This is a genomic window from Streptomyces olindensis, assembly GCF_040645895.1.
Classification (GTDB): Bacteria; Actinomycetota; Actinomycetes; order Streptomycetales; family Streptomycetaceae; genus Streptomyces; species Streptomyces olindensis.
On the sequence record NZ_JBEYZD010000004.1, the window covers coordinates 57,672 to 115,342 of the forward strand.

Annotated in this window: 48 protein-coding genes (2 of these 48 cut by a window edge); 32 read left to right on the forward strand and 16 right to left on the reverse strand. The window is 73.6% G+C overall.

Going from position 1 to position 57,671, the window contains the following annotated elements:
• Positions 1-506, reverse strand: the beginning of a protein-coding gene (locus ABZ948_RS03370; protein WP_359756792.1) for a bifunctional nitrate reductase/sulfite reductase flavoprotein subunit alpha. It extends 3,526 nt beyond the left edge of the window; 506 of the gene's 4,032 nt are visible here — the first part of the coding sequence; its start codon is at positions 504-506; its stop codon lies off the left edge, out of view.
• A gap of 194 nt (positions 507-700) precedes the next feature.
• On the opposite strand from ABZ948_RS03370, the gene ABZ948_RS03375 reads away from it, so the two are divergent.
• The 4 genes from ABZ948_RS03375 to ABZ948_RS03390 all read left to right on the forward strand — a co-directional run bounded on the left by ABZ948_RS03375 (position 701) and on the right by ABZ948_RS03390 (position 3,414).
• Positions 701-1,096, forward strand: a complete 396-nt coding sequence (locus ABZ948_RS03375) for a cell division protein SepF (protein WP_010033798.1) — start codon at positions 701-703, stop codon at positions 1,094-1,096.
• Between the two features lie 71 nt (positions 1,097-1,167).
• Complete coding sequence (locus ABZ948_RS03380; RefSeq protein ID WP_359756794.1) at positions 1,168-2,412, forward strand: ATP-binding protein; 1,245 nt, start codon at positions 1,168-1,170, stop codon at positions 2,410-2,412.
• Positions 2,405-2,731 carry a nucleotide pyrophosphohydrolase gene (locus tag ABZ948_RS03385; protein ID WP_359756795.1) on the forward strand — a complete coding sequence of 109 codons (327 nt, stop codon included), beginning with the start codon at positions 2,405-2,407 and terminating at the stop codon, positions 2,729-2,731. Before ABZ948_RS03380 ends, ABZ948_RS03385 begins: the two co-directional genes overlap by 8 nt.
• A 212-nt stretch (positions 2,732-2,943) precedes the next feature.
• On the forward strand, positions 2,944-3,414 hold the full coding sequence (locus ABZ948_RS03390; protein WP_359756796.1) for a DUF6099 family protein: 471 nt from the start codon (positions 2,944-2,946) through the stop codon (positions 3,412-3,414).
• Positions 3,415-3,601: 187 nt separating this feature from the next.
• Here the strand turns inward: ABZ948_RS03390 and ABZ948_RS03395 are convergent, their stop codons facing one another.
• Positions 3,602-3,778: a hypothetical protein gene (locus tag ABZ948_RS03395; protein WP_359756798.1), complete on the reverse strand. Its 177-nt coding sequence runs from the start codon at positions 3,776-3,778 to the stop codon at positions 3,602-3,604.
• Positions 3,779-4,017: 239 nt separating this feature from the next.
• On the opposite strand from ABZ948_RS03395, the gene ABZ948_RS03400 reads away from it, so the two are divergent.
• Positions 4,018-4,938, forward strand: coding sequence for an LLM class F420-dependent oxidoreductase (locus tag ABZ948_RS03400; RefSeq protein ID WP_359756800.1), 921 nt, complete (start codon positions 4,018-4,020; stop codon positions 4,936-4,938).
• Positions 4,939-5,129: 191 nt separating this feature from the next.
• Here the strand turns inward: ABZ948_RS03400 and ABZ948_RS03405 are convergent, their stop codons facing one another.
• On the reverse strand, positions 5,130-5,960 hold the full coding sequence (locus ABZ948_RS03405; RefSeq protein ID WP_359756802.1) for an SAM-dependent methyltransferase: 831 nt from the start codon (positions 5,958-5,960) through the stop codon (positions 5,130-5,132).
• Positions 5,961-6,118: 158 nt separating this feature from the next.
• Between ABZ948_RS03405 and ABZ948_RS03410 the strand changes: the two genes are divergently transcribed.
• From ABZ948_RS03410 to fxsT, 5 genes are all read left to right on the forward strand, one after another.
• On the forward strand, positions 6,119-7,582 hold the full coding sequence (locus ABZ948_RS03410; protein WP_359756803.1) for a 3' terminal RNA ribose 2'-O-methyltransferase Hen1: 1,464 nt from the start codon (positions 6,119-6,121) through the stop codon (positions 7,580-7,582).
• The gene (locus tag ABZ948_RS03415) at positions 7,579-10,122 is read left to right on the forward strand and encodes a polynucleotide kinase-phosphatase (RefSeq protein ID WP_359756805.1); all 2,544 of its coding nucleotides are present in this window, start codon (positions 7,579-7,581) and stop codon (positions 10,120-10,122) included. The genes ABZ948_RS03410 and ABZ948_RS03415 overlap by 4 nt, the downstream gene beginning before the upstream one ends.
• Before the next feature lie 355 nt (positions 10,123-10,477).
• Positions 10,478-12,031 carry a VMAP-C domain-containing protein gene (locus tag ABZ948_RS03420; protein ID WP_359756807.1) on the forward strand — a complete coding sequence of 518 codons (1,554 nt, stop codon included), beginning with the start codon at positions 10,478-10,480 and terminating at the stop codon, positions 12,029-12,031.
• Positions 12,028-13,140, forward strand: a complete 1,113-nt coding sequence (locus ABZ948_RS03425) for a MoxR family ATPase (protein WP_359756809.1) — start codon at positions 12,028-12,030, stop codon at positions 13,138-13,140. Before ABZ948_RS03420 ends, ABZ948_RS03425 begins: the two co-directional genes overlap by 4 nt.
• Positions 13,141-17,703, forward strand: a complete 4,563-nt coding sequence (gene fxsT, locus ABZ948_RS03430; protein WP_359756811.1) for an FxSxx-COOH system tetratricopeptide repeat protein — start codon at positions 13,141-13,143, stop codon at positions 17,701-17,703. It begins immediately after the preceding gene.
• Between the two features lie 47 nt (positions 17,704-17,750).
• Here fxsT and ABZ948_RS03435 read toward each other — a convergent pair whose 3' ends face one another.
• Positions 17,751-19,085, reverse strand: a complete 1,335-nt coding sequence (locus tag ABZ948_RS03435; protein ID WP_359756813.1) for a cation:proton antiporter — start codon at positions 19,083-19,085, stop codon at positions 17,751-17,753.
• A 221-nt stretch (positions 19,086-19,306) separates the two neighbouring features.
• Here ABZ948_RS03435 and ABZ948_RS03440 point away from each other — a divergent pair, with 221 nt between their 5' ends.
• From ABZ948_RS03440 to argF, 6 genes are all read left to right on the forward strand, one after another.
• Complete coding sequence (locus ABZ948_RS03440) at positions 19,307-20,404, forward strand: hypothetical protein (protein WP_359756815.1); 1,098 nt, start codon at positions 19,307-19,309, stop codon at positions 20,402-20,404.
• Positions 20,401-21,507, forward strand: a complete 1,107-nt coding sequence (locus ABZ948_RS03445; protein WP_359756817.1) for an effector-associated domain 2-containing protein — start codon at positions 20,401-20,403, stop codon at positions 21,505-21,507. The genes ABZ948_RS03440 and ABZ948_RS03445 overlap by 4 nt, the downstream gene beginning before the upstream one ends.
• 106 nt (positions 21,508-21,613) lie before the next feature.
• Positions 21,614-21,841 (forward strand): hypothetical protein, encoded by a 228-nt coding sequence (locus ABZ948_RS03450; protein ID WP_359756819.1) that lies wholly within the window; start codon positions 21,614-21,616, stop codon positions 21,839-21,841.
• Positions 21,842-21,941: 100 nt separating this feature from the next.
• On the forward strand, positions 21,942-23,651 hold the full coding sequence (locus tag ABZ948_RS03455; protein ID WP_359756821.1) for an HEXXH motif domain-containing protein: 1,710 nt from the start codon (positions 21,942-21,944) through the stop codon (positions 23,649-23,651).
• A gap of 100 nt (positions 23,652-23,751) precedes the next feature.
• Positions 23,752-24,975 (forward strand): arginine deiminase, encoded by a 1,224-nt coding sequence (locus tag ABZ948_RS03460; RefSeq protein WP_359756823.1) that lies wholly within the window; start codon positions 23,752-23,754, stop codon positions 24,973-24,975.
• A gap of 94 nt (positions 24,976-25,069) precedes the next feature.
• Positions 25,070-26,077 carry an ornithine carbamoyltransferase gene (argF, locus tag ABZ948_RS03465; RefSeq protein WP_359756825.1) on the forward strand — a complete coding sequence of 336 codons (1,008 nt, stop codon included), beginning with the start codon at positions 25,070-25,072 and terminating at the stop codon, positions 26,075-26,077.
• 12 nt (positions 26,078-26,089) lie between these two features.
• On the opposite strand, the gene ABZ948_RS03470 is transcribed toward argF, so the two are convergent.
• Positions 26,090-26,545: an ATP-binding protein gene (locus ABZ948_RS03470; protein ID WP_359756827.1), complete on the reverse strand. Its 456-nt coding sequence runs from the start codon at positions 26,543-26,545 to the stop codon at positions 26,090-26,092.
• 320 nt (positions 26,546-26,865) lie between these two features.
• Between ABZ948_RS03470 and ABZ948_RS03475 the strand changes: the two genes are divergently transcribed.
• Positions 26,866-27,693: an enoyl-CoA hydratase family protein gene (locus tag ABZ948_RS03475; protein ID WP_359756829.1), complete on the forward strand. Its 828-nt coding sequence runs from the start codon at positions 26,866-26,868 to the stop codon at positions 27,691-27,693.
• A complete protein-coding gene (locus tag ABZ948_RS03480; protein WP_435857453.1) occupies positions 27,693-30,035 on the forward strand; it encodes a bifunctional salicylyl-CoA 5-hydroxylase/oxidoreductase in 2,343 nt (780 codons plus the stop codon). Before ABZ948_RS03475 ends, ABZ948_RS03480 begins: the two co-directional genes overlap by 1 nt.
• On the opposite strand, the gene ABZ948_RS03485 is transcribed toward ABZ948_RS03480, so the two are convergent.
• Both ABZ948_RS03485 and ABZ948_RS03490 read right to left on the reverse strand, forming a co-directional pair.
• Positions 30,019-30,846: a PaaX family transcriptional regulator gene (locus ABZ948_RS03485; RefSeq protein ID WP_359756832.1), complete on the reverse strand. Its 828-nt coding sequence runs from the start codon at positions 30,844-30,846 to the stop codon at positions 30,019-30,021. The genes ABZ948_RS03480 and ABZ948_RS03485 overlap by 17 nt on opposite strands.
• A gap of 15 nt (positions 30,847-30,861) precedes the next feature.
• Positions 30,862-32,460: an AMP-binding protein gene (locus ABZ948_RS03490; RefSeq protein ID WP_359756834.1), complete on the reverse strand. Its 1,599-nt coding sequence runs from the start codon at positions 32,458-32,460 to the stop codon at positions 30,862-30,864.
• A gap of 127 nt (positions 32,461-32,587) precedes the next feature.
• On the opposite strand from ABZ948_RS03490, the gene ABZ948_RS03495 reads away from it, so the two are divergent.
• Both ABZ948_RS03495 and ABZ948_RS03500 read left to right on the forward strand, forming a co-directional pair.
• Positions 32,588-33,742, forward strand: coding sequence for an acyl-CoA dehydrogenase family protein (locus ABZ948_RS03495; RefSeq protein ID WP_359756835.1), 1,155 nt, complete (start codon positions 32,588-32,590; stop codon positions 33,740-33,742).
• Positions 33,739-34,137 carry a RidA family protein gene (locus tag ABZ948_RS03500; protein ID WP_359756837.1) on the forward strand — a complete coding sequence of 133 codons (399 nt, stop codon included), beginning with the start codon at positions 33,739-33,741 and terminating at the stop codon, positions 34,135-34,137. The genes ABZ948_RS03495 and ABZ948_RS03500 overlap by 4 nt, the downstream gene beginning before the upstream one ends.
• Here the strand turns inward: ABZ948_RS03500 and ABZ948_RS03505 are convergent.
• Positions 34,134-35,327, reverse strand: coding sequence for a serine hydrolase domain-containing protein (locus ABZ948_RS03505; RefSeq protein WP_359756839.1), 1,194 nt, complete (start codon positions 35,325-35,327; stop codon positions 34,134-34,136). The two genes, ABZ948_RS03500 and ABZ948_RS03505, sit on opposite strands and share 4 nt — an antisense overlap.
• Before the next feature lie 221 nt (positions 35,328-35,548).
• Between ABZ948_RS03505 and ABZ948_RS03510 the strand changes: the two genes are divergently transcribed.
• The 7 genes from ABZ948_RS03510 (at position 35,549) to ABZ948_RS03540 (ending at position 42,929) form a co-directional block, all read left to right on the forward strand.
• A complete protein-coding gene (locus ABZ948_RS03510; protein ID WP_359756840.1) occupies positions 35,549-37,138 on the forward strand; it encodes a PstS family phosphate ABC transporter substrate-binding protein in 1,590 nt (529 codons plus the stop codon).
• 74 nt (positions 37,139-37,212) lie between these two features.
• Positions 37,213-37,653 (forward strand): DUF6299 family protein, encoded by a 441-nt coding sequence (locus tag ABZ948_RS03515; protein WP_359756842.1) that lies wholly within the window; start codon positions 37,213-37,215, stop codon positions 37,651-37,653.
• A 173-nt stretch (positions 37,654-37,826) separates the two neighbouring features.
• Positions 37,827-39,416 carry an ABC transporter substrate-binding protein gene (locus ABZ948_RS03520; RefSeq protein WP_359756844.1) on the forward strand — a complete coding sequence of 530 codons (1,590 nt, stop codon included), beginning with the start codon at positions 37,827-37,829 and terminating at the stop codon, positions 39,414-39,416.
• Between the two features lie 20 nt (positions 39,417-39,436).
• Entirely contained in the window at positions 39,437-40,405 is a 969-nt protein-coding gene (locus ABZ948_RS03525; protein ID WP_359756998.1) for an ABC transporter permease, read from the forward strand.
• Positions 40,395-41,294 carry an ABC transporter permease gene (locus ABZ948_RS03530; protein WP_359756846.1) on the forward strand — a complete coding sequence of 300 codons (900 nt, stop codon included), beginning with the start codon at positions 40,395-40,397 and terminating at the stop codon, positions 41,292-41,294. Before ABZ948_RS03525 ends, ABZ948_RS03530 begins: the two co-directional genes overlap by 11 nt.
• Before the next feature lie 8 nt (positions 41,295-41,302).
• Complete coding sequence (locus tag ABZ948_RS03535; RefSeq protein ID WP_359756848.1) at positions 41,303-42,283, forward strand: ABC transporter ATP-binding protein; 981 nt, start codon at positions 41,303-41,305, stop codon at positions 42,281-42,283.
• Positions 42,276-42,929, forward strand: a complete 654-nt coding sequence (locus tag ABZ948_RS03540; protein ID WP_359756849.1) for an ABC transporter ATP-binding protein — start codon at positions 42,276-42,278, stop codon at positions 42,927-42,929. The genes ABZ948_RS03535 and ABZ948_RS03540 overlap by 8 nt, the downstream gene beginning before the upstream one ends.
• A 6-nt stretch (positions 42,930-42,935) precedes the next feature.
• Here ABZ948_RS03540 and ABZ948_RS03545 read toward each other — a convergent pair whose 3' ends face one another.
• From ABZ948_RS03545 to ABZ948_RS03570, 6 genes are all read right to left on the reverse strand, one after another.
• Positions 42,936-43,247, reverse strand: coding sequence for an ArsR/SmtB family transcription factor (locus ABZ948_RS03545; RefSeq protein WP_359756851.1), 312 nt, complete (start codon positions 43,245-43,247; stop codon positions 42,936-42,938).
• Positions 43,248-43,308: 61 nt separating this feature from the next.
• A complete protein-coding gene (locus ABZ948_RS03550; RefSeq protein WP_359756852.1) occupies positions 43,309-43,608 on the reverse strand; it encodes a hypothetical protein in 300 nt (99 codons plus the stop codon).
• Between the two features lie 147 nt (positions 43,609-43,755).
• Positions 43,756-44,520: a class I SAM-dependent methyltransferase gene (locus ABZ948_RS03555; RefSeq protein WP_359756854.1), complete on the reverse strand. Its 765-nt coding sequence runs from the start codon at positions 44,518-44,520 to the stop codon at positions 43,756-43,758.
• Between the two features lie 91 nt (positions 44,521-44,611).
• On the reverse strand, positions 44,612-45,811 hold the full coding sequence (locus tag ABZ948_RS03560; protein WP_359756856.1) for an aminotransferase class V-fold PLP-dependent enzyme: 1,200 nt from the start codon (positions 45,809-45,811) through the stop codon (positions 44,612-44,614).
• Positions 45,812-45,816: 5 nt separating this feature from the next.
• A complete protein-coding gene (locus ABZ948_RS03565; protein ID WP_359756858.1) occupies positions 45,817-47,136 on the reverse strand; it encodes a pyridoxal-phosphate dependent enzyme in 1,320 nt (439 codons plus the stop codon).
• Entirely contained in the window at positions 47,133-48,599 is a 1,467-nt protein-coding gene (locus tag ABZ948_RS03570; protein ID WP_359756859.1) for a Y4yA family PLP-dependent enzyme, read from the reverse strand. The genes ABZ948_RS03565 and ABZ948_RS03570 overlap by 4 nt, the downstream gene beginning before the upstream one ends.
• A 399-nt stretch (positions 48,600-48,998) precedes the next feature.
• On the opposite strand from ABZ948_RS03570, the gene ABZ948_RS03575 reads away from it, so the two are divergent.
• The 5 genes from ABZ948_RS03575 to ABZ948_RS03595 are packed head-to-tail and all read left to right on the forward strand — an operon-like array spanning position 48,999 to position 55,454.
• On the forward strand, positions 48,999-50,087 hold the full coding sequence (locus ABZ948_RS03575) for a serine/threonine-protein kinase (RefSeq protein WP_359756861.1): 1,089 nt from the start codon (positions 48,999-49,001) through the stop codon (positions 50,085-50,087).
• Positions 50,084-51,355, forward strand: coding sequence for a hypothetical protein (locus ABZ948_RS03580; protein ID WP_359756863.1), 1,272 nt, complete (start codon positions 50,084-50,086; stop codon positions 51,353-51,355). The genes ABZ948_RS03575 and ABZ948_RS03580 overlap by 4 nt, the downstream gene beginning before the upstream one ends.
• Positions 51,352-51,882: a nucleotide exchange factor GrpE gene (locus tag ABZ948_RS03585; RefSeq protein WP_359756865.1), complete on the forward strand. Its 531-nt coding sequence runs from the start codon at positions 51,352-51,354 to the stop codon at positions 51,880-51,882. The genes ABZ948_RS03580 and ABZ948_RS03585 overlap by 4 nt, the downstream gene beginning before the upstream one ends.
• Positions 51,883-51,903: 21 nt before the next feature.
• Entirely contained in the window at positions 51,904-54,408 is a 2,505-nt protein-coding gene (locus ABZ948_RS03590) for an Hsp70 family protein (RefSeq protein ID WP_359756867.1), read from the forward strand.
• Positions 54,409-54,434: 26 nt separating this feature from the next.
• Positions 54,435-55,454, forward strand: coding sequence for a tetratricopeptide repeat protein (locus ABZ948_RS03595; RefSeq protein ID WP_359756869.1), 1,020 nt, complete (start codon positions 54,435-54,437; stop codon positions 55,452-55,454).
• Positions 55,455-55,506: 52 nt separating this feature from the next.
• Here the strand turns inward: ABZ948_RS03595 and ABZ948_RS03600 are convergent, their stop codons facing one another.
• The gene (locus tag ABZ948_RS03600; protein WP_359756870.1) at positions 55,507-56,289 is read right to left on the reverse strand and encodes an FHA domain-containing protein; all 783 of its coding nucleotides are present in this window, start codon (positions 56,287-56,289) and stop codon (positions 55,507-55,509) included.
• Positions 56,290-56,415: 126 nt separating this feature from the next.
• Positions 56,416-57,671, reverse strand: partial view of a serine/threonine-protein kinase gene (locus tag ABZ948_RS03605; RefSeq protein WP_359756871.1) — the 3' portion only. The gene runs 694 nt beyond the window's last position; 1,256 of the gene's 1,950 nt are visible here — the last part of the coding sequence; its start codon lies beyond the right edge, outside the window — the gene reads right to left on this strand; the stop codon is at positions 56,416-56,418.

Here is a 57,671-nt window from a genome sequence, read left to right on the forward strand (position 1 = left end):
GGCGGCCCGTCCGCGCCCAGCGACAGCTTGTAGCCGGTGCCCGCGCTCGCCATGCACAGCCGCGAGTTCGACTCGATCTGGTTCGTCCCCACGAACCCCTTGGCCAGCTTGTTCGCCAGGTACTGCGCCTCCAGGCTCATCTGCCCGGACACGTAGAAGGCGACCGCGTCCGGCCCGTGCTCGTCGACGATCGACCGCAGCCGCGCGGCCGTCTCGGCGATCGCGCCGGCCACCGGCGCCGGGACCGCCTCGTCGCCCCGGTCGTCCCGCACGAGCGCGGTGGTCAGCCGTCCGGGCGCGGCGAGCATGTCGGCCGTGGTCGCGCCCTTGGTGCACAGCCGGCCCGCGTTCGCCGGGTGCGCCTTGTCGCCGGACGCCTTCAGGACGGTACGCCGCCCGTCCGGCCCCATGCCGATGTCGAGCACGAGGCCGCAGCCCACACCGCAGTACGAGCAGACGGTGCGCACCTGCCGCGTCTCCTGCGGGGTCCCGTGGGTCGTGGTCATGCCCCCGACGGTACGGACCGCCCGTTACACCGTTGTCACTTCGCCCGATCATGAGGGGTTACGCCCGTCACACAGCGGCCTTCCGGCCGTTGTGAGGTGCATTGAGGTCGCGGAGCGTGTCGCTGTTGGGCCGAACGGGTGACCGTGCGCCACAATTGGCCGATGCAGACAGCCAGTGCGAGCCAGGACGGAGCATGCCGGTGAACAGCCACGATGTCACCGACGAACAGTGGGAGGGGCTCGCCCAGGTCGTGCCGCTGCGGGGCCGGGACGCCTGGCCGTCCTCCGTCGACCACCGGTCCATACCCGAGGCCGAGACGGAGGCGCGGCGCCGCTTCGTCGTCCTGCGCGTGAACGTCTTCGCCGACGCCCGCGACGTCGCCGAGACCCTGATGGCGGGCGTCCCGGTCCTGCTCGACCTGACCGGCGCGGAGACGGAGGTCGCCAAGCGGGTCCTCGACTTCAGCACGGGCGTCGTCTTCGGCCTGGCGAGCGGCATGCACCGCGTGGACCGCAACGTGTTCCTGCTGACCCCGGCCGGGACCGAGGTGACGGGGCTGATGGAGGGGGTCGGGGTCCCGGGGGTGTGATGGTCGCCCGATCGTAGGAACACCCGGAGACGGAACGGTTCGTCCCGTTTGTCGAGCCCTACCGTCCGGACATGACCGAGCCCTCCGCTCCCGCCGCCCTCGCGCAACCCGACCGCCCCCGCGTCACCGAACTGCGCCTCGCCGCGTTCGCCGGCCTCCGCCGCGCCGTCCTCCCGCTGGGACGGCTCACCCTCCTCGCCGGCCCCAGCGGCTCCGGCAAGACCAGCGCACTGCGGGCCTACGAGGCCCTCGCCCGGCTCGGGGGCGGCGCCCGGCTCGGCGAGGCGTTCCCCGACCCCGTCGCCTGCGTGCCGGAGCGGGCCCGGCCCGACGCCCAGCGCCGCCGCGGCTTCCGCATCGGCTGCACGGCGGACGGACCCGCGGGGCTGGTCCGGCTCGACGTGGCCGTGCAGGCCGAGCCCGAACTGCGGGTGGTGGGCGAGCGGTTGACGGCCGACGGACTGGTCCTGCTGGAGACCGCGCTGCGCGACCCCGGCAAGCGTGCCGTGCAGGCCGCCTGGCACACGGCCGGGCCCACACCGGTGACCCGTGGCCCGCTGCCCGACGACCGGCTCGCCACCCCCCTGCTGCCGCTGCGCGTGGCCGGCCGGACGTCCGGGCAGCGCAGGGTGCTGGCCGCCGCCGAGCAGATGGTCGTCGCCCTGCGCTCCGCCTTCGCCTGCGACCCGGAGCCCGCCCGGATGCGCCGTCCCGTCCCGGCCGGTTCCGGGCACCTGCTCGGCGGCTGCGGCAACCTCGCCGACGTGCTGTGGCGCACCCGCGCCGAGTGCGGACGGCGGCACGCGCAGTTCGTGGCGGCGGTGCGGGCGGGGTGCGCCGGGCCGGTGGCGGACGTGCTCGCACAGCCGGTGGACGCCCTCGCCCCGCCGGTCACGGACGCGCCCGCCCCGCCGGTCGCGGACGTGCTCGCACGGCCGGTCGCGGACGTGCTCGCCCGGCCGGACGTCATCGGGACCGTCCGCGCGGCACTCGACCGCGGCGACGGCGTCCGTACGGATCTGGGGCGGCTGGGCGACGGCGAACTCCGCTACCTCGCCCTGTCCCTGGTCCTGCTCACCGGACCCGGTGTCCTGGAGGTCGACCCGGCCGGCGAGGTGCCCGCCGCGCTCCAGACGCTCACCGTCCTCGCCGACGGCTTCGACCGCGCGCTGGACCCCCGGCAGCGGCGGGAGCTGCTGGGGCTCGCGGCCCGGATGTGCGAGCGGGGGCACATCCGGCTCGTCGGCGCGGTGAGCGACGCCTCCTGGGCCGCCGGGACCCCGGGCGTCACGGTGGTACACCTGAACCGTGACTGATCCCCTGGACGTGGCGACACTGCAACGCCGGCTGGCCGACTTCGCCGCCGCGCGGAACTGGCAGCAGTACCACACCCCCAAGAACCTGGTCGCCGCGCTCAGCGTGGAGGCGTCCGAACTCGTCGAGATCTTCCAGTGGCTGACGCCCGAGGAGTCGGCCCGGGTCATGTCCGAGCCGGACACCGCGCACCGCGTCACCGACGAGGTCGCCGACGTGCTCGCGTATCTCCTGCAGTTGTGCGAGGTGCTCGGCATCGATCCGCTGGCCGCGCTGGACGCGAAGATCGACCGGAACGAGCGGAGGTTCCCGGCTCCCTAGCGCGGCGTCCCGCCGGTGCGGCGCCCAGCCGCCGGGAGCCGCGCAGTCCACTTGTACGCTGCGTAACCGAAATCCGAGCCGAATCCGAATTGTTGTCCGTTAATTTCCGTCTTCCTCTGGCTTTTCGTCTCACACGCCTTCACTCTGGGTAGTGAACAAGGGAGTTCGGGCAGGCGGACGCGCGGGGCGCGTCGGACAGACGGGGGCAGCGCATGGACGCGGTGCGGCTCATCGTGACGAGCAGGCGGTCCCTGGCCGCGGGCGGCGAGGTGCGGGAGGTCATGGCAGAGGTGTGGCAGGCGCAGGCTCTCGCGCAGGCGATAGGAAGTCGCCTCGCGGTCGCCGGCCCACCCGAACTGCGCGGCGAGGCACTGGGGTTGACGGAGCTGGCGGGCCGGGGCTGCGGTGTCCTCGACCCGCCCGAACTGGCCCCCGGCGAGCTGCGGGCGGGCCAGCTCACGGAGTTGGGCGACGCCCGCCACACGCTGATGTACCTCGGCGGCCTCCTCGGCGAGGTCGGCATCGCCCTCGTCGGCCTGGCCAGCGCCGCGGCCGACGAGGGCACGTACTGGCAGTGCATGGAGGCCATCGACGCGGCGGACGAGTCCCGCGACCGCGTCCTGGAGATGCTCCGCAGACTCGCGGACCGGGAACAGGCACCGCCGGAGCGGGAGGCGGGGTAGGGCGCCGCCGCGGTCGTCCCGACCGGTCGCGGGGAATCCGGTGTCCGAGTGTGGTGGGGTGGATTCCGCTCCGCCCCGAGCCCCCCGAGTTCCCCCGAGCCCCCCCGAGTCCCCAAGCCCCCAAGCCCTCCGAGCCCTCCGAGCCCGCCGAGCCCCCCGAGCCCCGGAGTCGGCCGTCAGCCGGCCGTCAGCCGGCCTGGCCGCCCTCCTCGGCCGCCGCGCGGCCGGCGTCACCCGCCGCCTGGAGGTCCGCGTCCAACGCCGACAGGTCCGCGTTCAACGCCGCCATCAGCTCCTCCATCTGCTGCAACAGCCCTTTCGGCTGCCCGGTCCCGCCCTGCTGCGGCACGGTCTCTTCGGACATGACGGCCTCCTCGGCCCCTGGCCCCCCGGGGAGGCCGACGCGGGTGACGCCCCGGCGGTCACAGGCCGGTGCGGAAGCCGGGGGCTCCGGCTCCGCCCGAGCCAACGATCACCAACGGGGCCGGTCACTGGCCCGGTCACGCGGGACGCGCGGTATTGACGTAATTTCACCCGACCGGGGACCGGGTGGGACGGGGGACCGATCTCGTCGTGCCGTGACCCGGCGTGCAGGATGGAACCATGGATCTTCGCATCTTCACCGAGCCCCAGCAGGGCGCCACCTACGACACTCTGCTCACCGTGGCCAAGGCCACCGAAGACCTCGGATTCGACGCCTTCTTCCGCTCCGACCACTATCTCCGCATGGGCAACGTGGACGGCCTGCCCGGCCCCACCGACGCCTGGATCACCCTGGCCGGCCTCGCCCGCGAGACCAAGCGCATCCGGCTCGGCACTCTGATGACCGCCGGCACCTTCCGGCTGCCCGGCGTGCTCGCCATCCAGGTCGCCCAGGTCGACCAGATGTCCGGCGGCCGCGTCGAGCTCGGCCTCGGCGCCGGCTGGTTCGAGGAGGAGCACAAGGCCTACGGCATCCCCTTCCCCAAGGAGAAGTTCGCCCGCCTGGAAGAGCAGCTGGAGATCGTCACCGGCCTGTGGGCGACGGAAGCCGGCAAGACCTTCGACTTCCACGGCTCCTACTACGACCTCACGGACTCGCCCGCTCTGCCCAAGCCCGCACAGGACAAGATCCCCGTGCTCGTCGGCGGTCACGGCCCGACCCGCACCCCGCGCCTCGCCGCGCGGTACGCCGACGAGTTCAACATGCCCTTCGGCTCCGTCGAGGACAGCGAGCGCCAGTTCGGCCGGGTGCGCGCCGCCGCCGAGGAGGCGGGCCGCGGCGACGAGCTGACGTACTCCAACGCCCTCGTCGTCTGCGTCGGCCGGGACGACGCGGAGGTCGCCCGCCGGGCCGACGCGATCGGCCGCAAGGTCGACGAGCTGAAGCTCAACGGCCTGGCCGGCTCCCCGGCCGAGGTCGTCGACAAGATCGGCCGCTACGCCGAGATCGGCTCCCGCCGCATCTACCTCCAGATCCTCGACCTCGACGACCTGGACCACCTGGAGCTGATCTCCTCCCAGGTGCAGTCGCAGCTGTCCTGACGGCACGGGCCGATCTCCGGAGCGGAACCCCGCCGGCCGCGGAACCCCGCCGGCCGTGTGACGGCGCCGGCCGTGTGGCGGCGAGGGCCGTGTCGGCGATCGCCGCGTGACACGACCGGCCGGCGGATCGGGCCGTGCGCTCCGGTCCGCCGGACCGGGCCGTGGAGTCCGGTCCGCCGGACCGGCCGCCGTCACGGCTTGCGGCCGACCGCCACGTAGAGGGGTATCTCCTCGCCCGGGCCTGCGGCCCCGCCCTCGCCACCGTCCTCCCGCCGGTCGCCGGGTTCCGGATGCCACCGCTCGGCCGGCACCACGCCGGGGTCGACCAGTTCCAGCCCGGTGAAGAACTCCGTGAACTCCGCGCGGGTGCGCACCTGCGCCGCCGTCCCGCCCTTGCGGTACACCTCCACGACCCGTTCCCAGGTCTCCGGGTCGAAGTCCCCGGTCGCGTGCGAAAGCGTCAAGCAGCTTCCCGGAGCGAGGGGTTCGAGGAGCTCACGGACGATCCGGCGGGGTTCGTCCTCGTCCGCCACCAGGTGCAGCAGCGCCACGAGGGACAGCGCGATCGGCCGGGTGAAGTCCAGGGTCTCCCGGGCGGCGGCGATGATCTTCCCCGGCTCCCGCACATCGCCGGCGACGTAGGCGGTCCGGCCCTCGCGCGTGCTGTGCAGCAGGGCCTCGGCGTGGCGGAGGACGATCGGGTCGTTGTCCGCGTACACCACCCGGGCGTGCGGTACGACCCCCTGGACGATCTGGTGCAGGTTCGGCTCGGTCGGTATGCCGGTTCCGATGTCGAGGAACTGGCTGACGCCCCGCTCGGCCAGCAGCCGGACGGCGCGGTGCATGAATGCGCGGTTCGTCCGCGCCATGTCCCGCACGGCGGGGAAGAGGGATATCACCTGCTCGGCCGCTTCCGCGTCGACCGGGTAGTTGTCCTTCCCGCCGAGGAAGTAGTCGTACATGCGCGCCGAGTGGGGCTTGCCGGTGTCGAGTTGGTCCGCGCTTCGCCCGGCGTCTGTCACGTGAGGCCTCCGCATCTGTGCCCGTGTGGGCGCTCACCCGAATCCCCCTCGAACGCCCGGTCGATCGGGAGGCTAGCGAAAATTCCCGGGTGCCGTCGGTGCCCGCTCGGTACGGTGGGCGTATCCGCAGTTCAGACCACTGATCGAGGTCGACCACCGTGTTCCTGACCCTCACCACCACCGGCACCCCAGAGCGCCCCGCGACCGACCTCGGCTACCTGCTGCACAAGCATCCCGACAAGGCCCAGGCGTTCTCCACCTCCTACGGCACGGCCCACGTCCTCTACCCCGAGGCCGACGCCGAGCGCTGCACGGCGGCGCTGCTGCTGGAGGTGGACGCGGTGGCACTGGTCCGGCGCGGCAAGGGCAAGAGCCGCGGCGGCGCCCCGGACGCGGCCCTGGCGCAGTACGTCAACGACCGCCCGTACGCGGCCTCCTCCCTGCTCGCCGTGGCGCTGAGCAGCGTCTTCTCCAGCGCCATGAAGGGCGTCTGCAACGCCCGGCCGGAACTCCCCGGCCAGGCCAGGCCCCTGCGGATCGAGGTGCCCGCGCTGCCCGCCCGCGGCGGCCCCGACCTCGTACGAAAGCTGTTCGAGCCGCTCGGCTGGACGGTGAGCGCCGAGCCCGTGCCGCTGGACACCGAGTTCCCCGAGTGGGGCGACTCGCGGTACGTGCGCCTCGTCCTCGAATCCGGCGCGCTCACCCTCGCCGAGGCCCTGCGCCACCTCTACGTCCTCCTGCCGGTCCTGGACGACGCCAAGCACTACTGGGTCGCTCCCGACGAGGTCGACAAGCTGCTGCGCGCCGGCGAGGGCTGGCTGCCCGGCCACCCGGAGCAGAAGCTGATCACCAGCCGCTATCTCTCGCGCCGCTGGTCCCTGACCCGCGCGGCGACGGAACGCCTGGAGCTGGTGCGGCTCGCCGAGGCCGACGACAGCGAGGTCGAGGAGATCGACAACGCCGTCGAGGCGGAGACCGAGACCGAGGAGAGGCCGACCCCGCTGGCCGTGCAGCGCCGCGAGGCGATCGTCACGGCGCTGCGGCAGTCGGGCGCCGCCCGCGTCCTCGACCTCGGCTGCGGGCAGGGCCAGTTGGTGCAGACCCTCCTCAAGGACCCGGCGTTCACCGAGATCGTCGGCGTCGACGTGTCGATGCGCGCGCTCACCATCGCCTCCCGGCGGCTCAAGCTGGACCGCATGGGCGAGCGGCAGGCGTCCCGCGTCACGCTCCTCCAGGGCTCGCTCGCGTACACCGACACCCGGCTCAAGGGCTACGACGCCGCCGTGCTCAGCGAGGTCATCGAGCACCTCGACCTGCCCCGGCTGCCCGCGCTGGAGTACGCGGTGTTCGGCTCGGCCCGTCCGAGGACAGTCCTCGTGACCACCCCCAACGTCGAGTACAACGTGCGCTGGGAGTCCCTCCCGGCCGGTCACGTCCGGCACGGCGACCACCGCTTCGAGTGGACCCGCGCGGAGTTCCGCGCCTGGTCGGAGGCGGTGGCCGAACGCCACGGCTACGGCGTCGAGTTCGTCCCCGTGGGCCCCGACGACCCGGAGGTGGGACCGCCCACCCAGATGGCCCTGTTCACGATGACCACCCCGAAGGAGGCGAAGGCGGCATGACCGACGTACAGAAGGGGCGCGTGCTGCCCGTCACCGACCTGTCCCTGGTGGTGCTCGTGGGCGCCTCCGGCTCCGGCAAGTCCACCTTCGCCCGCAGGCACTTCAAGCCGACCGAGATCATCTCGTCCGACTTCTGCCGCGGTCTCGTCTCGGACGACGAGAACGACCAGAGCGCCACCAGGGACGCCTTCGACGTCCTGCACTACATAGCGGGCAAGCGCCTGGCCGCCGGCCGCCGCACGGTCGTGGACGCGACCAGCGTGCAGTCCGAGGCCCGCCGCCAGCTGATCGACCTGGCCCGCACATACGACGTGCTGCCCATCGCCATCGTGCTCGACGTGCCCGAGGACGTGTGCGCCGAGCGCAACGCGGCCCGCACCGACCGCGCCGACATGCCCCGCCGGGTCATCCAGCGCCACACCCGCGAACTCCGCCGCTCCCTCAGGCACCTGGAGCGCGAGGGCTTCCGCAAGGTGCACGTGCTGCGCGGTGTCGCGGAGGTCGAGCACGCCACGGTCGTCACCGAGAAGCGCTTCAACGACCTGACCCACCTCACCGGCCCGTTCGACATCGTCGGCGACATCCACGGCTGCGCCGCCGAACTGGAGACCCTGCTCGGCAAGCTGGGTTACGTCGACGGCGTCCACCCCGAGGGCCGTACGGCCGTCTTCGTCGGCGACCTCGTCGACCGCGGCCCCGACAGCCCGGGCGTGCTGCGCCGCGTGATGTCCATGGTGAAGTCCGGCAACGCCCTGTGCGTGCCCGGCAACCACGAGAACAAGTACGGACGTCACCTGCGCGGCCGCAACGTCCAGCACACCCACGGCCTCGCCGAGACCATCGAGCAGATGGCGGGCGAGAGCGAGGAGTTCCGCGCCGAGGTGAAGGAGTTCCTCGACGGGCTCGTCAGCCACTACGTCCTCGACGGCGGCCGGCTGGTCGTCTGCCACGCCGGCCTGCCCGAGAAGTACCACGGCCGCACCTCCGGCCGGGTCCGCAGCCACGCCCTCTACGGCGACACGACCGGCGAGACCGACGAGTTCGGCCTGCCCGTGCGCTACCCGTGGGCGGAGGAGTACCGCGGCCGGGCGGCGGTCGTGTACGGCCACACCCCGGTCCCGGAGGCCACCTGGCTCAACAACACCATCTGCCTGGACACCGGTGCCGTCTTCGGCGGCAAGCTCACCGCGCTGCGCTGGCCGGAGCGCGAACTGGTCGACGTACCGGCCGAGCGGGTCTGGTACGAGCCGCTGAAGCCGCTGCGCACCGAGGCACCCGGCGGGCAGGACGGCCGCCCGCTGGACCTGGCCGACGTACGGGGCCGCCGGGTCGTGGAGACCCGGCACCAGGGCCGGATCTCGATCCGTGAGGAGAACGCGGCGGCGGCCCTGGAGGTGATGAGCCGCTTCGCGGTGGACCCGCGGCTGCTGCCGTACCTCCCGCCGACGATGGCCCCGACGGCCACGAGCCACCTCGACGGCTACCTGGAGCACCCGGCGGAGGCCTTCGCCCAGTACGCGGCGGACGGTGTCGCGCGGGTCGTGTGCGAGGAGAAGCACATGGGCTCGCGGGCGGTGGCCCTGGTCTGCCGGGACGCCGAGGCGGCCCGCAGGCGCTTCGGCGTCGGGGAAGGGATCACCGGATCCCTCTACACGCGCACCGGCCGCCCGTTCCTCGCCGACGACTCCCTCACCGAGGAGATCCTCGACCGGCTGCGCACGACGATCGGCGAGGCGGGCCTCTGGGACGAACTGGAGACGGACTGGCTGCTGCTCGACGCCGAGCTGATGCCCTGGTCGCTGAAGGCGTCCGGGCTGCTGCGGTCGCAGTACGCCGCCGTGGGCGCCGCGTCCGGCGCGGTGCTCCCCGGGGCGCTGGCGGCGCTGCGGGGCGCGGCGGACCGGGGCGTCGACGTCTCCGCCCTGCTGGCCCGCACCGGCGAACGCGCGGCCGACGCCGCCGCGTTCACCGACGCCTACCGCCGCTACTGCTGGACCACCGAAGGCCTGGACGGCGTCCGCCTGGCACCGTTCCAGATCCTCGCGGTCCAGGGCCGCAGCCTGGCCGGGCTGCCGCACGACGAGCAGCTCGCCCTGCTCGACCGGCTCGTCGAACACGACGGCAGCGGCCTGCTCCAGACCACCCGCCGGCTCTACGTCGACACCGCCGACCCCGAGTCGGTGCGGGCCGGCGTCGACTGGTGGCTGGAGATGACCGGCCGCGGCGGCGAGGGCATGGTCGTCAAGCCGGTCGGCGCACTCGTCCGCGACGGCCAGGGCCGCCTGGTCCAGCCCGGCATCAAGTGCCGCGGCCGGGAGTACCTGCGGATCATCTACGGTCCCGAGTACACCTGCCCGGAGAACCTCGCCCGCCTGCGCTCCCGGTTCCTCAACCACAAGCGCTCCCTGGCGATCCGCGAGTACGCGCTCGGCCTGGAGGCGCTGGACCGCCTGGCCGAGGGCGAGCCGCTGTGGCGGGTGCACGAGGCGGTGTTCGGGGTGCTGGCGCTGGAGTCGGAGCCGGTGGACCCGAGGCTGTGAACCTCGGACCGAGGGGGGCCGCCGCGCCCGGCCGCCCCTCCTCGGGCCGGGAGGCGGGCGGCCCTCAAGCCCGCACCGCGCTCCGTGAGCCGGTGCGGGGCGGGCTTCGCCGGGCCGTTCCCCGGGAACAACTCCTTGCGCCCGCCCAACGGCGTGGCGTCGGCTGTGGCCGCTCGGGGGTGGGGCGATGGCGGATCCTGTCCAGGGGCCGGCCGGCTTCAGCAGTGCCGTCCGCAAGACTTAGGACAGGTGTACCACCATGTCGCCCGATCCCATTCGTCCCTGGTTAACCGCTGGTTGCCGTGCTAACTTCGCTGGTCGGTCAGGCAGGTGTACCGGCTCAGGGGGAAAGTCGGTGGAGACACACGTGGGGTTCGGCGAACCCCGGAGCGGGTCCGGGCGGGGAGACGGCTTACGGCTGCTGTTGGGGCGGCTGACCAACGCCCTGTGCGATCTGGGCTGCATGGAGGACGCACAGGGACGGCTGCACTTCGGCGCCGTCCTGGGCGACCTGCTGGGGCGTCAGATCGACTTACGCGGCGTCAAGTTGCGCGAGGACGTGGTGCTGCTGGTGCGGGCCGCGCTGAACCTGCCGGGCGGCGAGCGCGTACTGGTCGACGTGGTGCGGATCCTCGAAGGGGACCTGGCGGGCGACGACCTCGACGGTCTGCTCGACCAGTGGCTCGCGCCCGCCGCGCCCCCCGCCCTGCAAGGGCCCCTCTCCCGGGGCGACGAGACCAGCGCCCGCGCCGTCCTCACCCAGGGCGAACTCCCGGCGGACCGGCTGCGTGACGCCCTGGTCGAGGAACTCAACGGCCTCGACCTGCCCACCGGCCTCGCCCCCGAGCAACTCCTCGCCCACGTCCTGGACCGCAATGTGCAGCCGGACGGACTTCCCCCGGCCGTCCTCCTGATCGACCACGCCGCCCGGCTCGCCGCCGCCCCCGGGCACCGCACCGCCCTGTCCGGCTGGGTCGACGACTGGGCCCGGCGCGCGGGGCTGACCGCTCCCGTGGAGGAACGCCGGCGGGCGCGCGGCGCGGTGACGAGCGATCCGGACATCCCGCGCTGCCTGGTCGTCGCCGTCGAACCCGCCCGGGACGGCACCGGCGAGATCGTCGTCCGCCCCTGGCTCAACACCGTCCCCGGCCGCTGGGACCCCCAGCCCGGCGAGCCCGCCACGACCACCCTCGACGAACTCGGCACAGCCGTCCAGGGCGCGTTACGGCAGGGCGCCCGCCTCTGGTCGGCGCCCCGCGACTCCGACACGAGTGGCCGCCGGCAGCCACCGCCGTACATCGAGTTCATCCTTCCGTACGACCTCCTCAACCACGATGTGGCGGGCCTGACCTTCCGCATCGGCGACGGACAGCCGCTGCCGCTCAGCCTGAAGTACGGGGTGCATCTGCGCAGTCTGGAGCGGATGCGCACGGACGACGCCCTGGTCCGGGACCAGTGGCGGGAGCGCTGGCACACCCTGCGCGAACACGGCGTCCTGGTGCACGGCTGGCGCGAACCCGACGGCGTCCGGCTCGGCGCGTGGCAGGCCGGGCTCGCCGGGGAACCCAGACATACGGCGGTGGTGCTCGACGCCCCGGCCGACGCCCTGGCGCTGGAGGCCCTCAAGGCCGCCATAGCGGAAGGGATAGGGCTCGCCATCTGGGACCGCAGAGGCGTCTTCCGCGAGGAGCGCCGCGAAGTGGTGACCGCCCTGTTCGCGGCGGCGCCCACCCCGGCGAGGATTCCGGTCGCCGTTCACCTGCTGCGCAGGAACGCCGAGAGCGAGGGCCGGGGGCCCGGCGAGCTGCTCGGCAGACATATCGGCTTCTTCTGGGACGATCCGACGCGTCCCGTCGACTTCCAGCCCACCGACCCAGGCGATCTCGCCAGCGAGGAGGCACCGGCATGAGCGCCCAGGAGCAGACGACCCCGAACGGCTGGCGGGTCTTCCACGGCACGGGCAGCGCCCCCGCCGTCCCGCCCGTACTGCCCGCGCCGCCGCCCTGGCGGATGTTCCGCGGCGACCCGCCCCGGCCCGTGCCGCCGGCCGACCCCCAGGCCGCGCTGCGCCGCCTGGGCCCCGGCGACGTCACGCCGCAGCTGGGCGAGGAGGAGATCGACGTCGTCAACGCCGCGCTGCTGCTGCGCCGGCCCCTGCTGATCACGGGCCCGCCCGGCGTCGGCAAGTCCACCCTGGCCTACCTCGTCTCCCGCGAACTCGGCCTGGGACGCGTCCTGGAATGGAACATCGTCAGCCGCACCACCCTGCGCGACGGCCTCTACGCGCACGACGCCATGGGGCGCGCCCAGGCCATCGCCGCCTGGCGGGCCGGGCTGCGGAACGCGGCGCCCTGGGAGCCGGAGCCGGGCGACGCGGCGCCCGAGGACGCGGCGCCGGCCGAGGGCGTCAACACCGCGCTAACTCAAAATCCTCGTCAACTTCCCCCGGCATTGGGGGACTTCATCACGCTGGGCCCCCTGGGGACGGCGCTGCTGCCCTACGATCGTCCCCGTGTGCTTCTCGTCGACGAGCTCGACAAGAGCGACATCGACCTGCCGAACGACCTGCTGCACGTCCTGGAGAACGGAAGCTATGACGTCCCGGAGCTGGTGCGCGACGCCGCGGACACCGCGCGCGTCCACACCAGCGACCCCGGCGGCCGCGCCGAAGTGCGCGACGGGCGGGTCGAGTGCCGGGAGTTCCCGGTCGTGGTGATCACCAGCAACGGAGAGCGCGAGTTCCCCGCGGCCTTCCGCCGGCGCTGCCTGCCGCTGGAGATGCGCACGCCCACCCGGGAGCAACTCCTGGCCATGGTCGAAGGGCACCTCGGAACCCGCCCGCAGGGCACGGAAGACCTGGTCGACCTGTTCGTCCAGCGCGTCCAGGCCGGCGGCACCCACTCCCTGGACCAGTTGCTCAACGCTGTCCAGATGACTACCGCGGGTGGTTTCCAGGCGGACGGTGACGGGCGTAAGCTCGTGGAAATGCTCCTGCGCGACCTCGCGAAGGGCCGCTGAATGAAGGGCTATCCCAGGGAGCACGCATCCGGGCTCGGCGACGGATTCCCCGTTTCGGGGTCGTCGCCCCCTTCGGCGTTCCCCGAGTCCGCCGACCAGGCGGCAGAGCACGGAGCGACGGTCCCGGGCGCCCTGGAACAGCCTGTCCCGCGCTGGCAGGACGTCGCCGACGCGGTCTGGCTCGCCGCGTACTGGAACCGCCACGGCGGCCCGGCTGCTCCCGGCCCGGACCCCGAGCCCCCCGCCCGGACGGCCACGCCCCCGGCCCAGTCTCCCGCACACCGGCCGAGCACGCAGGACGCGACCCCACCGGACACGCCCCCGGCCGGCGGGTCCCGCCCCGCCGACAGTGCCCCCGACGCCGTACGCTCCCCGCAGCCGCCCGCCACGCCGCGCACCCCGGGCCCGCCCGAGGGCCCCGACGACCGGGCGCAGCCGTGGGCGGCCCCCGCGCTGCCCGGGGAACCGGCCGCCGCGGCCCGCCTGTTACCCGACGCCGAAGGACGCTTCACCCTGCGCCTCGGGCAGCCGCTGCTGCCCGCCGACGACCGCCCGCGGCAGGCCCCGGCCCGCACCACCGCCCTGTTCGCCCGCGCCCTGCACCAGCTGGCCCGGCGCGTGCCCGCCCGCGACACCCTGGAACTCGACGAGGAGACCACCGCCGAGCAGGGAGTCGTGGACGGCATGTGGATGCCCTTCCTGCGGCCCGCCCGCAGGGCTGCCTTCGACCTGGTGCTGCTCGTCGACGACGCGCCCACCCTGCGCATCTGGGACGAGTCCACCGCCCGCCTCGCGCAGGCCGCCGAGCACAGCGGGGCCTTCCGGGCCGTGCGCACGGTCCGGGTGCACGTGCCGCGCACCGGGACCGCCACCCTGCGCTACAGCACCGGCCGGGCCGCCGCCGACCCCGCCGAACTCCTCGACGGCCGCGGCGACCGGGTCTTCCTCGTGGTCACCGACGGACTCGCGCACGGCTGGGCCGCCCCCGCCGCCGACGACCTCCTCGGCCGCCTGGCCCACGCCGGCCCCACCGCGCTGGTCCATCTGCTGCCGCCGCACCTGCGCCACCGCACCTCGCTCTACCCGTACCCGGCCGTACTGGAGGCCGGCGGGTTCGGCGTCAGCAACGACGGGCTCGAGCACTGGGCGCCGCCCGGCGGCCCCGACCCCCTGCGGCCGCTGCCCGACGCGGGCGACGGGTCGGTTCCCGTGCCGGTGCTCTCCCTCAAGCCCGGCTCCCTCGCCGCCTGGGCCGACCTCGTCACGGGGGAGCGCGGGGTGCGCCGCGGCCTGCCGGTCGTCCTGGCCGGCACCCTCACCAAGGGCTCTCCCGCGCCCGGCCTGCGCGCCCCGCGCTTCCCGCGCGCCGCCAAGGCCGCCGTGCGCCGCTTCTTCACGCTCGCCACCCCGGCCGCGCGTCGGCTCGCCACCCAACTCGCCGCCATTCCCTTCGAGTTCGACCTCGTGGAACAGCTGCGCCGGCGCACGATGCCGGAGACCGGCCCGGACCACCTCGCCGAGATCCTGATGGGCGGGCTGATCGACTGGGACAGCGGCGGCGAGGGGCGTCCCGAGTTCGCGGACGGGGTCCGCGAGGAACTGCTCGCCACCACCACCCGCAGCCAACTGGCCCACACCGTCAGCCTGGTCGGTGAACTGCCCGCCGCGGGCGCCCGCGGAATCGCGCTGCGCGCCGCCCTGCGCGACCCCCTGGGTGCCACGCTGCCCGACCCGTCCGAGCGGGGCTGGGTGCGCAGCGAGCTGGCCGTGATGCGGGCGCTCTCCGGGCCCTACTCCGAGAGGGCCCGCCGTATCGAGCCCGGACTCTCCCGGGCCCGCGGGCCCGGTGCCGCCGAACGAGTGAGTTCGGGAATGCCCGGAGTTGCACCCTCTGAGGTGAACCGCGCGGCTCATTGGGGATTGTCCGACGGAACGGGAAGTCTGCCTCCGTCGAACGGACCCGACGAACCTGGAGAACCACCCGTGCCACCCCTGGTAACCGACGCCATCCCACAAGATCCCTCGGAGGCTGAGCCCCTCATGCCGAGCACCACGACCGCAACGCCCGCCCTCCTGGTGAACGTGCCCCTGCGGAACACCTCGTTCGTCGGCCGGCAGGCGCTGCTGAATGCCGTGGAAGAGCAGCTGGGGGCCCAGGACACGGCAGCGGTGCTGCCCAACGCCCTGCACGGCCTCGGCGGCGTCGGCAAGTCCCAGCTGGCACTCGAGTACGTCTACACGCACCAGCACGACTACCGCGTGATCTGCTGGATCCCCGCCGAGCGCGAGAGCCTCATCCTCGCCGCGCTGGCCCAGCTGGCGGCACAGCTGGGCGTCGCCCCGACCGGCCAGGACAGCCTCGGCGCCCCGGCCGCCAACACGGCCGTCCCGGCCGTCCTGGAGGCGCTGCGCACCGGGACGCCGTACGACAACTGGCTGCTGGTGTTCGACAACGCGGAGGACGTCGAAGCGGTGCGCCAGTACTTCCCGACGAACGGGCCGGGCAAGGTCATCGTCACCTCCCGGAACCGCGCCTGGGAAAGGGTGGCCACGTCGTTGCCCGTCAACGTGTTCGAGCGCGAGGAGTCGATCGAGCTCCTCCAGAAGCGGTCACCCGACCTGTCCATCGAGGACGCCGACCGGCTGGCCGAGGCGCTGGGCGACCTGCCCCTCGCGGTGGAGCAGGCGGGCGCCTGGCGGGCGGTCACCGGCATGCAGGTCGACGAGTACCTCGACCTGCTGGCGCAGCGCAGCCCCGAGATCCTGGAGCTCGACCCGGCTCCCGACTACCCGGTCTCCGTCGCCGCGGCGTGGGACATCTCGCTGGAGCGCATCCAGCAGAACAACCCCGGCGCGCGGCAACTGCTCGACATCTGCGCCAGCATGGCCCCCGAGCCCATTCCCCGGGCGATGCTGCGCGGCAGCCGCGGCGTCAACGTCACCCCCGAGGTGGACCCGCTGCTGCGCGAGTCGATCAGACTGAACCGCGCCGTCCGCGACCTCAGCCAGTTCTCCCTGGTCAAGGTCGACCCGCGGTCCGACACCCTCCAGATGCACCGTCTGCTCCAGACGGTGCTCCTGGCCAAGCTGAGCACCGAAGAGCGGGAGCGGATGCGGGACGCCGCGCACCAGCTGCTGTCGGCCGCGAAGCCCGGCCCCTACGGCTCGTCGCTGGAATGGCGTGCCTACCAGGCGCTGCTGCCGCACGTGCTCACCTCCCAGGCCGTGAGCAGCACCGACACCTATGTGCGGGAGCTGGTCTTCGACACCGTGTGGTTCCTCTACTACTGGGGAGACCACGTGGGCGCCGCCGACCTGGCCCGCCAGGCCTGGAGCGCCTGGCTCGCCGCCTCGGGCGAGGAGGACCTCCACGTCATCCGGATGATGAAGAGCCTCGGCTTCCTGCTCCGGCAGATCGGCCAGGTCCCCGAGTCCATCCCGCTCACCGAGAAGGCCCTGGAGATCTCCCGCCGCACCGACGTCGACCCGGAGAACCTGATCGACTCGCTGTGCGAGATGGCCGACGCCCACGGCTACCAGGGCAGGTTCGACGAGGCCCGGGCCCTGACCCAGGAGGCCACCGAGCTGGCCCGGTCCCTGTTCGGGCCGGACGATCCGATGACGCTGCGCGCCACCCACTCCTGGGGCGTCGCCCTGCGGTTGTGCGGCCGGTTCCGCGAGGCGCTGCCGCTCGACCAGGAGAACGCCCAGCAGCGCGAGCTGCTGTTCGGCCCGTCCAGCTTCTTCACCCTCAACACCCTCAACGCCCTCTCCATCGACATGCGCGAGAGCGGGGACTACCCGGGCGCCCGCGACTTCCAGGAGGACGCGTACCGCCGGGCGCGCAGCGAACTCGGCGAGGAGCACCCGCTCACCCTGCGCATCGCCCGGAACCTCGCGGTCTGCCGGCGCCGTGACGGGGCGTACACCGAGGCGGCCAAGCTCTCGGAGGAGACGCTGCGGCGCTTCGTCGCCCGCTACGGGCCGGACCACTTCGACGCCATGTCGTCGGCGACCAACGTGTCCGTCGACCAGCGGCTGGCCGGTGACCTCGAAAGCTCCCGCCAGCTGGCAGAGGTGACGCTGCGCCGGTTCGAGCAGCGCCTCGGCGGGAACCACGCGTACACGCTGCTGACCAAGGCGAACCTGGCCACCACCCTGCGCACGCTCGGCGCCCTGGACCAGGCGCAGGAGCTGGAGGACGAGGCTGCGCGCCGGCTCTCGGACGGAGTGGGGGCACAGCACGTCACGACACTGACGGTCGCCATCGGCCAGGCCAACACGGCCTACGCGCGCGTCGACTTCGAGCGGGCGCACGAGATCGACGAGGCCAATCTGCCGCTGCTCGCCGAGGTGGCCGGCGAGGAGCACCCGCTGACGCTCTCCTGCATGGCGAACCTGGGTCTCGACCTGCGGGGTCTGGGACGCGGGGCGGAGGCCGACGAGCTCCAGCGCAAGGCGACGGACGGATTCGCCCGCGTGGTGCGCGCCGACCACCCCTGGCTCCTCGCCGCCCGCCAGCGCCGCCGTATCGAGTGCGACATGGCCCCGATGCCGCTGTAGCGGTGCCTCCGGCCGGGGTGGCGCCCGTGTACCACCCCGGCGGGCGGTCAGCCCGCGTCCACCACGGGCGTGGTGGACGCGCCGTCGGCCGGCTGGGGGCGCGTCTTCCTGCGGGGCCGGTGCGCGGGGACGTCCTCGGTGCGGCTCGCCTCGGGCGTGGCCAGGCGGCGGACCAGGAGGAGCAGGGGCTGGGTGAGCAGCGTCGTGGCCAGCGCCATGAAGACCAGCACCGTGTACAGGGGCTTGCTCACCAGCCCCGCCTGCAGGCCCGCGTTGAGGGCGATCAGCTCCGTCAGGCCGCGGGCGCTGAGCAGGACGCCGACGGTCCGCGCGTCGTCGCGGTCCAGTCCGCCCAGCCGGGCCGCGACCGTGCCGCTGGCGACCTTCGTGGTGACCGCCAGCACCGTCACGACCAGCAGGGTGATCCACCCGGTGGTGGTCATGCTGTTCAGCGTGACCGACTGCCCCGAGAAGACGAAGAAGTAGGGGACCAGGAGCGAGCTGACGACGTGCAGCGGCCGCAGCAGGTCCGGGTCGAGCGTGCCGTTGTCCTCGCGCGGGCAGACGATTCCGGCGAGCAGCGCCCCGCAGATGGCGTGCAGCCCGAGGAACTGTGTCACGGAGGCCGACGCGCAGGCGAAGCCGATGAGCAGCGCCAGCCGCAGGGACGGCTCCATCCTGGTCCGCCACAGCAGCCTGCGCAGCACCGGACGGGCCGCCAGCAGCATCAGCGCCGCGAAAGCGGCCGCGGCCAGGGCCCGCCACTGCCAGCCCAGGGCATGGCTCCCGCTGTCGCTGTCCAGCATCGTCCCGGCCAGCACGGTCCACCCGATCACGTCGAGCAGTCCGGCGGCGGACACCGCGAGGACGCCCGGCACCGTGTCGGCCAGGCCGTTCTCCCGCACGATGGCCGTCAGCACCGGTACGGCCGTTATCGACAGGGCGACCCCGGCGAACAGCACCATGCCGACCGTGAGGCCGGGCATGTCCAGCGCCCGCAACTGCTCCCGGAACAGCAGCGCGCAGCCGCTGCCCACCGCCATCGGGACCACGAACGCCGCCAGCGCCACCGTCATCGCCGTACGGGCCCGGTCGCCCAGCAGCTTCAGATCCAGCTCGTAGCCCACCGCGAACAGGAAGACCACCAGCGCGAACTGCGCGAGTCCGGTCAGCGCCGTACCGATCTCGGCGGGGAACAGCAGCTCGTAGGTGTCCCGCGACGCACTGCCCAGCAGCGAGGGGCCCAGGGCGATGCCCGCCGTCAACTGGCCCACGATGTAGGGCTGCTTCAGCCGCTGTGCCAGCCAGCCGGCGCCATTGCCGACCGCGAGGATCAGGGCCGAGGCGAACAGGAAATGCGTGACCACCGCGTCAGCGCTCACTGCGTCCCCCTGTGTCCAGTTGTCATGGCCGTCCAGCCGGCCGTCGACGGGTTCTCGCATGTGTGCTCGAACCCCAACCTTCTTATGGTACTGGTAAGTTGGCGTACTTCCGGCAGTCGTACACAACTCTGCACCGGTGTCACGGGGGGCACATGGCGACGGTCGTCTTCATCCATGGGACAGGGGTGCGCGAACCAGGCTTCTCGAAGCTTGCGGGGCGCGTGGCGGCCGGACTGACCGCCCTGCGCGAGGGACTTCGCATCGTGCCGTACTACTGGGGCGGCACGCACGGCGCCACGCTCGCGGCGGGCGGGGCGAGCCTCCCCGCCGAGCCGGGCGGCACGTCCCGAGCGCTCACCGGGCCCGACGCCGAGGAGGAGACAGCGGCCGCGTGGGCCGCCCTGTACGCCGACCCGTACGCCGAACTCGCCCTGGCCGCGGCCGGAGCGCCGCAGGTCACCGAGCGGGCGCCCGGTTCCCTGCCGCCCGATCAGGCGCTCCGGGCGCGGCTGGCCACCCTCGCGGCCCAAGGCGACGCCCCCGCCGCCGAGTTGGGACCCGGGCTGGCCCGTGCCGCCGCGGATCTGGCCGCCCACCCCCTGCTCGCCCAGGCCGCCGCGGCCCTCGCCCAGGACGACCTCGCGGCCCTCGCCGCGCGCAGTCTGACCGCCGGGGTGATCGCCGACGCCCTGGACTCCGACGCCCCGCTCGTCCCCGTCGGCGACAGCCGTGACATCGTCGCCGACCGGCTCGCCGTGGCACTCGGTGCACCGCCCCGGGGCACGGAACGCGGTCTGCGCTCCCTGGTGCTGCGAGTGGCGGGTTCCGCGGCATCGCGTGCCGCCGTGCGCCGCCGGCGCGCCCTCACCGAGGCCGCGCACCCCGCCGCCGGCGACATCCTGCGCTACCTCAGCCGCGGCGAGGCGGCCCGCGCCGGCCTGCGCGACCTGGTGCGGGGCCTGGAACCGCCCGTCACCCTCGTCGGCCACAGCCTGGGCGGCATCATCGCCCTGGACACACTGGTCTGCGCCCCGCTGCCCCAGGTCCGGCTCCTGGTGACGGCGGGCTCCCAGGGGCCCTTCCTCTACGAGTCCGGATCGCTGCCGTCCCTGGAACACCCCGCCCCGCTCCCACCGCACGTGCCGGAGTGGCTGAACCTGTACGACCGCCGCGACCTGCTCTCCTACCTCGGCGCGGGCCTGTTCCCCGGCCGCGTCACGGACGTCCCCGTCGACAGCCGCCAGCCCTTCCCGGCGGCCCACAGCGCCTACTGGACGAACCCCGAGGTGTACCGGCACATCGTGGAGCGGCTGCCGTGAACCCGGCCCGGGTGCACGCGCTGATCGTCGGTGTCGAGCGGTACGACGCAGGGCCCGCCTGGGACCTGCCCGGCCCGGCCCGGGACGCCGTGGCCTTCCACCGGCTGCTGCGGGCGGCCGGGGTGCCCGACGCCCAGCTCCGGCTCCACCTCGCCCCGCTCCCGCCGTACGTCCCCGACGTCGCCCACTGGCCCGCCGACCACGCCACCCTGCGCCGCGTCCTCGTGCGGGAACTGCCCCTGGAGCAGGGCGACGTCCTCTGGGTGTGGTGGGGCGGACACGGGGCCCTCGACCGGGCCGGGCACCTGCGGTTGTTCTGTGCCGACGCCAGTGCCGCCGACAAGCTGGGCATCGACCTGGACTCCGCGCTCGACCGGTACGCCGGGGACGCCGTGCCGTCCTTCGGCGAGCAGTTGTGGATCGTGGACGCCTGCGAGACGTTCGAGGAGGACCTCGCCCTCCGGGAGCCGCTGCCGCCCGACGCCCTGCCCGCGGGGCGGCGCAACCTCGCCCACCGGCAGACGCTGCTGCGGGCCGCCGGGCGGGGGCGGATCGCCGCCAACGACCCCGAGCGCGGTACGGGGCTGTTCTCCGAGATCCTGCTCGGGCTGCTGGCCGACCGGGCCGCCGTCCTGCCCGCGCCGCCCGATCCGGAGGGACTGTTTCCGGCCGTACGGGCACGTATCGCGGCCCTCAGGGAAGCGGGACGTACTCTGCAGTACCCGGAGATTCGGCTGCAGAGCCCCGAGCGCACCGAGATCGTGGCGCCGGCGCGGGCGGACGCCGGGGCGCGTCCGGCGTCCCCCCTGCAGCGGGCCGTGGACGCCCTCCTCGCCTATCCGCTGATGCAGGATCCTGTCGAACGGCAGGCGGTGGTCGCCTCCCTGGACCCGCGCGTCACTGCCACGCTGCCCCGTCACCCCAAGGCCCGTACGGAGGTCGTCGGCATCCTCAACGGCCTGGCCCGGCGCCGGCCGAAGGCGCTGTGGGACCTGTTCGACGCCGTGGTCGCCCTCGACGACGACCCGGATCTGAGGAAGCAACTCAGCGCCGCTCTGGGGGAGTTCGCCGCCTCGATGCGACGCCCGGGCGATCAGAAATGATCGGGTGGCGTGATCGTACGGTTTTCGACCCGGGCAGGAATGGCCATGATGGAAAAGGACACGGGCACGGGGCGACGCGTGCCCCCGTGCGAGAAGGGGGAGCATCTTGGACCAGCCGCCCGCTCTGTGCCAGGCCGGAGCCGCCGTTCGTGAGCAGGCCACCGCTGCGGGTACCGACGTCTGGGAGTCGGATCTTGCCGACCTGGCGGGGTTGCCCCTGACCGCGGTGGACGGCCTCGCCCCCCTGCCTCCCTCCGCCCGTCTCCTCGGCGAGGTCCTGCGCGCCCGCGACAGCATCAAGGGGGGCAACGAGGGGCCCGCCCGGGCCGAGTAGCCCCGAAAGCCCTTCCGATCCCCGACGACAGGCGGGCCTCACGTGGCCTCGAAGACCCGCCGGGGCCCCTTACGCCCGCACCCGCGACCGGAGGTCCCGCATGCCCAGCGAGCCGCGCCCCGCCCCGTTCCGCATGCCCGAGCGGATCTTCGCGGAACTGGCCGCGGGAGGCGGCTCCGCGGAGGCCGTCGCCTTCCTCGAACGGGCCGAGCGGGCGCGGCGGCTGCTGCTCCTGCGCACCCTGCTGGACCGGCTCGGCACGCTGCGCACGCCGCTGAGCCCGGCCGCCGACGCCTGGGACGTCCTCAAGGAGGCCGCGGCCGCGGCGCCCGGACCGGTCGACCGGCTGCTGCTCGCCCCGGCGACCGGCGGCTGGATCGCCCACCTGCTCCGCCGGCTGCACGGCACGGCGTCGGGCCCGCCGCTGTGGGCCGAGGCCGGGCACCTGTGCGCCCTGGCCGTCGCGGCGGCCCTGCACGCCGGCATACCGGCGGACCTCCGGGTACCCCTGACCGACGGCGCGCTGCCCTTACCGGGACTGGGGCTGGCCCGGCTCACCGACGCGGCAGGAGGACTGACGGCCGGTCAGGCGCGGGTGAGCGGCGGTGAACTGACCCTGGCCGGTCCGGGCCGCGACGGCGGCACGGTGGCGGTGACACTCCGTCCGGCGCCGCACCCCCTGCCCTTACCGGAGGCCCCCACTCCGGCGTGGCTGCCCCTGCGCACCCTCACCCACCGGACCCCCACCGGCCCGGTCGCCATCCCCCTGGACGACCTCGACCCCTACCGCGACCTGGACGATCCCCTCCCGCCCGCACGGCTGGAGACCGCCGAAGCCGAGGCCTGGCAGCGGCTGTTCGAGGAGGCGGTGGCCCTGCTCGCCACGCCGGGCGGTGACGGGCCGGGCCGGTTCGACCCCGGCGCCGTCCGGGCCGTGGTGCCCTGGGGCCGCACCGGTGCCCTCCCGCCCGCCCCGCCCACCGTCCTGGTCTCCGCCTCCAGCGGCGACTCCTTCGGGGCCATGGTGATCGCCCGCCCGTCGTCCGCCCTGGCCCTCGCGGAGACGCTGGTGCACGAGTTCCAGCACAGCAAGCTGGCCGCCCTGCTCCACCTCTTCCCCCTGCTCGACGACGACCGGCGGGAGCGCTACTACGCCCCCTGGCGCCCCGACCCGCGCCACCTCACCGGCCTGCTGCACGGCGCGTACGCCTTCACCGGTGTCGCGGGCTTCTGGCGGGACCGCCTGGCCGTGGCGAGGGACGAACGGGCGGCCGACACGGCCGGGTACCACTTCGCGCTGCGCCGGCTGCAGAGCCGCCTGGTCGTGCGCACGCTGCTGGCGGAGGGCCGTCTCACCCCGCAGGGCCGGGCCCTGGTGTCGGGCCTCGCCCGTACGCTCGACGGCTGGCTGCGCGAACCGGTCCCGCACCCCGCCCTCGCCCGGGCCCGCGCGGCCGCCGCGCTGCACCGCACCGAGTGGCGGCTGCGCAACGTCGCCCCCTCCCCGCGCCCCGGGCCGGGACCGTCGTCGGACGGCCCCCGCTTCCGCCCCGACCGCACCTCCTGGCCCGACGTCCGCACCCACGCCTTCGCCGCCCGCCCCGTCGCCCCGCACACCGCCGACGAGCACCTCGCCGCCGGGGACGCGGCCGCCGCGCTCGCCCGCTACGCCGGGCAGCTGGCCGCCGACCCCGCCGAGCCGCACGCCCTGGCCGGGTGGATCGTCGCCCGGGCCGTGCTCGACCCGGGGCGGGAGACGCGGCGCATGCTGGCACGGCCGGAGCTGCTCCAGCCGCTGCCGAGCGGATGACCCGGGAGCCGGCTCATTGTCGTCAGGCAGACGCGAACAAGAGTCGGCGGAAACGGGCGACAAGCGAGTCAAGTCGGCCTGGGGTGGTCAGGATGGAGGCATGGCATACCACGTCCACTCCGAGGCCGGGCGGCTGCGCCGTGTCATCCTGCACCGGCCCGATCTCGAGCTCAAAAGGCTCACCCCCAGCAACAAGACCTCGCTGCTCTTCGACGACGTGCTGTGGGTGCGCAGGGCCCGCGCCGAGCACGACGGGTTCGCCGATGTGCTGCGCGACCGGGGCGTCACCGTCCACCTCTTCGGTGACCTGCTGGCCGAGACGCTCGAGGTCCCCGCGGCCAGATCCCTCGTCCTGGACCGGGTCTTCGACGAGAAGGAGTACGGCCCCCTCGCCACCGACCACCTCAGAGCCGCCTTCGAGACGCTGCCCGCCCGCGACCTGGCCGAGGTGCTGGTCGGCGGCATGACCAAGCGCGAGTTCCTGGACGTGCACCCGGAGCCGACCTCCGTGCGCTTCCACGTCATGGAACTGGACGACTTCCTGCTGGGCCCCCTGCCCAACCACCTCTTCACCCGCGACACCTCCGCCTGGATCTACGACGGCGTCTCGATCAACGCCATGCGCTGGCCCGCCCGGCAGCGCGAGACCGTGCACTTCGAGGCGATCTACCGCCACCACCCGCTGTTCCGGGACGAGGACTTCCATGTCTGGTCCGAGGGACAGCCCGACTACCCGTCGACCATCGAGGGCGGTGACGTGCTCGTCATCGGCAACGGCGCCGTGCTCATCGGCATGAGCGAGCGCACCACGCCCCAGGCCGTCGAGATGCTCGCGCACAAGCTGTTCGCGGCCGGTTCCGCCGAGACGATCGTGGCCCTGGACATGCCCAAGCGGCGCGCCTTCATGCACCTCGACACCGTGATGACGATGGTCGACGGCGACACCTTCACCCAGTACGCGGGCCTCGGCATGCTCCGCTCGTACACCATCGAGCCGGGCGTCGGCGAGAAGGAGCTGAAGGTCACCGACCATCCGCCGGAGCACATGCACCGCGCGATCGCCGCCGCGCTCGGCCTGAACGAGATCCGGGTGCTGACCGCCACCCAGGACGTGCACGCGGCCGAGCGCGAGCAGTGGGACGACGGCTGCAACGTCCTGGCCGTCGAGCCGGGCGTCGTGGTCGCCTACGAGCGGAACGCCACCACCAATACCCACCTGCGCAAACAGGGCATCGAAGTGATAGAGATCCCGGGCAGCGAGCTGGGGCGGGGGAGGGGCGGGCCGCGGTGCATGAGCTGCCCCGTGGAACGGGAGGCGGTGTAGCGTCCCCGGGCTCCGGCAGCCCGTCCCGTATATACATGCTGAGCTTCGTATAGTATTCCAGGAGTCTGTGTCCCCGTATCCCTGGAGCGCCCCCATGGCGACAGTCCCGACCGCCCTCGCCGGCCGCCACTTCCTCAAGGAGCTGGACTTCACGCAGGAGGAGTTCCGCGGCCTGGTCGAGCTGGCCGCCGAGCTGAAGGCCGCCAAGAAGGCCGGGACGGAGACGCAGTACCTGCGCGGCCGGAACATCGCCCTGATCTTCGAGAAGACCTCCACTCGCACCCGCTGCGCGTTCGAGGTCGCGGCCGCCGACCAGGGCGCCTCGACGACGTACCTCGACCCCTCCGGCTCGCAGATCGGTCACAAGGAGTCGGTCAAGGACACCGCGCGGGTGCTGGGCCGGATGTACGACGCGATCGAGTACCGGGGCGACAGCCACCGGAAGGTCGAGGAGCTCGCGGCGTTCGCCGGGGTCCCCGTCTACAACGGCCTCACCGACGACTGGCACCCCACCCAGATGCTCGCCGACGTGCTGACCATGACCGAGCACTGCGCCAAGCCGCTGACCGGGACCACCCTCGCCTACCTGGGCGACGCCCGCTTCAACATGGGCAACTCCTACCTGGTCACCGGCGCCCTGCTCGGCATGGACGTGCGGCTCGTCGCCCCGAAGGCCTACTGGCCGGCCGAGGAGGTCGTCGACCGGGCCCGCGCGCTCGCCGAGGACAGCGGCGCCCGCATCACGCTCACCGAGACCCTGGACGAGGGCGTCCGCGGCGCCGACTTCGTCGCCACGGACGTCTGGGTCTCCATGGGCGAGCCGAAGGAGGTCTGGGACGAGCGCATCACCGCCCTCGCCCCGTACGCCGTGACCATGGACGTCCTGCGCGCCACCGGCAACCCGGACGTGAAGTTCCTGCACTGCCTGCCGGCCTTCCACGACCTCGGCACCAAGGTCGGCCGCGAGATCCACGCCTCGCACGGCCTGGAGTACCTGGAGGTCTCCGACGAGGTCTTCGAGTCGGCCCACTCGGTGGTCTTCGACGAGGCGGAGAACCGCATGCACACCATCAAGGCGGTCCTGGTCGCGACGCTCGGATGAAGTAGGCGGGCCTCAGTCCGCGGGGCGCCGCTGAGCCGGTACCACCGGCAGCCTGAACCACACGGCCTTGCCGGAGTCGGTCGGCCGGTGCCCGCAGGAGGAGCTGAGGGTGCGGATCAGCAGCAGACCGCGCCCGTGCTCCTGCCAGGGGTCGGGCGGCCCGCCGGCCGGGCAGGTGAGGTCGCCGGGCGGGGCCGGGTCGGTGTCGTGCACCTCCACCTGGCAGCCCGACGGCATCAGCTCCACGACCAGCTCTATCGGCGTCTCGCCCGAGGTGTGCTCCACGGCGTTCGCCACCAGCTCCGCCGTGAGCAGCTCGGCGGTGTCGCAGTCCGCCCCGTGCTCCAGCTCGGCCAGCGCCGTACGGACCAGGGCGCGGGCCACGGGCACCGCGGCTGCGGTGTGCGGCAGCGCGATGCGCCAGGAGGCGGGGGCTGAGGGGAGTTCGTACAAGGCGGGTCCGTTCATGGAGCAGGACGTCCTGCTTTCAACCGTATGAATGGTACGGCGCCACTCTTCCGAGGCGTCCGAGGGGCACCGTCGGGAGGCGCCTTCGCCCCCTTGCCGACGGCTTACCCAGGTGAACGCGGTGCCGCGCACAGCTGCTCCCGCCGTTACGCCGGTGTGGATGATCTGTGACGGATGTGACCGGCCAGGGTCACGCCGGATCCACACCGGAGTCCTACCCGGACGGCCTATCGCGCACTCATGACGACAGTCACGGATGAGTGATAGCTTCGTGGGGTAGAGCTCAGTGAGGCAGTGCCCGCCCGAGGAGGCCGCCCGTCATGAGTCCCTTCACCGGCTCCGCCGCCCGCACCCCGAGCTGGGAGCATCTGCGCGTCGAGGTCGCCGACGGCGTCGCGACCGTCACCCTGGCCCGCCCGCAGAAGCTCAACGCGCTCACCTTCGGCGCCTACGCCGACCTGCGCGACCTGCTCGCGGAGCTGTCCCGGGAGCGGTCCGTACGGGCCCTGGTGCTGGCCGGCGAGGGCCGCGGCTTCTGCTCCGGCGGCGACGTCGACGAGATCATCGGCGCCACGCTGTCCATGGACACCGCCCAGCTCCTCGACTTCAACCGGATGACCGGCCAGGTCGTCCGCGCGGTCCGCGAGTGCCCGTTCCCGGTGATCGCCTCGCTGCACGGCGTGGCGGCGGGCGCCGGAGCCGTCCTCGCCCTGGCCGCCGACTTCCGCGTCGCCGACCCCACCACCCGGTTCGCCTTCCTCTTCACCCGCGTCGGCCTCTCCGGCGGCGACATGGGTGCGGCCTACCTGCTGCCCCGGGTCGTCGGCCTCGGCCACGCGACGCGCCTGCTGATGCTGGGCGACCCGGTCCGCGCCCGGGAGGCCGAGCGCATCGGCCTGATCAGCGAACTGACGGAGGAGGGCGAGGCCGACGAGACGGCCCGGCAGCTGGCCCGACGCCTGGCAGAGGGCCCGGCCCTCGCGTACGCCCAGACGAAGGCCCTCCTGACGGCGGAGCTGGACATGCCGTTGGCGGCCTCGATCGAACTGGACGCCTCAACGCAGGCCCTCCTCATGACGGGGGAGGACTACGCCGAGTTCCACGCGGCTTTCACGGAAAAGCGCCCCCCGAAATGGAGCGGACGATAGTGGATGTCCCTGAAGGGGCGCGGGGAACTGCGCGACAAGCCACAACGCGCCCGCAGCCGCACAACGACAAGAACCACCCCCTACGCGTCGCAATCATCGGCGGCGGCCCCGGCGGCCTCTACGCCGCCGCCCTCCTCAAGCGCCTTGATCCACGACGCGACATCACCGTCTGGGAACGCAACGCCCCCGACGACACCTTCGGCTTCGGAGTCGTCCTCTCCGACGAAACCCTCGGCGGCATCGAGCACGCCGACCCCAAGGTCTACGAGGCCCTCCAGAGGGACTTCGTCCGCTGGGACGACATCGACATCGTCCACCGCGACACCCGCCACACCTCCGGCGGCCACGGCTTCGCCGCACTCGGCCGCCACCGCCTCCTGGAGATCCTCCACGACCGCTGCCGCGAACTCGGCGTGGACCTCCGCTTCCGCACCGAGGCCCCGAAGGACCTCCCGCGGACCCACGACCTGGTCATCGCCGCGGACGGCGTCCACAGCGCCACCCGCGCGACGTACGCGGACGCGTTCCGCCCCCGCCTGACCACCCACCGCTGCCGCTACATCTGGCTCGCCGCCGGCTTCCCCTTCGACTCCTTCCGCTTCGAGATCGCCGAGACCGAACACGGCGTGATGCAGCTGCACGGCTACCCCTACGCCCCCGACGCGTCGACGGTGATCATCGAGATGCGCGAAGAGGTCTGGCACGCGGCCGGCTTCGACGAGCTCGACGAGGCGGAGTCGGTCGAACGCTGCGCCAAGATCTTCACCGAGGCACTCCAGGGCCGCCCCCTGACGTCGAACAACTCCACCTGGACGACCTTCCGCACGGTCGTCAACGAGCACTGGTCGCACGGCAACGTCGTCCTCCTCGGCGACGCCGCCCACACCGCCCACTTCTCCATCGGCTCCGGCACCAAGCTCGCCGTCGAGGACGCCCTGGCCCTGGCGGCCTGCCTGGAGGAGCGGGACTCCCTGCCTCAGGCCCTGGCCGCGTACGAGGCGGAGCGGCGGCCCGTCGTCGCCTCCACGCAGCGCGCGGCCCGGGCCAGCCTGGAGTGGTTCGAGAACCTCGCCCTCTACCTGGACCAGCCGCCCCGCCAGTTCGCCTTCAACCTGCTCACCCGCAGCCGCCGCGTCACCCACGACAACCTGCGGCTGCGCGACGCCCGCTTCACCGAGACGGTCGAGCGCGAGTTCGGCTGCCCGCCCGGCACCCCGCCGATGTTCACCCCGTTCCGGCTGCGCGGCCTGACCCTGCGCAACCGGGTCGTCGTCTCCCCGATGGACATGTACTCGGCGGTCGACGGCGTCCCCGGCGATTTCCACCTCGTCCATCTGGGCGCCCGGGCGCTGGGCGGGGCCGGGCTCGTGATGACGGAGATGGTGTGCGTCAGCGAGGAGGGCCGGATCACGCCCGGCTGTGCCGGCCTGTGGACCGGCCGGCAGGCCGAGGCGTGGAAGCGGATCACCGACTTCGTGCACGTCCGGGCCCCGGGCACGGCGATCGGCGTGCAGCTCGGCCACAGCGGCCGCAAGGGCTCCACGAAGCTGATGTGGGAGGGCATGGACGAACCGCTTCAGGAGGGCAACTGGCCGCTCGTGGCCGCGTCGGCACTGCCGTACAAGCCGTTCAGCCAGACGCCGCGGGAGCTGTCCCGCGCGCAGCTCACCGACGTGCGCGAGCAGTTCGCGGCCGCCGCCTGCCGCGCCGCCCGGGCCGGCTTCGACCTGCTGGAACTGCACTGCGCCCACGGCTACCTGCTCTCCGGCTTCCTCTCCCCGCTGACCAACCGGCGCACCGACGCCTACGGCGGCACCCTTGAGAAGCGGCTCCGCTTCCCGCTGGAGGTCTTCGACGCCGTACGGAACGTCTGGCCGGGGGAGCGGCCCATGACGGTCCGCATCTCCGCCACCGACTGGGCCGAGGGCGGGACGACCGCCGAGGACGCCGTGGAGATCGCCCGGGCCTTCGCCGCGCACGGCGCCGACGCGATCGACGTCTCGACGGGGCAGGTCGTGGCGGACGAGCGGCCCGAGTACGGACGCTCCTACCAGACGCCGTTCGCGGACCGCGTCCGCCACGCCACCGGCATCCCCGTGATCGCGGTCGGCGCGATCTCCTCCTGGGACGACGTCAACTCCCTGATCCTGGCGGGCCGTACGGACCTGTGCGCCCTGGCCCGCCCGCACCTCTACGACCCGCACTGGACCCTGCACGCGGCGGCCGAACAGGGCTACACCGGCCCGGGCGCGACCTGGCCGGCCCCGTACCGCGCGGGCAGCCGCCGCCCCCGGACGGGCCGCACGGACGCGCCGAAGCCGCGGCTCACTCTGGGGAGCTGAGCAGCCCCACGAACTCGGCCCCCGCCTCCCGCAGCCGCTCGTGCAGCCCCCGGAACACGGCCGACGAGCGGGCCCCCGGCCAGTCCCCGGGGAGCAGCTCGGCGGGCAGGCCGGGGTCGGTGTAGGGGAGGTGACGCCAGGAGTCCAGGGCGAGGAGGTAGTCGCGGTAGGCCTCCTCGGGCGGGGTGTCGTCGCGCTTCTCCCAGTCGCGCAGGACGACTTCGTGACGGTCGAGGAACGCCTCGTGCTCCTTGGCGATCGCGGCCAGGTCCCACCAGCGGGCGACGGCCTCCGCGGTCGGGGCGAAGCCGAGGTGGTCGCCGCGGAAGAAGTCGACGTACGTGTCGAGCCGCAGTCGCTGGAGGGTGTGCCGGGTCTCCTCGTACAGCCGGGCGGGCGCGATCCACACGCCCGGGGCGGCCGTGCCGAAGCCGAGGCCGGCCAGCCGGGAGCGCAGCACGTGCCGCTTCTGCCGCTCCGACTCCGGCACGGAGAACACCGCGAGCACCCAGCCCTCGTCCTCGGGCGGAGCGGTGGCGTAGACGCGCCGGTCGCCGTCGTCGAGCAACTGGCGGGCGTCCGGGGAGAGTTCGTACCCGGCCGCGCCCTGGGCGGTGCGGGCGGGCAGGAGCAGCCCGCGTCTTTTGAGCCGTGACACGGAGGAGCGTACGGACGGGGCGTCCACGCCGACCGCGGCCAGCAGCCGGATCAGTTCGGCGACGGGCACGGGGCCCGGCACGAAGCGACCGTACGCGCCGTAGAGCGTGACGATGAGAGACCGTGGTGCATGCTGGTCGGACACGTTGATCATCTTAGGTCGTGCGGATCAGTTCCGGCCGCCCGCGGTGCGCAGTCGGAACCGCTGGAGCTTACCGGTGGCGGTGCGCGGCAGCGCGTCGAGGAAGACGATCTCGCGCGGGCACTTGTACGGGGCGAGTTCCGTCTTGACGAAGGCGCGCAGCGCGTCGGCGTCCCGTTCGGCGCCCTCCTTCAGGACGGCGAAGGCCACCACCACCTGGCCGCGTGCCTCGTCGGGCCGCCCGACGACCGCCGCCTCCACCACGTCCGGGTGACGCAGCAGCGCGTCCTCGACCTCGGGGCCCGCGATGTTGTACCCGGCCGAGATGATCATGTCGTCGGCGCGGGCGACGTAGCGGAAGTAGCCGTCGGGCTCGCGGACGTAGGTGTCGCCGGTGATGTTCCAGCCGCCGCGCACGTATGCGCGCTGCCGCGGGTCGGCGAGGTAGCGGCAGCCGACCGGTCCCCGCACGGCCAGCAGTCCGGGCTGCCCGTCGGGCACGGGCTCGCCGTCCTCGTCCTGCACGCGCGCGTGCCAGCCCGGTACGGGCACGCCCGTCGTCCCGGGTCTGATCCGGTCGTCCGCGGCCGAGATGAAGATGTGCAGCAGCTCGGTGGCGCCGATGCCGTTGATGACGCGCAGGCCCGTGCGCTCGTGCCAGGCCTGCCAGGTGGCCGCGGGCAGGTTCTCGCCGGCCGAGACGCAGCGCCGCAGGGACGACACGTCGTGTCCGTCGAGGTCGTCGAGCATCGCGCGGTAGGCGGTGGGGGCGGTGAACAGCACGGAGACCCGGTGCCGCGCGATGGCCGGCAGCAGGTGTCGCGGTCCGGCCTGTTCCAGCAGCAGCGCGCTCGCCCCGGCCCGCAGCGGGAAGACCACCAGACCGCCGAGGCCGAAGGTGAAGCCGAGCGGCGGGCTGCCCGTGAAGACGTCGTCGGCGCGCGGCCGCAGGACATGCCGGGAGAAGGTGTCGGCGATGGCGAGGACGTCCCGGTGGAAGTGCATGCAGCCCTTGGGGCGGCCGGTGGTGCCCGAGGTGAAGGCGATCAGGGCCACGTCGTCGGCCGCGGTCGCGACGGCCTCGTACGGGGTGCCGGGCGCGGGGCGGTTGAGGAGGTCGTCCGGCGCGTCACCGCCGTAGGTCGTGATGCGCAGGTCCGGGATCTCGGCCTTGGCCAGGTCGTCGACGGCGCGGATGTCGCACAGCGCGTGCCGCACCCGCGCGATCTCGCACATGGTGCCCAGCTCGTGCGGGCGCTGCTGGGCGAGCACGGTGACCGCGACCGCCCCCGCCTTCAGCACGGCCAGCCAGCAGGCCGCGAGCCAGGGTGTGGTGGGGCCGCGGAGCAGGACCCGGTTGCCGGGGACGACGCCGAGTTCGCCGGTGAGCAGGTGCGCGACGCGGTCCACCCGGGCGCGCAGGTCGCCGTACGTCCATGGCTCGCCGGCGGGGGTGAGGAACGCCGGGCGGTCGTCGGGCGGGCCGCCGAGCAGCTCGGCGGCGCAGTTGAGCTGTTCGGGGTAGCGCAGCTCCGGCAGGTCGAAACGGAGCTCGGGCCATTGGGCCGGGGGTGGCAGATGGTCGCGGGCGAAGGTGTCGACGTGGGCCGTGCCCCGTGGATTCATACGGTTCGCCCCCTTGGCGTGGTGGGCTCGCCCCTGGAGCGTATCGTGTTGGTGACGGCAGTCAACTGTGCGCGATAGCCTCGGAGTGGCCCGGCCGGGGAGCAGGGTGGCGCAGGAGGGACCGGCGATGACCGCATTCTCACTGGAACCGGCACAACTCGCCTGGTGTGCCGAGCTGCGCACGCTGGCCGCGGAGCGGCTCCGCCCGCTGGCCGAGAAAGGGGAGCCCGGGCGGGTGAACCGGGATCTGGTCGCCGAACTCGGCCGACGGGGGCTGCTCGCACGCCTGTTCACCTCGGGCGCGCTCGACCTGTGCCTGATGCGCGAGTCCCTCGCGTACGGCTGCACGGAGGCCGAGACGGCCCTCGCCCTCCAGGGCCTCGGTGCCCACCCGCTCCACGCCCACGGCACGCAGGCCCAGCGCACCCGCTGGCTCCCCCGGGTGACCGAGGGCAGCGCGATCGCGGCCTTCGCGCTGAGCGAGCCGGGGGCGGGATCGGACGCGGCGGCGCTCGGGCTGCGCGCGGAGCGGGAGGGCCCGCCCGGGCCGGCGGCCTCCGGCGGTCCCGCCCGCTGGCGGCTCACCGGATCGAAGTGCTGGATCTCCAACGCCCCGGAGGCCGACTTCTACACCGTCTTCGCGCGGACCACCCCGGGTGCCGGGGCCCGCGGGGTCACCGCGTTCCTCGTGCCCGCCGACCGCCCGGGGCTGACCGGCACCGGTCTCGACATGCTCTCCCCGCACCCCATCGGCGCACTGGACTTCGACGCCGTACCGGTGACGGCCGACGACGTGCTCGGCGAGGTGGACCGCGGTTTCCGGGTCGCCATGGGGACGCTCAACCTCTTCCGGCCCAGCGTCGGCGCCTTCGCGGTCGGGATGGCCCAGGCGGCCCTCGACGCGACCCTCGCCCACACCGCCGGCCGCGACGCCTTCGGCGGCAAGCTGCGAGACCTCCAGGCCGTCTCCCACCAGGTCGCCGAGATGGCCCTGCGCACGGAGGCGGCCCGCCTGATGGTCTACGCGGCGGCCACGGCGTACGACGCGGACGCCCCGGACGTCCCCCGGCGCTCCGCCATGGCGAAACTGCTCGCCACCGAGACCGCCCAGTACGTCGTCGACACCGCCGTCCAACTGCACGGCGCCCGCGCGCTGCAGCGCGGTCATCTGCTCGAACACCTCTACCGCGACGTGCGCGCCCCGCGTATCTACGAGGGTGCCAGCGAGGTCCAGCGCGGCATCATCGCCAAGGAGTTGTACGCCCACCAGGAGGCCCGGTGACCACCGAGCGCGTCAACCCGCCCGACCTGTCCCCGCCGGCGGGCTTCTCCCACGCCGTCGTCGCCTCCGGCTCCCGCGTGGTGTTCCTGGCGGGGCAGACCGCCCTCGACGCCGACGGCAAGGTGGTGGGACGGACCCTGCCCGAGCAGTTCGAGAAGGCCCTCACCAACCTGCTGGCCGCCCTCGCGGCAGCCGGCGGCACCCCGGCCGACCTCGCCCGCGTCACCGTCTACGCCACGGACGTCGAGGCGTACCGGGCGCAGGCGCGCGAACTGGGCCGACTGTGGCGGAGGTTGGCCGGCCGCGACTACCCGGCCATGGCGGTCGTCCAGGTCGTCCGGCTGTGGGACGAGGAGGCACTGGTGGAACTGGACGGGTTCGCGGTGCTGCCCTAGCGCGATTCCCCGGGCGCCGGGCCTGCCGTGTTCGCGGTGAGGAGGTCGGCGACCCGGGCGATCATCTGGCTCTCCTGGCCGTTGCGGGCGGTCGTCGGGTGGTACGCGAGCACGAAGCGCCGCCGCTGGTCACGCGTGGAGAACGCGGCGTTCTTGTAACCGTACGTCTCGCCGGTCTTGCCCCAGAGCGTGACGCCGTTGACCGTGGCCTGCTGCAGGCCGGTGCTGTAGCGGGCGGGGGAGCCGTCCAGCATGCGCACGTCGTCCGGCGGCAGGGTGAACATCAGACGGAGCAGGTCGGGCGGGAGCAACTCGCCGGAGAACAGCGCCGCGAGCATCCGGTCGACCTCGCTCACGGTGGAGATCATGTCGCCCTCGCCGCGGGCGGAGGACTGGTCGTGCACCGTGATGTCCCGCAGGCACCCGTCGGCCATCCGCAGGTAGCCGCGTACGTGCCCACCGTGGATGCGCGGGTCGTCGCCGGGCACATCGGTCCGCGTCAGGCCCAAGGGACGCAGGACGCGGGCCCGGACCGCCTCACCGTACGGACGGCCGGTCACGCTGTCGATGACCAGTGCGGCCAGGACGTAGTTGATGCCGCGGTACTCCTGCCGGGTGCCCGGGGCGAACTTCAGCGGCCCGTGCGTCGCCGTGGCCACCCACTCCCGCGGCGTCCAGTGGTCGAAGCGGTGGCGGAACACCTCCTCCGCGCTCTCCGGCTCCGGGATGCCCACGTGGTCGGGCAGTCCGCTGGTGTGGTTCAGCAGGTGCGCCACGGTGACGGTCGCGAACCGGGCCGGCAGGAGCCCCGGCAGGACGCGCCGCACCTGCGTGTCCAGGCCGACCCGGCCCTCCGCCACCAGCTGCAGCACCACCGTGGCGACGAAGACCTTGGTGATGCTGCCGACCCGGACCTTGTCATGGGATGTCACCGGCCGCCGCGTGCCGAGGTCGGCCACGCCCGAGGTGCCGCGCCAGTGGCCGGCGGCGCCTCCGACGTGCAGTTGGGCCGCGGTCGACGGCGGGCGCTCCAGGTCGTCGATCGCCGCTTGCAGGGCGGCGGGGTTCAACGGCGGCAGTGACGCCGTCGAGGCGGCGGCGCGCGGAGCGGGCGGCAGCGCGATGGAGGCCGCCGCCCCCCACAGGGCGGCGCCCGTGAAAGCCCTGCGGGACAGGGGAGTCGAGGTCATGCCCTCACCCTGCCGACGGGCACCGGCCCGGACATCGGGGTTCACCCCGGACCGATCCCCGACCACCCCCTGACCCGTCCCGCACACCGACGACGAGTTCACCCGACTTCCCAGGGAAGTTGAACGGAGAGCGAACACTGGCGTCACTGTGGTGACGCGCTGTTCGGACAGACATACGGTGACCCCACCATCTGAGCTCTGGGAGTGGCGGGGGACCACCAGTGGAGTGGCTGAGCCTTGAGAACGTCATCGCCATCGGCACGTCCGTCCTCGGTCTCCTCGTGCCCATCGCGATGTTCCTGTACGACCGCAGGGTGCCGCGCCGCAAGCTGATCGGCTACCGCGTACAGATGGACAGCCCCATAGGCGACGGGTCGTCCAATCCCCGCCTCGGCGACTTCGACGTGCCGAACATGGCCGACGCGTCGCTCGTCCTGCTGCGCATCGAGAACGACGGGTCGCAGAGCGTCGCCGACAACGACTACACCTCGTCCGAGGTCCACGGCCTGACCGCCGAGTTCACCGGCCGCACGGTCCAGGCCGTCTCGGTCACCCAGCCCTCCGGCATCGAGCACCTGAACAGCCACTTCACCAACGCCAACGGCTTCGAGCACATCGGCAGCACGGTGACCATCCCGCGCGTCCCCCTCAACCCGGGCGACCACTTCAAGCTGCTGGTGCTGCTCTCCGGTGGTCCGGCCGAAGGCGAGGTCAAGCTGATCGGCGGCCTCCGCGACGGCCGCGTCCACCGCAACAGCGCCCCCACACCGGACGAGAAGCTGCGGACGTTCAGCCTCCCGGCCCGGCTGCTCAGCGGCGCGCTGGCCCTCGCCGTGCTCGCCCTCGCCGGCATCATCGTGCTGCGCGTCGGCAACCCGATCGAGTGCGAGCAGGGCACGTTGACCCTCACCGGATCGACGGCCTTCGAGCCTGTCGCGCGGACGCTCGCCCGGCAGTACGAGAGCAAGTGCCAGGGCGCCGACATCTCCGTCGAGGCGCGGGGCAGCGAGGACGGCGTGGCCGAACTCGCGGAGCTGGGCGAGCGGTCGCCGGACGCCGCCGGGTCCGTGATCGCCTTCTCCGACGGGCCGATGGGCAGGCGCTGGAACCTGACGGGGAAGGAGGTCGCGCTGTCCTTCTTCACCCTCGTCGTCCACAAGGACGTCGACCTCGGCCCGCACGGCCTGTCCCTCCAGGAGGTGCGGGACATCTACGCGGGCCGGTACCAGCGCTGGGGCCAGGTCGTTCCCGGGCAGAAGGAAATCGCCGACCTGCCGATCGTCCTGGTCAGCCGGGGGGACGAGTCCGGGACGCGGCAGATCTTCCAGGACCGGGTGCTCAAGGGGTGGGAGAAGGCGCCGAGCACGTCCCTGGACTGCACACCGCCCGTCCGGGCCGCGGACACCGTCACCCGCTGCGAACTCGGCTCGACCAGGGCCGTGCTGAACAAGGTGGAGGAGCAGCCCGGCGCCATCGGCTACAGCGAGGTCGGCCTCGCCAAGGAGCGGGGCGGCAAGGTGCGCGTGGTCCCCCTGGCCGGGGACTGGCCCGACGAGCGGCAGATCGACCTGGGCGCCGGTCACTACCCGTACAAGGACATCGAGTACGCCTACACCCACGGCCCCGCCCCCGCCGGCTCCCTCGCCGCCGGCTTCCTGGCCTACCTCGACGAGTCCGTCAGCCAGAACGTGATCCGGGGCAAGGGCCACCTGCCGTGCCTGCGGGAGCCGGAGCAGTGCCGCTGGGTTCCCACACCGGCAGAGGGGACGGCAGGGCCCAGGAGGGCGGCTGACTCGCCACCGAAGGGGTGAGGATCACGGGCGGCGGCCCGGAGGGCCGGTACGAGTGGGAACCGCCATTCCACTCCTTCCGGGAGGTTCCCCTCATGCGTGTACGTCCCCTCCTCGGCGCGGCGGCCGGTGCCGCGCTGCTCCTGCTGACCGGCGCCGGTGCGACGCCGGCCGGCGCGTCCGTCCTCGCCCCGTCCGAGTCCGTGACGGTCGACGCGGTGGGCCGGATCGCCGCCGACGGCACCGTCACCCTGTCCGGCACCTACCGCTGCGTCGGCTCCAGCGGCCCCGTCTTCGTCAGCTCCTCCGTGAGCCAGGGCGTCTCCACCACCCGCTACGGCATCGGCGGCACCCGTGCCGTGTGCGACGGCGCGGTGCACCGCTGGGTGAACACGGGCCGTCCCATGCCCGGCGCGCTCACGCCCGGCTCCGCCCACGTCGAGGCCACCCTCATGGAGCTGCGCACCTTCAGCGGCCTGCCGCTGCCCAGCTTCCACGCCACCTCGGGGCAGGAGATCACCCTGGTGCAGAGCTGAGCCAGGGCCGTGAACAGACCGGCGGGCGGCCGGAATCAGGCCGCCCGCCGGTCCCGGCCGGACTCGACGACCTGGGCTTTCCACAGCGCGATGGTGCGCGACCCGCCTCTTTGACTGTTTAATTGCGAGGTCTATGCAACAACCTGACTAGAGCAACAAGGGTGTGAGGTCACATGTCGACCCGTCGGATACGAGGGGCCGCCGCCACGGCGGCGCTGGCCGCGGCGGTCACCGCCTGCTCCGCTCCCGGCAGCGGCGGGTCGGGCGACGCCAAGTCCGCCGCCTCGGTCGTGATCGGGGTGGCCTCCGAGCCCGACACCCTCAGCCCGCTGCTCGGCTACGGCAAGGACGGCAACTCCAAGATCTTCGACGGGCTGCTCGCCCGCGACGCCGACCTGAAGCTGAAGCCGGCGCTGGCGGCCGCGCTGCCCGAGATCACCGACGGCGGCCGCACCTACACCTACACCCTGCGCGACGGCGTCGAGTTCAGCGACGGCGAGCCCCTCACGGCCGACGACGTCGTCTACACGTACCGGACCGCCCTCGACCCCAAGACCAACAACACCTTCAAGAGCGAGCTGGACGCCGTGAAGGAGGTCCGGGCGAGCGGTGCCGGCAAGGTCGTCTTCACCCTCAAGTACCCCTACGCCCCCTTCGCCGCCCGCACGGTCCTGCCCATCGTCCCCGAGCACGTCGCGGGCGAGCAGGACCCCAACACCGGCTCCTTCAACACGAAGCCGGTCGGCACCGGGCCGTACGTCCTCAGCGGCTGGAGCAAGGGTGAGAAGCTCACCTTCAAGGCCAACCCCCGGTACTGGGGCGGCGAGCCGAAGGTGAAGGCCTTCACCATGGCGGTCATCGCCGACGACGACGTCCGCGCGACCCGGCTGCGCTCCGGCGACCTCGACGGCGCGGTCCTGCCGCCCAACCTCGCCGCCACCTTCAAGGGCGACGACGGCAAGCGCACCCACGAGGCCCGCTCCTACGACTTCCGGGCCGTCACCCTCCCCACCGCGCACCAGGTCACCGGCGACCGCGCCATCCGCCGGGCACTGGACGCCGCCGTGGACCGCGAGGCCATGGTCGACAAGATCCTCGACGGCGCGGGCCGCCCGGCCTACGGGCCGCTGCCCGTCGACGACCCGGCCTTCACGAAGGGCATCGAACGCGGCAAGGACCTCGCCAAGGCCGGCAGGATCCTGGACGAGGCCGGCTGGAAGCCCGGCAAGGACGGCATCCGCGCCAAGGACGGACAGCGCGCCTCCTTCGCCCTCCTCTACCCCTCCGGCGACAAGGTCCGCCAGGACCACGCCCTCGCCTACGCCTCCGACGCCAAGAAGGCCGGCATCGAGGTGAAGGTGGAGAGCGCCACCTGGGAGGTCATCGAGCCGCGCATGAAGGACACCGCCGTCCTCGCCGGCTTCGGCAGCACCGGCGACCCCGACTTCGGCCTCTACACCCTGCTGCACTCCTCCCTCGCCGGCGACGGCTTCAACAACATGGCCCGCTACGACAACCCGGCCGTCGACCGCGCCCTCGACGACGGCCGCCGCACCCAGGACCCGGCCGCCCGCAAGGCCGCCTACGACAGGGTGCAGCGCGCCCTGGTGCGGGACCCCGGCTACACCTTCCTCACCCACATCGACCACCTCTACGTGCTGGCCGACCGCTGGGACGGCCTGACCACCCAGCTGGAGCCGCACGAGCACGGCTTCGCCAGCGGCCCCTGGTGGAACATCGAGGACTGGCAGCCGAAGAAGTGACCCGTCCGCCCTGGGGAGCGATGGCCCGGCTGGCGGGGCGGCGGGCCCTGTTCGCCGTCCCCGTCCTGCTCGTCGTCACCTTCGGCGTCTTCGCCATCGCCGCCGCCTCCCCCTTCGACCCCGTCAAGGCCTACGCCGGCACCGCCGCGCTCGGCGCCGACCAGGAGACCCTGGACCGGCTGCGCGGGAACCTCGGCGTGGACCGGCCGTTCGCCGTCCGCTGGTGGGACTGGCTGACCTCCGCGCTCACCGGCGACCTCGGCCACTCCAGCGTCATGCGGCAGCCGGTCGCCCAGGTGATCGGCGAACGGCTCGTGTGGTCCGCGCTGCTCTGCGCGGTCGCCTTCGCCGTCGCCGTGCTGCTGGGCACGCTCCTCGGCGTGCTCGCCGCCCGCCGCCCCGGATCGGCCGTCGACCGGGCCGTCACCTCCCTCGCCTACACCCTGGAGGCCGCCCCGGTCTTCTGGATCGCGCTGCTCGCCGTCTGGCTGTTCGCCCTCCGGTGGGACGTCCTGCCGGCCGGCGGCCTCACCGACACCGGCAGCGAACACGTCACGTTCGGGCAGGTCACGAGCCACCTCGTGCTGCCCGCCGGGGTCCTCGCGGTGTCCCAGCTGCCGTGGTTCACGCTGTACGTGCGCCAGGGCGTGGGCGACGCCCTGGCCGAGGACCCCGTACGCGGGGCCCGGGCGCGCGGCCTGAGCGAACGCACCGTCCTGCTCGGGCACGCCCTGCGCTCCGGACTGCTGCCGGTGCTCACGCTCATCGGCTCCCGCGTGCCCGAACTCATCACCGGGGCGCTGCTGGTGGAGAGCGTCTTCAGCTGGCCGGGCATCGCCGCGGCCACCGTCGAGTCGGCCACCGCCGTCGACTTCCCGCTGCTCGCCGCCCTGACGACGCTGGCCACCGCCGCCGTCCTCGCCGGCAACCTGCTCGCCGACCTGCTCTACGGACTGTTCGACCCGAGGGTGAAGCTCAGTGACATGTGACGCACCGGCGCCCGCCGGCGCCCCGGCCGAGAGCGCGTGGCGGTCGCACGGGCCCCGGCGCCGCTCCACCCGCGCCCTGCGGGTGCGCACCTCCGCCGTACTGGTGGCCGCGACCGTGCTGGCCGTGCTGCTCGTACCGCCGCTCGTCCAGCTCGACCAGCAGGCCGTCGACCTCGCGGCCAAGCTGGAACCGCCCTCCTGGGCGCACCCCTTCGGCACCGACGACGTCGGCCGCGACCTGCTGCTGCGCTGTGTCTACGGACTGCGCGTCTCACTGCTCGTCGGGGTGGCCGCGGCGCTGACGGCGACCGTGGTCGGCACGGCCGTCGGCGCCGCGGCGGGCGCCCTGGGCGGCTGGGCCGACCGGGCGCTGATGCGGGTGGTCGACACGTTCTCGTCCGTGCCGCACCTGCTGCTCGGCATCTTCATCGTCGCGATGTTCCGGCCCGGGGTGTGGCCCGTGGTGATCTCCGTGGCGCTCACCCACTGGCTGTCCACCGCGCGGATCGTCCGCGCCGAGGTGCTGTCGCTGCGGGCGCGGCCCCACGTCGACGCGGCCGTGTCCGGCGGGGCGTCCCGGTGGCGGGTGGCCGTACGGCACCTGCTGCCCGCCGTGCTTCCCCAAGCCGCCCTCGCGGCCGTCCTGATGGTGCCGCACGCCATGTGGCACGAGTCGGCGCTGTCCTTCCTCGGTCTCGGGCTGCCCACGCACACCGCGAGTCTCGGCACCCTGATCCAGAGCGCCCGCGGCTCGCTGCTCGCCGGCCAGTGGTGGCCGACGCTCTTCCCGGGACTGTTCCTCATCGTCCCCACCCTCGCCCTCGCCGGTCTCGCCGGTGCCTGGCGGGAGCGGATCAACCCCCGTCACCGATCGGAGCTGATGCTGTGAGCGCGGGCATGGACCACCTGCCCCCCGTGCTGTCCGTGCGCGGCCTGTCCGTGCGCTTCCTCATGCCCGGCGGGCGGCGCGTCGCAGCCGTGACCGGCGCCCGGTTCGACGTGGCGGCCGGGGAGTGCCTGGCCCTGATCGGGGAGAGCGGCTGCGGCAAGTCCGTGCTGGCCTCCGCCCTGCTGGGGCTGCTCCCCGGCAACGCGCAGACCGCCGGCTCGGCCCTGCTCGGCGACCTGGACCTGCTCGCCGCCGACGAGCGGACCCTGGCCCGCACCGTGCGGGGCCGGCTCGTCGGACTCGTGCCGCAGAGCCCGGCCGCCCACCTCACGCCCGTGCGCACCGTCCGCTCCCAACTGGAGGAGACCGTCGCCGCACTGACGACCACCCGGTCACGCGCCGCCCTGCGCGCCGCTGCCGAGGCGGCCGCCGCACGGGCCGCGTTCCCCGCGGACCACCTCGACCGCCATCCCCACGAGCTGTCCGGGGGCCTCGCCCAGCGCGCCGCCACCGCCCTCGCCCTGGTCGGCGACGCGCCCCTGCTGCTCGCCGACGAGCCGACCACCGGACTCGACCGCGACCTGGTGGACCGTACGGTCGACGAACTCCGGCGGCACGTCGACGAACCGGGCACGGCGCACCCCGGCGGGCGGGCCCTGCTGATGATCACCCACGACCTGGCCGCCGCCGAGCGCATCGCCGACCGGGTCGCGGTGATGTACGCGGGCCGGATCGTCGAACTCGCCGACGCCGCCGCCTTCTTCGGCGAGCCCGGCCCCCGCCACCCCTACAGCCGCGGCCTGCTCCAGGCCCTCCCCGGCCGCGCCTTCACCCCCATCCCCGGCATGCCGCCCGAACTCGGCGACCTCCCCGACGGCTGCGCCTTCGCCGCACGCTGCGACCGGGTCACCGACGCCTGCGCCACCCAGCCGCCGCCCGGCACGGTCGCCTGCCACCACCCGCACGTGCCGGAGGACGTCCGTGCTTGAACTGCGCTCCATCACCGCCGGATACACCAAAGACGCCCCGGTCGTCCGGGGCGTCTCCCTGACCGTGGCAGCGGGCGAGTCCGTCGGCCTGCTCGGTCCGAGCGGCTGCGGCAAGTCCACCCTGGCCCGTGTCGCCGCGCTGCTGCACCGGCCCGACTCCGGCACCCTGCTCCTCGACGGCGAACCCGTACGGCACTGGCGCCACCGCGCCCCGCGCGACCTGCGCACCGCCTTCGGGGTCGTCTTCCAGCAGGCCAGGCTCTCGGCGGACCCCCGGCTGCCGCTCGGCGACCTGATCGCCGAGCCCTTGCGCGCCACCGGCCGCGGCAAGGACGTCCCGGACCGCGTCGCGGAGTTGGCCCCCGCCGTCGGCCTCACCCCGGACCTGCTGACCAGGCGGCCGCACGAGGTCAGCGACGGCCAGCTGCAACGCGCCTGCCTGGCCCGCGCCCTGGTGCTGCGCCCCCGCCTGCTGGTGTGCGACGAGATGACCGCCATGCTCGACGCCTCGACGGCCGCGGCTCTGGTGGCGGCCGTCGAGGACTACCGTGCCGCGACCGGCGCCGCCCTGCTGGCCGTCGGCCACGACCGCACGCTGCTCCGGCGCTGGTGCGAGCGCGTGGTCCACTGGGACGACCTGGCCTGAGACGGGCTACTCCTGGGCGTGCCGGATGGCGTCCAGCACGATGTGCGCCACGTGGTCGTCGGTGAGGGTGTACCGCGTCTCGCGGGCCTGACGCCGCGCGGTGACGATCCGGGAGGTGCGCAGCACCCTCAGGTGCTGGGAGACGAGGGGCTGGCTCACGCCCAGGGCCGTCACCAGTTCATGGACGTACTTTCCCCCGGCGGACAACTCGCGGACGATGCCCAGCCGTACGGGCGAGGCCAGGGCACGCAGCAGCTCACTGGCCGCCTGCAGCGTCCGGTCCGGGTCGTCCGTCGGGGGAGAGGGCGTCGTTGTCATATGCACACATTAGCATATGACAACGATTTCCAAATCGGTTCGCCGTGGTGCGGCGAACCCGTCAGTGGTCGTCCCAGTGTCCCTCGTGGGCGGCGTGGCGGTGGCCGTCGTGGACGTAGTCCGTGTGGTCGCCGTGCCGCACGGCCAGGTGGCCGCAGTCGTCGCCGTGCTGGTGGTCGTGGTTCTGGTGCACCGTGTGGCCGCCGTTCGCGCACTCGTCGACGTGGTCCTCGTGCATGCGGTGGAGGTGGCCGTCGTGGGCGTAGTCGGTGTGGTCGCCGTGGGTGAACGCGACGTGGCCGCAGTCGTCGCCGTGGGCGTGCGCGTGGTCCTGGTGGGTGAGGTGCTCGGCGGTGGTCATGGGGGCTCCTTGCGTGTGCTCGTGACGTCCCGCGGCCCTTCGGCCGGGGAGTGCATGGCGACATTAACATATAGCGATTCCTGCATGTATTGTCCGGGGGTCCGTGCTGCCCCGCCATCCGGCCGGGGCGCACGGGTGAACGCCGCGCTAGCGGACCGCCACGACGACGCAGCTGTCGCCGTACTGCCACACCGGGCCCGCCGTGCGGAAGCCCGCCTGCCGGAGCAGGTCCAGGTGGGCGGGGAGGGGGAGTTCGGCGGGGCTGCCGGTGTCGGGGGAGGCCTCGCGGTCACGGCGCTCGGCGAGGAGGTCGGCCAGTTCCGGGTCGTCGGCGACGGCGGCCCACCAGGACCCCCAGTCCTCGTGCGCGAACGCCCGCTGCCTGGCGGCCCGGCACTGCCCGACGTGGGCGGCGATCGCGGCCGGGCCCGTCTCGTCCTGCGGGAGATGATCGCCGTTGACGAGGACGCCGCCGGGCCGCAGCAGCGCGGCGAGCTGCCGGTAGGTGCGCGACAGGGTGTCGCGGTCGAGGTAGTGCAGGGCCGTCGTGGAGACGGCCGCGTCCAGCGGCCGGTCCAGGCCCAGTGTCCCGGTCCAGCCCGGTGCGCCGATCTCCGTGTCGACGTAACGGGCCGCGTCCGGGTGGTGGGTCCGGCCCAGCTCCAGCAGGAGGGGATCCCGGTCCACGGCCACGATCTCCGCCTCCGGCAGCCGCCGGACCAGCCGGGCCGCGAGCGAGCCGGGCCCGCAGCCCAGATCGACGACGAGCGGCCGGGCCGTACGCCCCGCCGTGACGTGTTCGACGACATCGGCGATCACCGTGAACCGCTCCTCGCGGTCGACGGCGTACCGCTGCTGCTGGAGCTCCCAGCGCTCCACCCATCGCTCCGCCGTCGCCAGACTCAGCCCCATCCGGTCGCGCCACCTCGCCGTCTCGCACCTGAACCCTTGCCGGTCCGAGCCTACAGGTGGAAACGGTTCTCATTACGCCTAGTGGGGGGAGTCACCCGAGTGACGCGAGAACGGACAGCAGCCGGTCGATCTCCTCAACGGTGTTGTACACGTGCAGACTCACCCGCACCGAACCGGTCTTCTCGCCCGCGTCGCCCTGGCAGTGGTGGTCGGAGCGGACCATGAAACCGTGGCTGAACAGGATGAAGCCCAGATCGCCCGAGTCGATGGCGCGGTGCCGCAGCGTCACGATGCCCTGGCGCCGCTGCACGGTCGAGTCGGCGGCCAGGCTGAGCGGGCAGCCGAGGACCTCGTAGGCGTCCAGCCGGCGCAGTCCGTCGGTGAGCCGCGAGGCGAGGGCGACCGTCCAGCGCTCGATGCGCTCGACCCCCGCGGCGTCCAGCCAGTCCAGGGCCGCCTCCAGGGAGGCGATGCCCACGGTGTTCGGGGTGCCGCTCCACCCGCCGGGCACGAACGCGGGACCCCGCTCCTGCCGGGCCCACACCGCCCCGGACCCCGGCAGGGCCAGCGCCTTGTGCCCGGAGAAGACCACGAAGTCGACGTCCGACTCGGCCACGGACACCGGCAGATGACCGACGCTCTGGGCCGCGTCCAGACAGATCACCGCGTCCGGGCCCACGGCTCGGCGGATCCGCCCCACGTTCATGTCGCCGCCGTAGACGTGGTGCACATGGGTGGTGGCGACGAACCGCGTGCGCGGCCCGGCCCGTTCGGCCAGCGCCCGGTGGTCGTAGTCCCCGGAACCGCTCTGGTACGGCATCGGCACGACCCGCACGTGCACGCCCTGCCGGGCCAGCAGCTGCTGCGCCTCCAGCCAGGGTGTGATGTTGGCCTGGTGGTCGGCGTCCGGCACGACGATCTCGTCGCCGTCCCGCAGGAAGTCCGGCAGCCAGTCGCGGGCGATCGTGCGCAGCCCCTCGGTGGTGCCGCTGGTGAAGTGCACGGCGGAGCGGTCCGGTGCGGTGTCCCCGAGGAACCGCGCGACGCGCTCCCGGGTCCGCTCCACCAGCTCCGTGGTCCGGTTGGCCCAGGTGTAGGTGCCGCGCGAGGCGTTGGCGTTGGACGTCGTGAGGTACGCCTGCACGGCGTCCAGGACGGCCTGCGGCTTCTGTGCCGTGGCCGCGCTGTCCAGGTAGGCCAGCTCGGGATGCCCGGTGACGATGGGGAACTGGGCGCGCAGCTCCCGCTGCCACGGGTACAGGTCGTCGACGGTGTCGGGTGCGGCGGTCATGGCGGTCAGTCCCGCACCAGGGGCGCGCCCGCGTCCCGCCAGGCGATGATGCCGCCGGCGAGGCTGCGCACGTCCGGGTGGCCCATCCGCGTGAGCAGCGCGGCGTACCGGGCGGACTGCTCGCCCACCGGGCACGCCAGCAGCACCGGCCGGCTCCGGCTGAACGGCACGCCGCCCTGGAGGAGTTCGGCGAACAGCTCGTCGACGATGTTGACCGACCCGTCGATGTGCAGCGCCGCGTACGCGTACGGGCTGCGCAGGTCGACCACGAGCGGCTGCTCGGTGTCGATCCATCGCCGGGCCTCGGCCACCGTGACCGACGGGGCCCGGCCTATCTCCGCCTCGGAGAGGTCGGCCGGCGAGTTCTTCCGGGGCGGCCGGCCCAGCAGGTCGGGCCGCCGCTGCCGGACGTAGCTCAGATAGCTCTCGACGCGGTCGCAGACGATGAACACCGCCGTCCGCCGCTCGGTCAACTCCTCGTCCAGCGGCCGCAGATGACGGACGGCCCCGAAGTAGGCGGCCCCTCCGGTGGGTCCGCCGAGGATGCCGCAGCGGCGGTTCAGGGTCAGCATGCCCTCGATCGCCTCGTCGGCACCGACCGATTCCATCGTGTCGTACGTCCCCGGGTCGAACAGGCCGACCTCCTGCACCTCGTCGATGGTCCGGATCCCGGGGATGAAGTCGGACTTGGCCGCGACCAGCCCGACCACCCGTACCGAGGGGTCCTCCTCCCGCAGCGCGCGGGCCACGCCCGTGGAGGAGCCGGCCGTGCCCACGCACGCCACGAACCAGTCCGGGACCCGGCCGTCCAGGTCCTTGACGATCTCCGGGCCGGTGCCGGTGAGATGGGCCTCGGTGTTGCGCGGGTTGAAGTACTGGTCGGTGTGCAGATAGGCGCTGCCGGAGGCGGACAGCGTCCGGTGGAAGAGGGTCAGCGGGTCGTCCGTCGCGGTCGGGTCCAGGCACTCGCTCTGGCCCGGGAGCTCCTCGATCTCCGCGCCGAGCAGCAGCAGGAGGTCCTTGATCTCCGGGACCCGCATCCGGTTGGTGACGCTCTTGAAGCCCAGGCCGTGCATGCCCGCGACGACGGCCAGGGCCTTCGCGGTGTTGCCGCTGGACAACTCCACCACCTGGCTGCCCCGTTCGACCGCCTCGGCCAGCAGGGGACGGGCCATGTTCCACGCGGCGCGGTCCTTGACCGAGCCGAAGGGGTTGAGCATTTCGAGCTTGGCGTACAGATCGATGTTGCGCAGGCCGTGCACCGCTGGGTCTATCCGCACCAGAGGGGTGTTGCCTATCGCCTCGGTGATGCTGTCGTACCTCACTGGGCTCCCCTCGAGGGCGTGATCGGCCAGAACTGGTCGTCCAGGCACCAGCGCCACTCCTCGCCGTCCTGCCAGGCGGCGACCTTGCGGGCGGCCGGCTGGTGCTGGGCGCGGGTGGCGTGGAAGTCCATGGCGTAGCCGGCGGTGTTGGCGAAGGCCAGCAGGTCGCCGGGGGCCGGGCGGCGCGGCAGGAACACCGTGCGCCGCGTGATCAGGTCGGTCTCCAGGCACAGGCCGCCGAAGAGGTGGACGGCGACGGGGCCCTCGCCGGACCCGGCTCCCCCGGCGGGGACGACGACCGGGTCCACCAGCACGCCGTGGTCCTCCAGGGCGATGTCGTCCGCCTTCGCCGCCAGCCGGACGAGCAGTTCCTCACCGGGCCCCTGGGTGCGGACCTCCAGCACCTTCGCCAGCGTCAGCCCGCACTGGTCCAGCAGGGCCCGCCCCGGCTCGGTGTACAGGTCGTACAGGTGCTCCAGCAGCAGCGCGGCCAGCGGACGGCCGCCCAGCGAGGGGGCGGGCTGGGCCAGCAGTTCGTCCAGGTAGGCGGCGCCCGCGACGGACCGGTGGGCGGGGTAGAGGCCCAGGCTGCCGCGCAGGGTGCCGGACTCGTTGCGCAGCCCGTAGCCGTGGCCGCCCCAGGTCAGCGGCGGGCGCCGGCCGAGCACGGCGGCGGTGAGCCCGCTCGTGTACGCCTCCCACTGCTCCCGCTCGGCCAGGTAGCTGACGCCGAACCCGCCGCCCACGTCCACCGCCCGGGGCCGCAGACCCCGGCTCCGGCACGCCTCCAGAGCCGCCAGGCACCCTTCGAGGGCGGTCGCCTTCTCCGCGACGCTCGTCGTGTCCAGGTGGAAGGCCGCCCCGACCGGCTCGACCACGTCGCCGTGCCGCTCGACCGCCTCCAGCAGCCCGTCCAACTCCCGTACGGGCGTGCCGAACCGGCTGCGCCGGCTCAGCACCTTCACCCCCGACGTCTCGAACCCCGACAGCCGCAGCAGCACCCGCACCGGAGCGAGCGCGTGCTTGCGCACGAGCGCGGCGAGCTGGTCCAGCTCGCCGACGGAGTCCACGCCGACCGTGACGCCCGTACGGGCCGCGAGCCACAGGAACTCGGGGTTCTTCGGCCCCGTGGCCATGATCCGGTCGGCGGTGAGACCGGCCCCCAGCGCGTGCTGCAACTCGCCCAGCGACGCGACGTCCACGCCCGCGTCCGTGGCGGCGAGCCGGCGCAGCAGCGCGCTGGACCGGTTGGCCTTGTGGGCGTAGAAGACCTGCCCCGGCAGATGGTGCGCGCGGTACACGGACCGGAACCGCTCCAGGTTCTCGGCGAGTTGGTCCGGCACCACGACGTGCAGGGGTGAGCCGAGCGCGTCGGTGAGCGAGTGCAGCGTGCCGTGCGCCGCCACGAGCGACCTCAGCCGTGGCTCCAGCCGCGGTTCGAGGTACAAGGGCCGGTCGTCCATGCGCGCTCCTTCCCCTGTGCCCGACGTGTCCGCCGCCCATCCGGGCACGTCGGACACTCCCCGCGTTTCGCCGTATGACCCATATCCATTCTTCGGTCGCTTTACGCCCTGTAAGGCCCAGGCCTGCCCTCGCGCGGGTGTGAAGCGGATCACGGGCCGGACCCGCGGCGCGCGCCGGGCGCGAGACGGCGGCATCCGTCGACGGGGACAACCCCGGCAACTCCGCGGTGTTTAGCCGGTTGTGACGCCCTCTCGACCGAGGGAGCACGCGCTCCGCGTCGGGACCGGTCCCGGCGGGGCCTTCCTAGCATGGCGGCCCGCGCCGCGGCAGGGCGCGGCCGGCCGCGCTGGACGGCGTCGCCGCGGGCGGTCCGACCAGTGGGGGAGGTGCGTGCAAACGTGCTCGACGGCACCCGGGACTCGGCGACGGGCGTGGGCGGCGCCCTGCTCCGGCAGGGGCAGCGGGTCAACTCGGCCCTCGTCGTGGACCGTCGGCTGGGCGAGGGCGCCTTCGCCGAGGTGTACCGGGTACGGCACCACATCCTCGGCTGGCAGGCGCTGAAGCTGTTCAAGCACGTGGCCTCGCTGGAGGCGACGTCCCGCATGCTCGACGAGGCGCGGATCCTGTCCACCCTGGGACACCCCAACATCATCCGGGTCTTCGACGCCGGCACCGTGCAGACCTCCGAGGGCGTGCGCGGCTACATCACCATGGAGTACGTGGCGGGCGGCAGCCTGGAGCGGCTGATGGACTCCCACGCGGGCGTGGTGCCCGTCGGCGAGGTGACCGCCGTGCTCCGGCAGGCCGCCGAGGGACTCGCCGTCGCCCATGAACGCCCGCACCCGATCGTCCACCGCGACCTGTCCCTCGCCAACGTGCTCGTCGGCTACGACGAGACCGGACTGCGCGTGAAGGTGAGCGACTTCGGCCTCGCCAAGGAGACCGACCCCGGCACCATGGCGGCCAGCGCCCAGGGCACGGTCGCCTACATGCCGCCCGAGGTGCTGCGCCGCGGCAAGGGCTACGGCTGCCCCGGGGACGTCTGGGCCCTCGGCACCATCGTCTACTTCCTGCTCACCGGGCACTTCCCGTACGACGGCGGCGACCCGGTGCAGTCCTTCTCCCTGGAGCGGTTCACCCGGCCGCTCCAGCCGCCCCGCGCCTTCAACGACGACGTGGGACCCGAACTCGACCGGCTGGTCACCGACATGCTGCGGATCGACCCGGCCGAGCGGCCCGCCACGGCCCGTGCGGTCGCCGACCGTGCCACCGGCCTGCAACCGTCGCCCGGCCCCGGCCCGGCGGACACGTCCGAACCGGCCGGATCCGCCGACGCGCTGGTGCGGGAGGCCACCGAGCTGTCCCGGGTGCCCGGGAAGCTCGGCGAGGCCGCCGACCTGCTGGAGGAGACCATCAGCCGCCATCCGCGGCTGCGGGAGAGGCATCTGACACGGCTCACGACGTGGCGCCGGGGGGTGATCATGTGACCACGCCGGTGCGGGACTTCGACCGCTTCGAGGAACTGGCGGGCACACAGCTGTACCGCAGGAACGTCTTCGCCGTCACCGGCCTGCCCACCCGGGCGAGCGGCCCGGCCGTGCGGCGGCAGCGGCAGAAACTGGAGGCGCGGCTGGCCGTCGAGGACCGCTGGCCCGGAGCCCGGGACGTGGCCCCGGCCGGCGGCTACGGCAAGGACGAGGTGCGCGCCGCCTTCGAGGGCCTCCAGGACCCGCGCCGGCGCATGGTCGACGAGGTGCTGTGGCTGTGGGGTGCCCCGGACTCCGGCTGCGGCTGCGACCCCCATCTGCACGAACTGCACGACGCCGCCGTGCTGTTGCACGCCCGGGCGCTGCGGGCGGAGACCGGGGACCTGGAACTGCCCGTCGACCAGCGGGCCTCCCTGTGGGAGAACGCGGCGTCCGCCTGGGGCCACCTGCTGGCGGAGGGAGCGCTCCGGCAGCACGTGCGGCACCGCATCCGGACGCTCGGCGACCCCCGGCTCGACGAGGACGCCGCCACCGGCCTCCTGGCCGGACTCCCGAAGCTGCTCGCGTCCCCCTTCCCGCAGCTCTTCACCGACCCGGCCACCGCGGCCCGGCTGGCACCGGTCTGCTCGGCCTGGACCGGATTCCCGCCCTTCGAGGGACTGTTCTCCGAGCTGTTCGAACAGGCGGTCCAGGACGCCTACGAGAAGATCCACGCCGACCTGCTGACCGCCGAGCGGGAACGCGAGGCCGCCCACTACCGCGAGGCGTTCCTGCTCCTGCGCGACCGGGTCGTCCCCGGCTTCGAGGACCTGGCCCCGCTCCGGCCCTTCGTCTCCGACTGGCGGTACGACGAGATCGCCCACGTCGTCGCCGTCGGGCTGAACAACCTCGCGGTGGAGCTCCTCGGCGTCTCCGTGTACCGCCCGCCGAGCGCCTCCCGGCGCGAGGAGATGGTCTGGCTCGCCGAGAAGGCCTACGAGATCGGCCCGGACCGCGACTCCGAGGGACTGAAGGAGAACTGGGAGACGATCTACGACCACGTCACGGGCACCGGCAGGCACCCCGCCCGGGCCAGGAAGCGGTTCCCCTGGTTCGGATTCCTCCTGGTGCTCGCCTTCATCGGAGGCTCGCTCTCCGCCCTGATCGAGAACTACGGCTTCCTTCCCGTGCTCTTCGTCTCGGTCGCCGTCCTCGCCGTCGTCGGCTACATCGTGCGGTTCCTGGCGTGGCTGGCGAGCGGCGTACGCAACGGACGGAGAAGACCATGAGCCTCCACTCCCGCCGGGGACACCGGACCGGCCGGATGCGCGCCGCGCTCGGCCAGTTGCGGCACCCGCCCGAGTTCCGCGTCCCGCCGCCGTTCCTGGACACCGGCCAGGCCGACCGGGTCACGGCCGTCCTCCACGACGTCCGGACCGCCACGGCCGAGGAGCCCGGCCAGGACCGTGCGCCAGGGGCCGACGCCGGCACGCTGCTCGCCGCCGCCACCGGCCTCTGGCGCGCCCAGCGCAAGCTCGACAGGCGCGGCGGCGACCTGTCGGCCGCCGACCTGAGGCAGATACGCCGCTACCTCCAGGCCGCCCGGCAGGCCCTCGCCGACGTCGGCCTGGAGATCCAGGAGCACGACGGGGAGCCCTTCGACCCGGGCCAGTCCCTCGAAGTCCTCGCCTTCCAGGACGAACCGGGCCTGACCCGCGAGGTGGTGCTGGAGACCCTCCGGCCCAGCGTCTACCACCGCGGCGAGCGGATCCAGATGGGGCAGGTCGTCGTCGGCCGGCCCGCACCCGGCACCTGAACGACCAAGGAGACGACCCCAATGCGCGAGACCATCGACTTCGGCATCGACCTCGGCACCACCAACAGCGCCATCGCCGTGGCGGACGACGACGGCGTGCGCGTCATCAAGAACAACGACGGCTGGGACTACACCCCGTCCGCCGTGTGGATGCCCAAGCCGGACGTGATCCACGTGGGCCGCCGCGCCCGCGAGCGCACCGACACCCAGCCCGACGACGCCCACGCCGAGTTCAAGCTGGAGATGGGCATGGCGGGCTCCCTGCGGCGCTTCGCCCGCGCCGGGACGGCCCTCACCCCCGAGCAGCTCTCCGCCGAGGTCCTCAAGTCCCTGCGCCAGGACGCCGCCCACGACACCGGCGGCCCGCCGGAGGCGGCGGTGATCACCGTGCCCGCCTCCTTCGCGCTGCACCAGAACAGCGCCACCTCCGCCGCCGCGGCCCTCGCCGGACTCGGCGAGCACTGCCCGCTGGTCCAGGAACCGACCGCGGCGGCCTTCGCGTACGGCGTGCAGGACGCCTCCGAGTCCACCCACTGGATGGTGTTCGACCTGGGCGGCGGCACCTTCGACGCGGCCGTGATGAGCAAGCGCGACGGCGAGCTGCAACTGCTCCAGCACGCCGGCGACCCGCACCTGGGCGGCAAGCTCATCGACTGGGCGATCGTCGAGGAACTCCTCGCCCCCGCCGTCCGGCACGACCTCCGGCTGCCCGACTTCGCCCGGCGCAACCACCGGTGGCGGGCCAACTTCGCCAAGCTCAAACTGGCCGCCGAGGACGCCAAGATCGAGCTGTCCCGGCGCGGCTCCCACGACATCGTCCTCGACCTCGCCGACGGCGACGGCGGTACGGCGCCCTTCGAGTACACCCTCACCCGGGGCGCCCTCGACGACCTCGCGCAGCCCTTCTACGCCCGCGCGATCAAGCTGTGCCGGGACGCGCTCACCGACAGCTCCCTGCGGCCCGACCACATCGACCGGCTGCTGCTCGTCGGCGGCGCGACCCTCGCCCCGGGGCTGCGCGAGCTGCTGGCCGACCCCGTCGAGGGCCTGGGCATCCAGCTCGACCACACCCAGGACCCCACCACCGTGGTCGCGCGCGGCGCGGCCGTCTTCGCCCGCACGGTCCGCACGCCGAGCAGGCCCCGCACGGCGGCACCGGGCGAGTTCACCGTGGAACTCCACTACGAACCCCAGTCGCTGGAGACCACCGGCATCCCCGTCTCGGGCCGGGTCACCGGCGGCACCGCCGTCCCCGACTGGACCCGCTACACCGTCACCCTGACCAACCCCGAAGGCCGCCCGCCCTTCCGCGGACCGCGCACCACCCTCACCCCCGACGGCGCCTTCTACACCGAGGTGACCATCGACTCCGGCACCCGGTCCCACTTCATCGTGGAACTCTCCGACCACTCCGGCACCCGGCAGACGCTCGCCCCGGACACCCTGTCGATCAGCCACGCCCAGGTCCTGCCCGGCGACGCCGTGCTCACCAGCACCCTCGGCATCGGCAAGGCCGACGGCTCCTTCGCGCCGATGCTGCGCAAGGGCACCGCCCTGCCGATCTCGATCACCAGGACCTTCGAGACGTCCATCCCGCTGCGCCGCTCCCAGCCCGACGCCGTCATCCGCATCCCGCTGCTGGAGGGCGAACGGCGCCGCGCCGACCGCAACACCCGGGTCGGCCTGCTGGAGATCCGGCCCCGGGACGTCCGCTTCGACCTGCCGGCGCAGACGCCCGTCGAGGTGACCTTCGAGATCAACGCCACCAACCGGGAAGTCACCGTCACCGCCGACATCCCCGTCGCCGACGCGCAGTTCGAGGCGACCATCGACCGCTCCCAGCTGGTGGCACCCACGCACGACGAACTCGCCGACCGGCTGCACGACCTGGAGCAGCGCGCGCACGCGCTGCGCGAACGGGCGGAGGACGTCCACTCCGAGCAGGCCCTGTCCCGGCTCGACGAACTGTCCGACCAGAAGGCGCTCACCCACCTGCGCAAGGAGGTCGACGCGGCGGCCGTCGACACGGGCGCGGCCGGCACCAGCGACCGGCGCATCCGCGACCTTCAGGCCCAGCTCGACGACGTCGAGGAGGCCATCGACATCCCCGGCCTCCAGCACGAGCTGTGGGACCTCCTCAACAACTGCGAGGACCTCATCGAGCAGGTCGGCGGAGGCCCGGCCGAGCGCCGCGAACTGGAGAGCCTGCGCACCCGCGCGACCAGCGCGGGGGAGGACGGCAGCCCGGCCGGTCTGCGCCGCCTCGCCGACCGGGTGCGCGACTTCCAGGTCGACCTGCTCCGCCGCAGCGACCAGTGGGACTTCCTCGTCTTCCACTCCCTGGCCGAGCTGCGCGACGAGATGACCTCCCGCGCCCAGGCGGACGCCGCCATCGCCGACGGCCGCCGGGCCGTCGCCGCGGGCGACCGCACGGCCCTGTCCGCCGTCAACCAGCGCCTGCGCCGCCTGCTCCCGCCGGGGGTCTCCGAGGAGCGGCGGATCGGCGGAGTGCAGGAGAGCCGGTGAGAGGCCCCGGCCGGAGGGGAGGCGACATGCGCGTGACGGACAGGGACGCACGGGCCGGCGGCACGCCGCCGCACGACGCGCCGGGTGCGGAGGGGCCGGGCGCGGAGGGGGAGGGTGCCGAAGGGCCGCCGTCCCGTGCATCACGCGGCGCGCCCGGCCCGGGCTCCGCCCGGCCCCTGGACGAACTCGACGCTCTCCTGCTCGTGTCGCGGGGACGGGAGCGCGCGCGGTCCGGCGATCCGGGCGGGGCCCTGGAGCTGCTGCGGGACCACGAGAACCTCGGCGGGCACCCGGACGTGCTCGACCTGCGGGCCCGCCTGCACGCCCAGCGCGGGGAGACGGCCGAGGCGGCCGAGTGCTGGCGGCGGGTCCTGGCCCTGCGGCCCGAGGACCCGGAGGCCGGGGCCGGGCTCGCCCGGCTGGGCCGCACGGGCCCGGCGGCGGCGCTCGGCCGCCACCGCACCCGCACGGCCCTGGCCGCGCTGTGCGTGGTGACCACCGCCGTCATCGGCGTGGCCACGACCCTGGACGGACCCCGGCCCGCCAGGACGGACACCGACCGCGCGGCCGGCCGGGAAACCCCCGGCACGAGCGCCACCCCGGCCCCCGGGCGGCACCAGGACCCGGCACAGGCCCGGCGCTCCACCGCACTCGCCACGCTCGCCCGTGACCTGCGCGCCCCGGGCCTGCGCGTCACCACCCGTGCGGACTCCGTCGAAGTCGCCTTCACCGAAGGGCTGTTCTCCGAGGGCACGCGGCTGACCCCGGCCGGAGCGCAGCGGCTGGCCGTGCTCGGGGAACGGCTGACCGGGCGGCACGCGGCCATCACGGTGCACGGGCACGCGGCCGTCGTCCCCGGCGCCCCCCGCAGCGGCGGCTCCGTCGTCGCGCTGTGGCGGGCCCTCGTCGCCGCCCGCGAGCTGAGCGCCGCCGCAGGCGAGCCCCTCACGGCGTTCACCACCGACAGCGCCGACCAGCGCGACGCCCCCTACCCGGACGACCCCGCCCGCAACCGCACGGTCACGGTGGTGCTGACCCCGCGTTAGACGGGACGGGACCACGACCGCGTACGGGCGCGCGGCGCGTCACCGCTCAGGGCTACGGCTGTCCCGCGGGTGCCTCGTCCATCAGGTTCAGGTCCGGCGGCACCAGCGTCGTCGACTCCACCAGCCCCTTGAGGAGGTTGTGCAGCAGGCGGTTGTCGGAGGGCCGCCGCTCCTCGGACGGGTCGTGGAGCAGCGGGTACCGGAAGCCGGTGCCGTGCAGGCGCTTGCGGACCGCCTCGATGCGGTGCTCGATCCTGCGGTCCGTCCAGTTGCCGTCCGGGCGCAGATGGACGAGCTGCCGGGCGGCCATGGAGTACGTCAGGGGCCGCGGGTCCTCCTCGTACAGCAGGTACCGCTGGCCGAGGACGACCAGCAGCAGCCGTTCGTCGTCGTCGAGTGCCCAGGTCTCCGGGCGCAGGGTCTCGGCCCGGCGGCGCGAGACCGGCCCCTGGTCGTCGTGGTCGGCCACGTACAGCTCGATCAGGTGCTCGCGGTAGCCGGAGCCCCTTACGAACAGCGGCGTGTAGCCGGTGGTGAGGGGGATCGGCTCGGTGCTGGTGTGCATCATCCGGCCGCGCGGCAGCCGCACCAGCTGCCGCCCGGTGTTGCGCAGCCACCACTGGCCCTGACGGTACGTCAGCTCCCCGTGCCGGCGGCTCACCCGCAGATCGTCCACGCCGACCTCCAGGTCGACCTCCGGCCGCTCGCCCCGGCCGAAGCGGACGGTCAGTCCCGTGCGGGGCGGGGCGCACAGGTCGGCGGTGACCGTGCGGGCGTGCAGGGTCCCGGGCGTGGTGGGCGCGACACCGCGCGCGAGGCTGGCGGAGAAGGACATCGCTGGTCTCCTCGATGCGGGGGCGAAATCGGCACGGCGCGGGTCCGGCGCGAGGGCCGCAGGACGTACGGGCCAGCATGGGCCGACCTTCCCGGGACCCCTCCCGGAACGACCGCCGCGATGGCGTCAGCGGGCGCGCAGCCCGGCGGCGGCGGAGGCGGCCAGGTCGGTGGCCATCGAGCAGAGCTGCCCCATCGGCCGCTGCCCGCCGACGTACAGCCGCAGCATCTCCACGGCCGTCTCGGCGTCCCGTCCGCCGTACTCGCGGTAGGCGACGAACACCGTGCAGGTGCCCGCGCCGTTGCCCTCCGGCTCGACGACGGCGTGGTAGCCGCTCAGCTCGACCGTGCGGCCGTCCCGAGCCGACTTGGGCTCGTCACGGAAGAAGGCGATGTCCGCCTCCAGGTCGTCGACGTCGCTGAACCACTCGCACTCCCAGTTCGCGACCCCCGCCTCCGGTACGTCCGCCTTGATGCCGGGGACGACGGACAGCGCCCGGGCGTCGAGCAGCGCGCAGGCGTCCGCCCAGGCCAGCGAGGCGGCCGGGTAGGCCGGGGAACGGCGGGGGAGCGGACCGCGGTTCAGCACCCCGGCCGCGCTGCGGGCGGCCGTGTCGGCGACGGCGCACAGCGCGGCGGCACCGCCCGCGACCTCGCCGTGCCCCACGTCGACGCGGACCCCGACGTACATGCCGTCACCGGCGTCACCGCCCTGGTCGTCGCCCGCGTCGCGGGAGAGCAGCAGCCCGCACTCGTCCGGCTCGGCCGGCTGCTCCCGGACGGCGATGCCCCCGATGGTCGTGACGGGCTCGGACGCCTCGGGCGGCGCGCCCCGGCGCAGTTGCAGGGACACGTCGATCCGGGTGCTGTCGTCGGTGTGGACGAGCACGTCGCAGCGGTCGAAGTTGCCGTAGTCCACGTCGACCTCGCTCCTGCCGAACCGGTCGAGCGCGGCCGGGTCGGTCAGGGCGCACACGTCGGCGGTGCGCGGATCACCGATCAGGGACCGCGTACCGCCCTTCCCGGGGTTCTCCGGCAGCTGCCGTCCGGCGGAGTCACGGGTGCCGGCCCCGGTGCCGTCACCGCCGTCGCCGCCGGGCAGGACGGCGAGGCCCAGCGCCAGTGCGGCGCAGACGCCGAGGGCCGCGGTGAACCAGGCCCGGCGGAGCCGCCGCCCGCCGCCGGGAGCGGCGGGCCGCCCGTCCGGCGCCGGCGTCCCGGATTCGGCCACGGCCGTCAGGAGCCGCCCGGCCTCGGCCGCGTCGGGGCGTTGCGCCGGGTCGCGCCGCAGCATCGCGGCGAGCACGGGGTACAGCGGCCCCACGGCCTCCGCGTCCATCTCGACGACGCCCTGCTCGGCCTTCCAGTGCGTCAGCCGGGCGG

Bases quoted from the DNA above. Each gene is read 5' to 3' on its own strand.
- ABZ948_RS03490 (WP_359756834.1), bottom strand. From the start codon at position 32,460: ATGAATCCACGGGGCACGGCCCACGTCGACACCTTCGCCCGCGACCAT.
- ABZ948_RS03520 (WP_359756844.1), top strand. From the start codon at position 37,827: ATGTCGACCCGTCGGATACGAGGGGCCGCCGCCACGGCGGCGCTGGCC.
- ABZ948_RS03485 (WP_359756832.1), bottom strand. From the start codon at position 30,846: ATGATCAACGTGTCCGACCAGCATGCACCACGGTCTCTCATCGTCACG.
- ABZ948_RS03400 (WP_359756800.1), top strand. From the start codon at position 4,018: ATGGATCTTCGCATCTTCACCGAGCCCCAGCAGGGCGCCACCTACGAC.
- ABZ948_RS03415 (WP_359756805.1), top strand. From the start codon at position 7,579: ATGACCGACGTACAGAAGGGGCGCGTGCTGCCCGTCACCGACCTGTCC.
- ABZ948_RS03495 (WP_359756835.1), top strand. From the start codon at position 32,588: ATGACCGCATTCTCACTGGAACCGGCACAACTCGCCTGGTGTGCCGAG.
- argF (WP_359756825.1), top strand. From the start codon at position 25,070: ATGGCGACAGTCCCGACCGCCCTCGCCGGCCGCCACTTCCTCAAGGAG.
- ABZ948_RS03555 (WP_359756854.1), bottom strand. From the start codon at position 44,520: ATGGGGCTGAGTCTGGCGACGGCGGAGCGATGGGTGGAGCGCTGGGAG.
- ABZ948_RS03505 (WP_359756839.1), bottom strand. From the start codon at position 35,327: ATGACCTCGACTCCCCTGTCCCGCAGGGCTTTCACGGGCGCCGCCCTG.
- ABZ948_RS03595 (WP_359756869.1), top strand. From the start codon at position 54,435: ATGCGCGTGACGGACAGGGACGCACGGGCCGGCGGCACGCCGCCGCAC.
- ABZ948_RS03560 (WP_359756856.1), bottom strand. From the start codon at position 45,811: ATGACCGCCGCACCCGACACCGTCGACGACCTGTACCCGTGGCAGCGG.
- ABZ948_RS03375 (WP_010033798.1), top strand. From the start codon at position 701: ATGCCGGTGAACAGCCACGATGTCACCGACGAACAGTGGGAGGGGCTC.
- ABZ948_RS03395 (WP_359756798.1), bottom strand. From the start codon at position 3,778: ATGTCCGAAGAGACCGTGCCGCAGCAGGGCGGGACCGGGCAGCCGAAA.
- ABZ948_RS03550 (WP_359756852.1), bottom strand. From the start codon at position 43,608: ATGACCACCGCCGAGCACCTCACCCACCAGGACCACGCGCACGCCCAC.
- ABZ948_RS03525 (WP_359756998.1), top strand. From the start codon at position 39,437: ATGGCCCGGCTGGCGGGGCGGCGGGCCCTGTTCGCCGTCCCCGTCCTG.
- ABZ948_RS03570 (WP_359756859.1), bottom strand. From the start codon at position 48,599: ATGGACGACCGGCCCTTGTACCTCGAACCGCGGCTGGAGCCACGGCTG.
- ABZ948_RS03475 (WP_359756829.1), top strand. From the start codon at position 26,866: ATGAGTCCCTTCACCGGCTCCGCCGCCCGCACCCCGAGCTGGGAGCAT.
- ABZ948_RS03460 (WP_359756823.1), top strand. From the start codon at position 23,752: ATGGCATACCACGTCCACTCCGAGGCCGGGCGGCTGCGCCGTGTCATC.
- ABZ948_RS03470 (WP_359756827.1), bottom strand. From the start codon at position 26,545: ATGAACGGACCCGCCTTGTACGAACTCCCCTCAGCCCCCGCCTCCTGG.
- ABZ948_RS03545 (WP_359756851.1), bottom strand. From the start codon at position 43,247: ATGACAACGACGCCCTCTCCCCCGACGGACGACCCGGACCGGACGCTG.
- fxsT (WP_359756811.1), top strand. From the start codon at position 13,141: ATGAAGGGCTATCCCAGGGAGCACGCATCCGGGCTCGGCGACGGATTC.
- ABZ948_RS03390 (WP_359756796.1), top strand. From the start codon at position 2,944: ATGGACGCGGTGCGGCTCATCGTGACGAGCAGGCGGTCCCTGGCCGCG.
- ABZ948_RS03585 (WP_359756865.1), top strand. From the start codon at position 51,352: ATGAGCCTCCACTCCCGCCGGGGACACCGGACCGGCCGGATGCGCGCC.
- ABZ948_RS03515 (WP_359756842.1), top strand. From the start codon at position 37,213: ATGCGTGTACGTCCCCTCCTCGGCGCGGCGGCCGGTGCCGCGCTGCTC.
- ABZ948_RS03535 (WP_359756848.1), top strand. From the start codon at position 41,303: ATGGACCACCTGCCCCCCGTGCTGTCCGTGCGCGGCCTGTCCGTGCGC.
- ABZ948_RS03590 (WP_359756867.1), top strand. From the start codon at position 51,904: ATGCGCGAGACCATCGACTTCGGCATCGACCTCGGCACCACCAACAGC.
- ABZ948_RS03425 (WP_359756809.1), top strand. From the start codon at position 12,028: ATGAGCGCCCAGGAGCAGACGACCCCGAACGGCTGGCGGGTCTTCCAC.
- ABZ948_RS03380 (WP_359756794.1), top strand. From the start codon at position 1,168: ATGACCGAGCCCTCCGCTCCCGCCGCCCTCGCGCAACCCGACCGCCCC.
- ABZ948_RS03455 (WP_359756821.1), top strand. From the start codon at position 21,942: ATGCCCAGCGAGCCGCGCCCCGCCCCGTTCCGCATGCCCGAGCGGATC.
- ABZ948_RS03600 (WP_359756870.1), bottom strand. From the start codon at position 56,289: ATGTCCTTCTCCGCCAGCCTCGCGCGCGGTGTCGCGCCCACCACGCCC.